Origin of the sequence: Mycobacterium sp., assembly GCF_044342925.1 — a bacterium.
Classification (GTDB): Bacteria; Actinomycetota; Actinomycetes; order Mycobacteriales; family Mycobacteriaceae; genus Mycobacterium.
The window spans coordinates 1-54960 of record NZ_JBIIOV010000001.1; the positions used below are offsets into that span (position 1 = coordinate 1).

The window sequence follows — 54960 nt, forward strand, 5'->3', positions numbered from 1 at the left end:
ATGTCCACGATGCGCCCGTCGATCGCGTTGCGCTGACCGGTCAACTCCGCCAGCTCGTCGAAGAGCATCATCAGCCGCTCACCAGGAAGCACGTCGGCGGCGGGAGCGGTCATGAGAGCAGCCTCGCACCGAGGTACGACAAATTTTGAACCGAAGGCGGTTACCCTTCGAAAACTGTGGTCACGGGGGATCAGGGCAGCGGACTTCCCGCCGAGGCGCGTGCCCGCGCCTTGATCGACCAGCAGCTGATCCAGGCCGGCTGGAAGGTCCAGGACCGCAAAGACCTCAACCTGTTCGCGGGTCAGGGCGTCGCGCTGCGCGAGGTGGTGATGAAGCCCGGTCACGGTCGGGTGGACTACCTGCTCTACGTCGACCGGGCGGTGGTGGGCGTCATCGAGGCCAAGCCCGTGGGCACCCCGCTGTCGGGGGTCGAGTGGCAATCGGCGATGTACGCCGCAGGTCTGCCCAACGATGTGCGGCTGGCGGCTACACGGCGCCGTCAACCTCGCCGATGGGGTCGGCCGGTTGACCCGTAACGTCGTCTTCTCCTCGCCGTCGACCGCGGTTCCCGTACCTCATCTGCTACTTGGAAGTCGGTCGACTCTTCGCCGAAGAAAGAATCCTCGTCGGCGCGAAAGGTGGCTAGATCGATCGGCGGTACCAGTTGCGAACCGCGCGCGAACTTCGGCGCGAGACAGGAATGGCCGGCGGTGTGGTTCGCCTTGAACGTCCACGGATTAAAAGGTAGCTCTGTTTCGCCGGAAGGAGACGACCTCGATTCCGCTCACAGCGCGAACGGTGCCCGCAGGCTCTTGAACATCGGGAAATGGCGGACGTTCAGCGTCGCCAGCTGATAGCCCTTTGCCTCCGCGGTCGCCGCGATCAGGTAGTCGCCCAGCCCGATGCCGGAGTGGCTGCGCCGGTGATGGCGCCAGAAGTCGCCCGCCCGGCGCGCGATGGGCTCGGTGACGGGTTCGGGGCGAAATGCGGCCAGCAGCCTCCAGACTTCGCGCCGTTCCGCGCTGCGCATGCCAGCCACCAATTCGACGGTCGACACCACGCTGATCGCCAGTGGGCCTTCCCGGCGAGCAGCAACGAGCCAGTTCCGCGCGGACTGCACACCGCGTAGGTGTGCGATGAGCACGTCCGAGTCGACGAGGATCACGAGGTGTGGCGCCACATCCGTGAAAGGTGTTCCTCCCGGTCTCCCGGACCACGTTCTGCAGATGGGACCTCACGCAGCGTGCCGAACGATTCGTCGATCGCCGTGAGGTCGGAAGCGAGATCGTCGTCGGTGTTGTTCAGTGCCCGGTCCAACAGTCCACGGATGAGTTCAGCACGCGAGACGCCCTGCTGGGCAGCCAACTTGTCGAGGCTGGCCGTCTGCTCCTCATCGAGGTAGATGTTAGTCCGCTTCATACACCACAACATACATCTATCAATCGAAGTCGGCACGCGGTCACAGGCCGAGCGCCCGACGCAGCCCGCGGTCGACTTCCTCAGCCAAACTCTGCGGCAACCGACCGACGCGGTCGGACAAGTCGCCCTTGTTGAGCGTCACCACGGCGGTGATGTTGACCACCGAATCGCGGGGCAGGCCGGTGGCATCGGCCGGAAGAAAGACGTTTCCGGGCATCGCCGCCAGCGCGGTATTGGAGGTGATCACCACGCTCAGGACGGTGGCCAGCCGACTGCGGTTATAGGAATCGGCCTGCACCACCAGAACCGGACGGCGCTTGGCCGGGCGACTGCCTGCCGGTGCGCCGAGGTCGGCCCAGTAGATGTCGCCGCGCTCGATCACCACTCATCATCCAAAGCATCCAACACTCGCCGGCCGAACGCCGCCGCCACGGCGTGGCTCTCGTCGGGCTTGTCCATTCGGTCGACGACACTGTCGATCTGTGCTGTCAGCGACTCGGAGTCGAGCTCATCGAGATAGCGCTGGGCGGCCCGCGCGAAGAACTCCGAACGGCTCATCCCCATGGCGCTGGCGCGGCGGCTCACCCGATCGAAGGTCTCGTCGGGCAGCGATATCGCGGTCTTCATGCAACGAGTATAACTGGGTATAACTCGATGGGATTCGCGTGAGCTGCAACAATGTGCATGAACAGGCCGGAGGTAAGGAGCAAGCAGTGATCGATCCCACTGACGGCCTCGTGGGCGACTACGTTGTGCCCCTTGAGGAAATCTTGGCAAGTGCCCCCGGTCCAGAACCGGGAGCAGGCATCCAACTCACCGACGATGAGTTCGCGGACTTCCTCCGGGCGGCTCGTTCGTGAGCGTTCCGGTGACCGACTCCCGTCGCCTCGTCGACAAGCTCTGGTCGTACTGCAACGTGCTGCGTGACGACGGCGTCGGCGTCATCGAGTACACCGAGCAACTGACCTATCTGCTGTTCCTCAAGATGGCTCATGAACGGGCCACCCGCGCGCTCAACCCGCAGCGGATCGTCCCGCCGGAGTTCTCCTGGCAGCAGTTGCTGGATACCGACGGCACCGATTTGGAGATCACCAACACCAAGGTTCTGGTCGGGTTGACACAGCAGCCCGGCACCCTGGGCACGATCTTTCGCAAGGCGCAGAACCGTATTCAAGACCCGGCGAAACTCAAACGCCTGGTCGTCGACTTGATCGACAAGGAGAACTGGTCCGCCTCGGGCACCGATCTCAAAGGCGACGCCTGCGATGAACTGCTGTCTAAGGGCGCCTCGGACAAAGGTTCGGGCGCGGGCCAACACTTCACCCCGCGCGACCTCATCCGGGCGATCGTCGACGTGATCAACCCTACCGTCGCCGATACCGTCGTCGACCCGGCCTGTGGCGGTGGTGCGGCCCGAGACGCTGCGCCGAAAGCTGTTGGCGGACTTCGACTTACACACCATCCTGCGGTTGCCGACAGGCCTGTTCTACGCTCAGGGCGTCAAGGCCAACGTGCTGTTCTTCAACAAGAAGCCGGCCTCCGAACCCGCTGCGTCGCCACCACCTCGACGAGTTCGTCAACTCCTACCTGTCCGGGCGTCCGCGGACAAGCGAACCGAGTCTGAGCGGTGGAAGTCCTTCTCCTACGACGAGCTGATCGCGCGCGACAAGGCCAACCTCGACATCACTTGGCTGCGCGACGAGTCCCTGGAAGATACCGACAACCTGCCTCCGCCTGAGATCATCGCCCGGGAGATCGTCGAGGACCTCACCGCCGCGCTGGCAGAGTTCGAGGCGGTGGCCGCAGCGTTGGAAGCCGCAAGCCCGGGCCGCCCGGCCGCCAGCCCATGACAGAATCGGCGCCATGAAAGCCGTGCTGTTCGACATGGACGGCACGCTGGTGGACTCCGAGAAGCTCTGGGACGTCGCCATGCACCGGCTCTACGACCGCCACGGGGCGGTGATGACGCCCGAGGTGCGCGAATCGACGGTGGGCGGCTCATCGGAGGACGTCATCCGGATCGTCTACACCGACCTCGGTATGCACCCTGACCCGAACGACATGGCCGCAACCGCCGACTGGCTGCACGAGCTCGCCGGCGAGTTGTTCGCGCAGGGGCTGCCCTGGTGCGAGGGCGCCGCCGAACTGCTTGACGAGTTGCACCGGACAGGCGTGCCGATGGCGCTGGTCACGAATACCCGCCGCGGACTGACCGAACGTGCACTGGACAGCATCGGACGGCACTACTTCCGCACGAGTGTCTGCGGCGACGAGGTGCCCCGCGGCAAGCCCGCGCCGGACCCGTATCGGCGGGCCGCCGCGTTGCTGGGGCTGCAGCCGCGAGACTGCCTGGCCATCGAGGATTCGGTGACCGGCGCGGCCTCGGCCGAAGAAGCCGGATGCCCGGTGCTGGTGGTGCCCAACGACGTCGAGGTGCCGGTAAGCCCCCGCCGCCGGCACGTGGCGTCGTTAGCCGGAATGGGCGCCGCCCGGCTCCGCCGGATCTACCACGAACTGCAGCTCGATCCCGAACTTCTGGTCTGAACCCTGGTCGATTTGCCGCCCGAGCGGCTCGGCAACCCGGTTGCCGATACGGCTGCCGGGTACTACGTGGTTATGCCATCGTTGAGCGGATAAGCGTTTGCCCGCTGCGGAAAGGAAGCGCGATGTCCGGCCAGGGGCCCACGAGTGATACCCCGTCGATATTCGACGATGATGACGTCGGCTCGGGCCGCGGTGCCGTCCGGATCGCCTCGGTCGCGGCATTGGGCGGCCTGCTGTTCGGCTACGACAGCGCGGTGATCAACGGCGCCGTCGATCCGATCCAGAAGCACTTCGGGATCGGTGATGCCTCGCTCGGCTTCGCAGTGGCCTCAGCGCTGCTCGGTGCGGCCGCCGGTGCCATGACCGCCGGCCGGCTGGCCGACAAGATCGGCCGGATCGCGGTCATGAAGATCGCCGCGGTGCTGTTCTTCATCAGCGCCATCGGGGCAGGGCTGGCCGGCAGCGTCTGGATGATCGTGCTGTTCCGCATCATCGGCGGCATCGGCGTCGGCGTCGCGTCGGTGATCGCGCCGGCCTACATCGCCGAAACCTCACCGGCGCGGATCCGCGGCCGGCTGGGGTCGCTTCAGCAGTTGGCGATCGTCTCCGGCATTTTCATTTCGCTGGCCATCGACTATCTGCTGGCGCAGATGGCCGGCGGCGCCAGCAACACCCTCTGGCTGGGCCTGGAGGCATGGCGGTGGATGTTCCTGATGATGGCCATCCCCGCGATCGTCTACGGGGCGCTGGCATTCACCATCCCGGAGTCGCCGCGCTATCTCGTTGCCAACCATCGCATTCCGGAAGCCCGCAAGGTTCTCACCATGCTGCTGGGGGAGAAGAACCTCGACATCACCATCGACCGGATCCAGAGCACCCTGGTCGGTGAGAAGAAGCCCTCCTGGAGTGACCTGCGCAAGCCGGGCGGCGGCGTCTACGGAATCGTCTGGGTGGGCCTGGGGCTGTCGATCTTCCAGCAGTTTGTCGGCATCAACGTGATCTTCTACTACTCCAACGTGCTGTGGCAGGCCGCCGGCTACGACGAGAGCCAGGCGTTCCGGATCACCGTGATCACCTCGGTGATCAACATCGCCACCACGCTGATCGCCATTGCGCTGATCGACAAGGTCGGCCGCAAGCCGCTGCTTCTGGTCGGCTCAGCCGGCATGGCCGTCACGCTGGCCACCATGGCGGTCATTTTCGGTACCGCCGAGCAGGTCGACGGGGCCCCGGATTTCAGCGACACCGCCGGGTGGATCGCCCTGATCGCCGCCAACCTGTTCGTCGTGGCCTTCGGGATGTCGTGGGGCCCGGTGGTGTGGGTGCTACTCGGCGAGATGTTCCCCAACCGGATCCGCGCCGCTGCTCTCGGTCTGGCCGCGGCCGGCCAGTGGGCCGCCAACTGGCTGATCACCGTCAGCTTCCCGGGCCTGCGCAATGTGCTGGGACTGGCCTACGGGTTCTACGCCCTGTGTGCGGTGTTGTCGTTCGTGTTCGTCTGGAAGTTGGTCCACGAGACCAAGGGCATCGCCTTGGAGGACATGACCGCCGATCAGATGGCGTAGCGAGTCGACGGCGACCCGGACGCCGGACGCTGGTTCTGATCAGCCCGCTCGCGTTTCGGAAGGAGCCCCACCGGGCAAACCTAGGCGAAATTACATTGATGATTCGCCAGGAGATTTCTGATGACCAATACTTCGTGGGCCCCGGCACGGCGCCGGGGGCGCCCGCCGGCAAGCGATTCCGCGGTGACCAGGGAGCGCATTCTGCAGGCGGCCCAGAAGGTCTTCGCGGAGTCAGGCTACGAGGCTGCGACGTTCCAGGCCATCGCAATGGAAATCGGCCTGACCCGGCCGGCGATCAACAACTACTTCCACAGCAAGTCCGCGCTGTACGGCGCGGTGGCCCGCCGGGTCAGTGACATGGTGCTCGACGCCATTCACACCGCGTCCGACGCGCCCACCCTGGCCGAACAGCTGCTGACCTTCATCCGGGTGGCGATCCGCGGCGAGTGCGCCGACCCGTCGCTGGCGGGGTTCCTGGTGCAGTCCGCGATCGACATCGAACACCTGCCACCGGGCAAGTCCGAAGCGGCCGCGCTCGTCGAGCGATTCGTCCGCGCGGCAGTGGCCGCCGCCGCGCAGCGGGGCGAAATCCGCCAAGCGACAGAAGGATTGACCGAATTGCTGATGGGGCTGATCTGGGGGATGGCGTTCCAGCTCTGCCGCGGTGACGACACGCACTCCGACGATGTGCTCGACCGGTTGGGCGTCCTGCTGGATCGGGGTCTGGCCGCCTGAGGTTGGGCGCCTAGGGTTCGCCGCGATCCCGCGCGCGTGACTGCGGCACGGGCCGCATGGAACAATCCCAGCCCGTGAAGACCTTCGAGGAACTCTTCGCCCAACTGGGCGAACGGGCGCGCACCCGGCCGGCCGGTAGCGCCACGGTGGCCGCGCTGGACGCCGGCGTTCACACGCTCGGCAAGAAGATCCTCGAAGAGGCCGGCGAGGTGTGGCTGGCCGCCGAGCACGAGCCCGACGAGTCTCTCGCCGAGGAGATCAGCCAGCTGCTGTACTGGACCCAGGTCCTCATGATCGCCCGTGGACTGGATCTCGACGACGTCTACCGGAAGCTGTAGGACCCATGCTGCGTGTCGCTGTCCCCAATAAGGGGGCGCTGTCGGAGTCGGCTGCCGAGATCCTCTCCGAGGCCGGCTACCGGCGCCGGAGCGATCCCAAGGATCTCACCGTCATCGATCCCACCAACGGTGTCGAGTTCTTCTTCCTGCGGCCCAAGGACATCGCGATCTACGTCGGGTCCGGCGACCTCGACCTGGGAATCACCGGCCGGGACCTGGCCGCGGAGAGCGGCGCCCCGGTCCGCGAGCGCCTGGCACTGGGCTTCGGGTCATCGAGCTTCCGCTACGCCGCCTCGGCGGGTCGCGACTGGACGGTGGCCGACCTGGCCGGCCTGCGCATTGCCACCGCCTACCCGAACCTGGTGCGCAACGATCTTGCGGCCCGGGGGATCGAGGCGACCGTGATCCGGCTGGACGGCGCCGTGGAGATCTCCGTGCAACTCGGGGTGGCCGACGCCATCGCCGACGTGGTGGGATCCGGTCGCACCCTGGCCATGCACAACCTGGTGGCCTTCGGCGACCCGCTGTGCGATTCGGAGGCCGTCCTCATCGAACGCGACGGCGGCACCCACGACCGCAACCGCGCCGCCCGCGAGCAGCTCGCGGCGCGGGTGCAGGGGGTGGTGTTCGGTCAGCAGTATCTGATGCTGGATTACGACTGCCCCCGCGACCTGGTGGACCGTGCCACCGCGATCACCCCCGGTCTGGAGTCGCCGACGATCGCGCCGCTGGCCGACCCGGAATGGGTCGCGGTACGGGCCCTGGTGCCGCGCCGCGACGTCAACGCCATCATGGACGAGTTGGCCGGGATCGGCGCCAAGGCGATTCTGGCCTCCGACGTGAGGTTCTGCCGCTTCTGATAGCGGGGCCGGGCGCGGCCGCCGTGCTAGCGTCCCGATGACCGCCTACCCCCGGAGGACGCCATGACGCATGCCCTGGTCTTGTTGCTGGCCCTGTTGATCGGCGTGGTCGCCGGTCTGCGTGCCTTCACCGCGCCCGCGGTGATGGCCTGGGCGGCTGCCCTGCACTGGATCAACCTCGACGGCACCTGGGCGTCGTGGATGGGTCACTGGATCACCGTGGCGATCCTCACCGTGATCGCGGTCGCCGAACTGGTCAGCGACAAGATGCCCACCCTGCCCAGCCGCAAGAGCGCTCCGCAGTTCCTGGTGCGGCTGGCCACCGGTGCGTTCTCCGGAGCGGTCCTGGGCACCGCGTGGGGATACCGCTGGGGCAGCCTCGGAGCCGGCTTGATCGGTGCGGTCATCGGCACCATCGGCGGCTACGCCGCCCGCACCCGGTTGGTCGCCGCCAACGGCGGCAAGGACCGGCCCGTCGCTCTCGGTGAGGACGTGTTCGCCGCCGCTGCCGGTGTCGCCGTCGCCTTCCTGACGAGCGTGTTGTGAGACGCCGAAATTACCGAATCCGACGCCAGCGTCTCGGTCGCCTCGGATAATCGCAGAATGACCCCCGTTCTCCCGACGGCCCTCCGTGGGGCCGCCACCGCGCTGGGCTGTGTGGCCGTCGGCCTCGCCGCAGCGTTGTCGGCGCCGGCCCACGCCGACGACGCCGCTTCGCTGCCGGTCTTCGTCCCGTACCCGTCGGGATGGTCGCCCAACTACAGCGTCCACCCGTACAACATGTGGCAGAGCCGCGTGACGCCGCAGATGGTCACCGCCGAGCGTGACGCCTGCCAGTGGTTCAACGCCCAGTACGACATCCTCAGCGGCCAGTCGTTCGGTTTCCAGAAGGCCCTGCACGACAACTTCGACGCGTGGGACGGCGTCGCGGGCGCGGCCAACGTGCTCAAGGCCAACCTCGACCAGTCGGCGGCCTTCCTCGATCCGCGGGTGCACACGCTGTACATCACGAACTACCCGGATCGCAGCCAGTACTCGCCGCTCTACAACGGCGACTCCTTCTACCACCTCTGGTACCAGCTGACCCAGATCAGTGACAAGATCGCCAACCAGATGCCCTCCGGGGTGATCAACGCCAACAACGCCACGATGCGGGTGTACGGCGACGTGATCCGTTCGTCGGGAGTCTGCAACGGCGCCTGAGCACGCCCCGCGCCGTACCGGGCCTTTCGCCGTCGGCGACCGGGTCCAGCTGACCGACGCCAAGGGCCGGCATTACACGATGATCCTCAAGCCCGGCGGCGAGTTTCACACGCACCGGGGGATCGTCGCCCACGACTCGGTGATCGATTCACCCGAGGGCTGTGTGGTCAAGGCGACCAACGGCGACGCCTTCCTGGTGCTGCGCCCGCTTCTCGTCGACTACGTCATGTCGATGCCGCGCGGCGCGCAGGTGATCTACCCCAAGGATGCCGCGCAGATCATCCATGAGGGGGACATCTTTCCCGGCGCCCGAGTGCTGGAGGCGGGCGCGGGATCGGGCGCGCTGACCTGCTCGCTGTTGCGTGCCGTCGGGCCGTCCGGCGAGGTGATCTCCTACGAACTGCGCGACGACCACGCCGAGCACGCCCGGCGCAACGTGTCGACGTTCTTCGGGGAGGATCCGGCCAATTGGCGCCTGGTGATCGGCGACGTGACCGACGCGCCGGCGCAGCCCGCGCTCGCCGACGGCGGTGTTGACCGGGTGGTCCTGGACATGCTGGCGCCGTGGGACGTGCTCGACGCGGTGGCTAACGTGCTGGTGCCCGGTGGCGTGCTGATCGTCTACGTCGCCACCGTCACCCAGCTCTCCAAGACGGTCGAGGCGTTGCGCGAGCAGCAGTGCTGGACCGAGCCGCGGTCCTGGGAAACCATGCAGCGCGGCTGGAACGTCGTCGGCCTGGCGGTGCGCCCGCAACACAACATGCGCGGGCACACCGCGTTCCTGATCTCCGCACGCCGGCTGGCCCCGGGCACCGTCACGCCGACACCGCTGCGCAAGAAGGGCCGCGGCACGGCGGTCTGAGTCGGCCAGCCGGGGGAGTCTTGTCCTACCTGCTCGATACGGTGTATCAATTCGGTAGCCCGCGGCAGACGGGGGAATCGTCTCCGCCGCGGTCGGGGCGATTTTGTGGTCCTACGTGACGGGTGTTCGGGATGTCATGGGGGTGACAGTGGGCAGGCGGGTGAACTCTTCGCAGTACTCGCGTCAGCGCAGCAACCGGCCCTCGGTCTTTGTCGTCTCACTGGTCGTCGCCGTCGTCTACGCAACCCTTGCCCTCGTGAGCCTCGCCCTGGGCCAGATGACCGGTCTGGCCGCACCGGTGTGGCCTGCCGCCGGCGTCGCCTTCGCAGCCGCGTTGCAGTGGCGATGGCGCGCGCTCCCCGGGGTTTTCGTCGGGTCTGTCAGCGCGAACGCATTTTGGCTGACTCGGCTGGGTGAGCCGGAGCCGCGACTGTTGTTCACGGCCGGGGCGGTCGGCATCGGGGCGGTCCTCGGGGCAGCTGCCGGCGCAAGCCTGGTACGACGCTTCGTCGGGCCGGTTCCTCGACTGGACACGCCCCGAGAGGTCATCCTGACCCTGGCCCTCGGCGGGCTGCTCGCCACCACGATCGCGCCCACCGTCGGTGTCGCGGCCCAGCTCACGACCGGGATTCTCGGCACCGGCAAGGCGGGGTTCGGCTGGCTGACGTGGTGGGTGGGCGATGCTATCGGGACCATCGTCTTCGCCCCGCTGGCACTCATGCTCATGCCCGGCCAGGGCGGGTACTGGTCGGGGCGTCGCTGGAAGATCGCGGTGCCGTCACTGCTGATCTCCGGAATCCTGGTTGCCGCGGTCGTTCAGAACGTCACCAACGAACGAGCCCGGATCGACAGTGCCGTGGCGCAGTTGGCCAAGGAGGCCGGCGAGGCCCTGACCCAAAATGTCGCACTCCATCAGGAAGTGCTCGAAGGTCTGCGGGGCCTGGTGGAAGCCTCGGACGATGTCACCGCCGCGGAGTTCAAGACCTACACCGGCGAGATGCTCCGGCGTTTCCCCAACCTGGAGGCATTGTCCTGGAATCCGCTGGTCACCGACGCAGATCTGCAAGCATTCGAGGCACGTCAACGTGCGCAGCCAGGCCTGCAGAACTTCACCGTCACCGAGCGCGACGCCGAAGGCAAACTACGGCCGGTTTCACCTCGTCGCGAGTACGTCGTCGTGGCCTACATCGAGCCGATCGCGAACAATCGCAACGCTCTGGGCTTCGACATTTACTCCAATCCGGCGCGCGCGACCGCCATCGAAACAGCCCGCGACACCGGCCGGCCAACGGCGACCGGCCCTATCGATCTTGTCCAGGAGTCCGGCACGCGGAAGGGCATGCTCGCCCTGTTGCCGGTCTATGACGGTGGTCGGGCACAGGGGTCTTCGCCGCGCGCTCTGCGCGGGTTCGCCGTCGGCGTTTACCGCCTCGGCAACCTGCTTACCGAGACGTTCGGCGGCCCGCGGTGGGACAGCGTCGGGGTGACGCTCATCGACGTCAGCGAAGGTGAGCAGCCCGTCGTCATCGCCGACCTGCCCGCGCGGAACTCCGCCGCGCCTGATCAGGTCAGTGCCGCACCGACGGCGACCACGTTGCCGCTGGACGTTTACGGGCGCAGTTGGGAACTCACGGTGCGTCCCACCAGCGCGGCGTTCACCGATACTCGCAGCGGAGTCATGGCGATCTTGTTCCTGGCCGTGCTGGCGATGACATTCCTGCTGGAGACGTTCCTGCTCGTCTTTTCCGGCATGGAGTCACTCGCGCGGCGGCTGATGTCCGAACTCGGCGGCGCCGCTCGCTACGTGGAGTCGATCCTTCCCAGCGACGTCGACGCCCCGGTGCCGGTGAGCTCCCGCTACATCCCCTCCGAGCAACTCGGCGGCGACAGTTTCGACCACCGCTGGATCGACGACGACCACCTGATCGCCTACGTGGTCGACGTGTCAGGCCATGGCGTCGGCCCGGCCGTGTTCTCGGTGTCGGTGCACAACCTGCTGCGCTCGGGAGCCCTCGGCCAGGACATGCTGCGCGATCCCGGCCGGGTCCTCACCGAACTCAACCGGCTCTTCCAGCGGGACAAGCAAGCCGGCAATTCCTTCACCATCTGGTACGGCGTGTACCAGCCCTCCACCCGCACGCTGCGTTACGCCCGCGCCGGGCACCCTCCGGCGCTCGTGCTGAACGGCTCCGGCCCGGTTCAGCTGGATTCCGGATCCGTACCGATCGGAGTCATTCGCGACATCACCTACGAAACCAACGAATACCGACTGGACGACGATGATGCCGACGCCGCCGTCCTTCTCTACAGCGACGGCGCCTTCGAACTGATGCTGCCCGGCGGGGCGCGCTTGACCCTCGATGAATTCATCGATCTGTGTGCCCGCACCGCGCGCTCACCGCAGTGGACCCTCGACGACCTCGTCGGTGAGCTGCGGCACCGATCCAAAAACGGAGACTTCTCAGACGACTGCACCTTGGTCCGCATCACCGTTCCCTGAACGCGGTCTGATTGCCGGGGGCTAGTCGTCGCTGCGGCGCAGATCCCTGCGAGCCGAGAGCAACTCGATCTCCGGCCGGGCGGCTACCAGTCTCTCGGCGGCGTCGAGCACCTCGACCACGTGCGAGCGGTCGGCGGCCACCACGGCGACGCCGATCCCGGCCCTGCGGTGCAGATCCAGCCAGCCGGTCTCGGCGGCCGACACACTGAACCGGCGCTGCAACTCCGCCACGATCGGGCGCACCGCCGATCGCTTCTGCTTCAGCGACCGCACGTCACCGAGCAGGATGTCGAATTCCAGCCAGCCGATCCACATGCGATCAGCGTCGCAAGCCGGTTAGCCGCCGAAGATCGTGAGGATGGTGCTGGCCGAGGCGCGGGACAGCTTCCAGCCGCCCTGGTTGACGAACGTGACAGCCTGGGTGGTCGACGGCATGGCCGGGCCGGCGGCGGTCACCGTGGCGGTGGCCGCGCCCGGGCCCACCGGGGCGATGGGGCCGATGCTGAAGTTCAGCGGTACCTGGCCCTTGGCGATCGCGCTGCGCATCAGCGCATCGGCGGTCTTGGCCTCCAGACGGCCGATGCCGCCCTCGATCAGGTAGCCCTTGGCCGTGAACGGCACACTCGGATTGGCCAGGCTGTTCAGCACGCCGGTGAGCTGATCGGGGCTGGGCAGATCGGCGGCCGGGTCCAGCGGCATCGGGTTCATCGGCAAGGGCGTGCCGAAGACCACCGGAGCGACGGCCGGCGAAGTAGCCGGTGGGAACGACGCCACCGCGGTCACGCCTGCTGCGGCTCCACCGGCAATCGCGGCGGCGGCCATGCATGTGGCGAACAATTTTGCGGTCACGACGGTCCTTTCGATCTCACCCGACTGACGAGAGGTTAACAGTGCTCTCAGAGTGTCGAAATTCTCCGAGCGCACAAGATGGTTCAATCGCCGGTAGCGTTGGGGTATCCACCGCACCGACAGGTGCGCGGAAGGAGCCGTTATATGACCGAGTCACACCGTTCCGGGTCTTTGGGTGGTTTCGAGGACGACGATGTTGCCGAGTTGGAGCAGCTGCGCCGTGAAGCCGCCATCCTGCGTGAGCAACTCAAGAGCGTGAGCGGTGGCCAACGGCCCCGCGAGGTGCAGCAGCTGGAAGCCCGGATCGACTCGCTGGCGGCCCGCAACGCCAAGCTGATGGACACCCTCAAGGATGCGCGCCAGCAGCTGTTGGCGCTGCGCGAGGAGGTCGATCGGCTCGGCCAGCCGCCCAGCGGCTACGGCGTGATGCTCGGGGCGCACGACGACGACACCGTCGACGTCTTCACCTCCGGGCGCAGGATGCGGCTGACCTGCTCGCCCAACATCGACGTCAAGGAACTCAAGAAGGGGCAGACGCTTCGGCTCAACGAGGCGCTGACGGTCGTGGAGGCCGGCACCTTCGAAGCGGTCGGCGAGATCAGCACCCTGCGTGAGGTCCTCGCCGACGGCCACCGTGCGCTGGTGATCGGGCACGCCGACGAGGAGCGCATCGTCTGGCTGGCCGAGCCGCTGGTGGCGGTCGAGGTGATGGATCCCGAGGTGGCGGCCAGCCTGGACGAGGACGACCGGCCGCGCAAGCTGCGTCCCGGCGACTCGCTGCTGGTCGACTCCAAGGCCGGCTACGCCTACGAGCGCATTCCCAAGGCCGAGGTCGAGGACCTGGTGCTCGAAGAGGTGCCCGACGTCTCCTACGGCGACATCGGCGGCCTGACCCGCCAGATCGAGCAGATCCGCGATGCCGTCGAGTTGCCGTTCCTGCACAAGGAGCTCTACCGCGAGTACTCGCTGCGGCCGCCCAAAGGCGTGCTGCTCTACGGTCCGCCCGGCTGCGGCAAGACGCTGATCGCCAAGGCGGTGGCCAATTCGCTGGCCAAGAAGATGGCAGAGGTCCGAGGCGAGGATGCCCGCGAGGCGAAGTCCTACTTCCTCAACATCAAGGGCCCGGAGTTGCTGAACAAGTTCGTCGGCGAGACCGAGCGGCATATCCGGCTGATCTTCCAGCGCGCCCGGGAGAAGGCGTCCGAAGGCACCCCGGTGATCGTGTTCTTCGACGAGATGGACTCGATCTTCCGCACCCGCGGCACCGGTGTGAGCTCCGATGTGGAGACCACCGTCGTGCCGCAGTTGCTCTCCGAGATCGACGGTGTCGAGGGCCTGGAGAACGTCATCGTCATCGGCGCCTCCAACCGTGAGGACATGATCGACCCGGCGATCCTGCGGCCCGGCCGCCTGGACGTCAAGATCAAGATCGAGCGCCCGGATGCCGAATCGGCCCAGGACATCTTCAGCAAGTACCTCACCGAGACTCTCCCGTTGCACGCTGAGGATCTCGGCGAGTTCGGCGGAGACCGGGGCGCGTGCATCAAGGGGATGATCGAGAAGGTCGTCGACCGGATGTACGCCGAGATCGATGACAATCGATTCCTGGAGGTCACCTACGCCAACGGTGACAAGGAAGTCATGTACTTCAAGGACTTCAACTCCGGCGCCATGATTCAGAACGTCGTCGACCGGTCCAAGAAGTACGCGATCAAGTCGGTGCTGGAGTCCGGTCAGCGCGGCCTGCGCATCCAGCATCTGCTGGACTCGATCGTCGACGAGTTCGCCGAGAACGAGGACCTGCCCAACACCACCAATCCCGACGACTGGGCACGGATCTCGGGCAAGAAGGGCGAGCGGATCGTCTACATCCGCACCCTGGTCACCGGCAAGTCCTCCAGCGCGAGCCGGGCGATCGACACCGAGTCGAACCTGGGGCAGTACCTCTAACTGCCTCTAACTCCGGCTTTGGTTCTAGCTCTGCAGCGAGTAGCTGTTGGTCAGGTCGTCCTGCAGAACGTTCGCCGGGCGCTCGGTGGTGTCCACCACCAAAGGCTCTGTCAGAGTGCGGGTTTCGTATCGCCAGCCGTCGGGCAGGTTCAGCCGCGGCGCCAGCGCGGGCAGGTCGTCGAGGTTCAGGTTCTTGTCGACGACCTGGCTGTAGGTCTGCATCACCCAGCGCCGGCCGTCCGGATCGATCAGCTCGAACACCGGCCGGCCCGCGTCGAAGGTGAACACCGCCCGCCGGTCGACGGTGTTCACCGAGTACGGCTGGGGATCGTTCGACGACAGCTGAACCGTCGCCTGCTCGATCATCTCAAGCCCGCCGAAGCTCTTCGTCGGTTGCGGCTCTCCGGCGCGTTTGGTGATCCGGCTCATCAGCCAGTACCGCGGACCATTGAGCAGCGCGCCCAGCGCGTCGTTGTCCTTGGCGATACCGGCGGCGTCGAGGGCGTCCCAGAGTTCGGCGGGGCAGTCGTTGAGCGGGAAGGTGTTGTAGACCGTGGCTTGCGGCCCCGAGTCGCCCATCCGAAGCAGCAGAACCTCGCCGTAGCGCTTGCCGAACACATCGTTACCCGCTTGATCCGCCACGGTTATCACCGTACGCGGCAAGTGATCCCGGCTGTCCGGGCCGGATCGTCAGGACCGGGTCATGCTCTGCATCGCCTGGTACCGCCGCATCGCGACCAGGTTCAGGCGCACATCGTCGATGATCGGATCGAGGAATTGCGACCGGTACTCCGCGTCGGTGACCGCCTTGGCGGCCAGATACATGAACGTGATCGCGGTCAGCAGCATGCTGGTCTGGATCAGCGAATCCGGGATCGGCAGCGTCATCCCGAGCAGTACCCCGTCGGGGCGGCCGTTGCCGCGTGTCCAGGCGTCGAGCACCTCCGGGCTGACCAGGATCATGCCGAGGACGAAGAACACCGCCCCGGTCATCAACGCCACCGTCAGCACGTGCACCATCTGCGAGGCGGTCACCACGAACACCGCGTTGAGCCGCTCCAGCGTCGTGATCGGGATGTCACCGGGTGGGTCAGGTACGTCCTCGAACGGGGTGCCGGCCAGCCGCGCCGAGTCGCCGGCCACCGCGTCGGGTGCTTCGGCCAGCCGCCGGACCTCCGCCAGCGTGCTCGACACCAGGAACGAGCCGGCGATCAGCAACAGAAAACACATCCCGACCCACAGCCGGGTCCGGCTGATCAGCGACGTCATCAACCACACGTAGGTGTTGAAGAACACCAGGAACGTCAGCAACACCACCGGCAGGGCGCGCACGAACATCCCGCCGGCTAGGGCCAGATTGGTCATCGTCATCCGTGCCGCCCAGCCCATGATCGAACCGACTCCCGTCGCGGTGAGAAGCAGAATCACCGCGATGGCGATCGCGAAGATCATCACGTTGACGCCCGTGAGCCGGGCCGGGCCGCCGAACACCGCGCCCAGCGCGATCACACCGGCGGCGATGTCGGCGGCGAGCAGCCGCTTCCGGTTCGATTCGATCTTCGACACCAGCCAGCCCGCCAGCGCCGCGACCGGCAGCATGACGGCCAGCAGGGTCAGCACCACACCTTCGGGCAGATCCGGCCGCCCGCTGATGTCGACGGTGTGCTGGCCGGACACCGCGACGACGATCATCGAGTTCAGCGCCACCACGGCCAGCGCCGCCAGCGCAGGCGCCGAGCGGCTCCACGCCCGGTGCACGAGCGCTGAGGGACGCAGGACGGCCGGCAGGCCCCGGCTGAGAAACCAGCGCGCGGCCGCCTCCTGTTGATCCGCCATACGACCTCACCCTAGTTTCGATCGCCAGTAATCCGGCACAGGTTTCGATCGCCAGTGATCCGGCACAGGCTCACGCGGGCGTCCGGTGCCCGGACCCGCCCGATACGCTGTGACCATCCAGCGGATTACGCTGTGGCCATGCAGCGGATCATCGGCACCGAGGTGGAATACGGCATCTCCTCGCCGACAGACCCCACTGCCAACCCGATTCTTACCTCCACCCAGGCGGTGCTCGCCTACGCGGCCGCGGCCGGAATCCAGCGGGCCAAGCGCACCCGGTGGGACTACGAGGTGGAGTCGCCGCTGCGCGACGCCCGCGGTTTCGACCTGAGCCGGGCCTCGGGCCCGCCGCCGGTCGTCGACGCCGACGAGGTCGGCGCGGCCAACATGATCCTCACCAACGGCGCCCGGCTTTACGTCGATCACGCCCATCCGGAGTACTCCGCGCCCGAGGTCACTGACCCGATGGACGCGGTGATCTGGGACAAGGCCGGGGAGCGGGTGATGGAAGCCGCCGCCCGCCACGTCGCCAGCGTTCCGGGGGCGGCCAAGCTGCAGCTGTACAAGAACAACGTGGACGGCAAGGGCGCCTCGTACGGCACCCACGAGAACTACCTGATGAGCCGGCAGACGCCGTTCTCCGCCGTCATCGCCGGGCTCACTCCGTTCATGGTGTCCCGTCAAGTCGTCACCGGCTCCGGCCGGGTCGGGATCGGGCCCTCCGGCGACGAACCGGGTTTCCAGCTCTCGCAGCGCGCCGACTACATCGAGGTCGAGGTCGGTCTGGAAACCACTCTCAAACGCGGCATCATCAACACCCGCGACGAGCCGCACGCCGACGCCGACAAGTACCGCCGCCTGCATGTCATCATCGGCGACGCCAATCTGGCCGAGACCTCCACCTATCTGAAGGTGGGCACCACCTCGCTGGTCCTGGACCTGATCGAGGAGGGCCCCCAGCACGGCATCGACCTGACCGACCTGATGCTGGCCCGCCCGGTGCACGCCGTCCACGTCATCAGCCGGGACCCGTCGCTGCGGGCCACCGTCGCGCTAGCCGACGGTCGGGAACTGACCGCGCTGGCGATGCAGCGCATCTATCTCGACCGGGTGGCGAAGCTGCTGGACACCCGCGATCCCGACCCGCGGGCTACCCACGTCGTCGAGACGTGGGCACACGTGCTGGATTTGCTGGAGCGCGACCCGATGGAGTGCGCGGAGTTGCTGGACTGGCCGGCGAAACTGCGCCTGCTGGAGGGCTTCCGGCAGCGGGAGAACCTCGGTTGGTCGGCGCCCCGGCTGGCGCTGGTGGACCTGCAGTACTCCGACGTCCGGCTGGACAAGGGACTGTACAACCGGCTGGTCGCACGCGGGTCGATGAAGCGGCTGGTCACCGAGCAGCAGGTGCTCGATGCCGTCGACAACCCGCCCACCGACACCCGGGCCTACTTCCGCGGCGAGTGCCTGCGGCGGTTCGGCGCCGATATCGCCGCCGCCAGCTGGGACTCGGTGATCTTCGACCTCGGCGGGGATTCGCTGGTGCGCATTCCTACCCTGGAGCCGCTGCGCGGCAGCAAGGCACATGTGGGGGCGCTGCTGGACTCGGTGAACAGCGCAGTGGAACTGGTGGAACAACTCACAAACTGATCAGGACTGCCGGGGCCGAACAGGACCCGGACGGTACTGTGGAGGCGGCGGCCCTGCTGACTCTCTACGGGGCCGCTGACACTAGCGGGAGGCAGCGATGGCTCAGGAACAGACCAAGCGTGGCGGCGGCGGCGAGGACGACGACCTCACCGGCGACGCGGGCGCCGGCCAGGAACGTCGCGAGAAGCTTGCCGCCGAGACCGACGACCTGCTGGACGAGATCGACGATGTGCTCGAAGAGAATGCCGAGGACTTCGTGCGGGCGTATGTCCAAAAGGGCGGCCAGTGACCTGGCAGCCTGATCGTCTGGCCGCAAGCCCCTTCATCAACCACCCTCTGAGCGCGACGTCGAACTCCGTCGACCTGTCGTCGTTCTCCGACTTCCTGCGCCGTCAGGCTCCGGACCTGCTGCCCACCGGCGCCGTTCCGGGCGGTGCGGCCGCGGGAACGGCAACCGGGGCCCCCGGGGCGTTCTCCTCACTGCCGCACGGCACCACCATCGTCGCCCTGAAGTACCCGGGCGGGGTGCTGATCGCCGGTGACCGTCGCTCCACCCAGGGCAACATGATCGCCGGCCGCGACGTGCAGAAGGTCTATATCACCGACGACTACACCGCCACCGGCATCGCCGGGACCGCGGCGCTGGCCGTCGAGTTCGCGCGTCTCTACGCCGTCGAGCTGGAGCACTACGAGAAGCTCGAGGGCGTCCCGATGACGTTCGCGGGCAAGGTGAATCGGCTGGCCATCATGGTGCGTGGCAATCTCGGCGCCGCGCTGCAGGGCTTCGTCGCGCTGCCGCTGCTGGTCGGATATGACGTCGACGACCGCGATCAGCAGGCTGCCGGCCGGATCGTGTCGTTCGACGCCGCTGGCGGCTGGCACTTCGACGAGGAGGGCTATCAGGCCGTCGGCTCCGGTTCGCTATTCGCCAAGGCGTCGATGAAGAAGCTGTATTCCGCTGTGACGGATGCCGATTCGGCGCTCAAGGTGGCCGTCGAGGCGCTCTACGACGCCGCCGACGACGACTCCGCCACCGGCGGACCGGACCTGGTCCGCGGGATCTTCCCGACCGCGGTGACGATCGGCGCCGCGGGTGCCGAGGAGGTCACCGAGGAGCGGATCGCCGGGCTGGCCCGCGAGGTCATTGAGAAGCGTTCTCGCACTGACGAATTCGGTCCGGGCGGACGTCCCAGCAACGAAGCGCCCCGGGCGGGCTCATGATCGGGTCCGGCGGATGAGCTTCCCGTATTTCATTTCGCCCGAGCAGGCGATGCGCGAGCGTTCCGAGCTCGCCCGCAAGGGCATCGCCCGCGGCCGCAGCGTGGTGGCGCTGGCCTACTCCGGCGGGGTGCTCTTCGTGGCGGAGAACCCGTCGCGGTCGCTGCAGAAGGTCAGCGAGATCTACGACCGGGTGGGCTTCGCCGCAGTCGGCCGGTTCAACGAGTTCGACAGCCTGCGCCGCGGCGGCATCCAGTACGCCGACACCCGCGGCTACGCCTACGACCGGCGCGACGTCAGCGGCCGGCAGCTGGCCAACGTCTACGCCCAGACCCTCGGCACCATCTTCACCGAACAGGCGAAGCCCTACGAGGTCGAGTTGTGCGTCGCCGAGGTGGCCCACTTTGGGGAGTCCAAGCCCCCGGAGCTCTACCGCATCACCTATGACGGCTCCATCGCCGACGAGCCGCATTTCGTCGTGATGGGCGGCACCACCGAGCCGATCATCACCGCGCTCAAGGAAAGCTATTCGGAGAACGCCGAACTAGCCGACGCCGTGCGGATGGCGGTGGACGCGCTGCGGGCCGGCATCAGCAGCTCGACCGGCAGCGCCACGCCGGCGGCCGAACCTCGGGTGCTAGGTCCGGCGACGCTGGAGGTGGCCGTGCTCGACGCGAGCCGGCCGCGTCGCGCCTTCCGGCGCATCACCGGCCCGGCGCTGACCGCCGTGCTGCCCGCCGCCGACGCCTGAGGGGTGGTCAGCGAGAGCCGTAGTTGGGCGGCGGCGCCAGCGGCTGGGGCGAGATCTGGATGTAGGAAATGTTTTGCACCAGCGGCGACCGCGTGTTGCCGTGGGTTTCCGGCTCGGGCACCCGCCAGCTCAGGACGACCACCGCGACGGCACCAGCGACGGCCAGCGCAATCCAAATCTTGCGGCCGCGGGTCTTGGCGTCGGTGGTCACACGCACCAGCCTAATGAAAAGATTTTGATGGGTTGAAGCCACCATGCCGAGCGAACCCTTTGCTCGGCGTCAACGTCCGTCGGGTAGCGATGTTGCTGCGCGGCCTGCCCGCCGACCGTCGACATCAACCAGTAGGCTCGACCCCGTGCAGCGCAGAATCATGGGCATCGAGACCGAGTTCGGTGTCACCTGCACTTTCCACGGTCACCGCCGGCTGAGTCCGGACGAGGTGGCCCGCTATCTGTTCCGCCGGGTGGTGTCCTGGGGCCGGAGTTCCAACGTCTTCCTGCGCAACGGGGCGCGGCTCTACCTGGATGTGGGCAGTCACCCCGAGTACGCCACCGCCGAGTGCGACAACCTGGCCCAGCTGGTCACCCACGACCGGGCCGGCGAGCGGGTGCTGGAAGATCTGCTCATCGACGCCGAACAGCGGCTCGCCGACGAGGGCATCGGCGGGGACATCTACCTGTTCAAGAACAACACCGACTCGGCCGGCAACTCCTACGGCTGCCATGAGAACTACCTGATCGTCCGGGCCGGTGAGTTCTCCCGCATCTCCGACGTGCTGCTGCCGTTCCTGGTCACCCGCCAGCTGATCTGCGGCGCCGGCAAGGTGCTGCAGACCCCGAAGGCGGCCACCTTCTGTCTGTCCCAGCGCGCCGAACACATCTGGGAGGGCGTCTCCAGCGCCACCACCCGGTCGCGGCCCATCATCAACACCCGCGACGAGCCGCACGCCGACGCCGAGAAGTACCGCCGGCTGCATGTGATCGTCGGCGACTCCAACATGAGCGAGACCACCACCATGCTCAAGGTGGGCACCGCCGCACTGGTACTGGAGATGATCGAGGCGGGCGTCCCCTTCCGGGACTTCTCGCTGGACAACCCGATCCGGGCCATCCGCGAGGTCAGCCACGACCTGACCGGCCGGCGTCCGGTGCGGCTGGCCGGCGGACGGCAGGCCAGTGCGCTGGACATCCAGCGCGAGTACTACTCCCGCGCCGTGGACTACCTGCAGTCCCGGGAGTCCAGCACCCAGATCGACCAGGTCGTCGACCTGTGGGGCCGACAGCTCGACGCGGTGGAGAGCCAGGACTTCGCCAAGGTCGACACCGAGATCGACTGGGTGATCAAGCGCAAGCTGTTCCAGCGCTACCAGGACCGCTACAGCATGGAGCTGTCCGACCCGAAGATCAGCCAGCTCGACCTGGCCTACCACGACATCAAACGCGGTCGCGGCGTGTTCGACCTGCTGCAGCGCAAGGGTCTGGCCGCGAGGGTGACCACCGACGAGGAGATCGAAGCCGCCATCGACACCCCGCCCCAGACCACCCGCGCCAAACTGCGGGGCGAGTTCATCGCCGCCGCGCAGGAGGCCGGCCGCGACTTCACCGTCGACTGGGTGCACCTCAAGCTCAACGACCAGGCGCAGCGCACGGTGTTGTGTAAGGACCCGTTCCGCTCCAGCGACGAGCGTGTGAAGCGCCTCATCGCCAGTATGTGAGCTGTGCTGTTTTGCCGCGCTCCTCAGCGCGGCTGGCGCCGCTTGATCGTCGCGCGGCGAGACCCGATTGCCGCGCTCCTCAGCGCGGCTGGCGCCGCTTGATCGTCGCGCGGCTAGACCCGATTGCCGCGCTCCTCAGCGCGGCTGGCGCCGCTTGATCGTCGCGCCGCTAGAGTTTCCCACCGTGGCGCCCACCAAGATCTCCAAGGTCGAGCGGCTGATGAACCTGGTCATCGCCATGCTCTCGACCCGCGGCTACCTCACCGCCGACTGGGTGCGGGCCAACGTGATCGGCTACGGAGACTGCCCCACCGACGAGGCTTTCTCGCGCATGTTCGAGCGCGACAAGAGCGACCTGCGCGACCTCGGCATCCCGCTGGAGACCGGCCGGATTTCGGGCTCCGACCCCACCGAGGGCTACCGCATCAAACCGGAGTCCTACGCCCTGCCCGATATCGACCTGAGCCCCGACGAGGCGGCTGCCGTCGCAGTGGCGACCCAGCTGTGGGAATCACCGGAGCGGATCACCGCCACCCAGAGCGCGCTGCTCAAGCTACGAGCGGCCGGCGTCGACGTGGACCCGTCGGCCGGCGTCGCCATCACCACCGGTGCCGGCCCGGCCGCGTTGCGCGGCTCCGAGGAAGTGCTCGGTGTGCTCCTCGCGGCCATCGATGCCGACCGGGCGGTCCGGTTTCGGCATCGGCCCACCCCTGTCGACCCCTACACCGTCCGCACCGTCGAACCCTGGGGAGTGGTGACCGCCCGCGGCCGCTGGTACCTGGTCGGCCACGACCGTGACCGCGACGACACCCGCACCTTCCGGCTCTCCCGGATCGCCGACGTCCACCCCGCCGGGGAGGCGGGCCAGGTGCACCGGCCCGACGGCGTGGACCTGCGGGGGATCGTCGACCGGGCTATCGGCGACACCGGCGGACACTCCGGAGTCCGGGCGCGGGTGTGGCTGGCCGACGGGCAGGCCACCGCGCTGCGACGCCTCGGGCAACCGGTGGAGCGCCGCACCGTCGCCGGGCGTGCCGGCGACGTGATCGACCTGGAGATGGGTGTGCTGGACTGGCTGGCCCGTGAGATCACCGGGTACGGGGCGGCGGCGCTGGTGCTGGAGCCCGAGTCGCTGCGCCGGGACGTGCTGGGGCGGCTCACCGCGCAGGCGGGGGCCGACGCATGACACCGGTCTCCACCCGCCTGGTTCGGCTGCTCAACATGGTTCCCTACTTCCAGGCCAACCCACGGGTGACCTACGCCAAGGCCGCCGCTGACCTGGGCGTCAGCGTCAAGCAACTGCGCCAGGACCTCGACCAGTTGTGGCTGTGCGGGTTGCCCGGGTATCTGCCCGGTGACCTGATCGATTTCGAGTTCTCCGGCGACACAATCGCCGTGACGTTCTCCGCGGGCATGGACCGGCCGCTGCGGCTGACCTCCACCGAGGCCAGCGGGCTGCTGGTGGCGTTGCGCACGCTGGCCGACATCCCCGGCGTGGTGGATCCGGCGGCGGCGCTCAGCGCCATCGCCAAGATCGAGGCGGCCGCCGGCACGCTGTCCGACGACCTGACACCGGCCGCCGTCGACGAGCCCGCACCGATCGAACAGGAGGCCGCCGCGACGGTCCGTGCGGCACTGCGTGAGTCGCGGGCGCTTCGCATCGACTACTACTCGGCATCGCGCGATACCCTGTCGCCCCGGGTCGTCGACCCGATCCGCATCGTGCTGGTCGACGACCACAGCTACCTGGAGGCGTGGTGCCGGGAGGCCGAGGGGGTGCGGTTGTTCCGGTTCGACCGGATCGTCGAGGCGTCCATGCTCGACGAGCCCGCGGCGCCGCCCCGGCCGGCTGTCGACGCTCCACCACCCACGGCGTTGTTCCAGGCTGACCCGTCGCTGCCGGCTGCCACCTTGCGGGTGGCGCCGCAGGCCGCGTGGATGCTGGAGTACTTCCCGATGCGGATCGTGCGGGAATTGCCCGGCGGGTACTGCGAAGCGGCGATGACCTATGCCTCCGAGGACTGGATGGCGAGGCTCATTCTCGGCTTCGGCGCCGACGTCGAGGTGCTGGCGCCGGCGTCGCTGGCAGGGCTGGTCCGGCGGTCCGCGACCGAGGCGATCGCCGCCTATGCCGCGTCGGATGGCTAGTTAGCGGGCCGTCTTGGCCGCACGCCCATGTTCGCCGGGTAGCATCGTCTACGACTGAATTGCCGGACTTCTCTGCGGGACTTCGTCCCGCCCCCGCCGTCCGGCTGTATCTGGAGGTGACCGAATGGGTGCTCTACAACCGTGGCACTGGATAATCCTGCTTCTGGTGATCGTCCTGCTCTTCGGGTCCAAGCGGTTGCCTGACGCCGCCCGGTCGCTGGGCAAGTCGATGCGGATCTTCAAGTCCGAGGTCAAGGAACTGCAGGCTGACCACAAGGCCGACGCTCCGGTCACCCCGCAGCAGCCGCCGGTGCAGGCGCCGCCCGTTCAGGTGCACTCCGAGCGTGTCGAGGCCCCGGCCCCGAACCCCACCGACACCCGCCCGGCCTGACCGGCTGTAAAAAACGGCGCCCGCGCGCCATCAGCCAGTAGACGCCGTGCGCACACCAAAGTTCCTCGCCCAGCTCGACCCGCGACAGGGTTTCATGTCGCGTCTCGACCCGCGACAGCGCCGCAGCCGAGTGAACCCGGACGGCACCATGTCGTTGGTCGAGCACGTCCGGGAGTTACGAACCCGGCTGCTCATCTCGATGGCCGCGGTGGTCGTTACGACCATCATCGGCTTCTTCTGGTATTCCCACGGCGTCTTCGGGTTCGAAAGCCTCGGCGAGATCCTGCGCCAGCCCTACTGCTCGCTGCCGCCCGCGGCGCGCGCCGACATCAGCGCCGACGGTGGGTGCCGGTTGCTGGCGACCGCCCCGTTCGACCAGTTCATGCTGCGTCTCAAGGTCGGCCTGACCGCCGGAATCGTGCTGGCCTGCCCGGTCTGGTTCCACCAGATCTGGGCGTTCATCACCCCGGGTCTGTACCGCAACGAACGCCGCTTCGCCTCGGGGTTCGTCATCTCGGCGGCGGTGCTGTTCATCGGCGGTGCGGTGCTGGCCTACGTGGTGCTGTCCAAGGCACTGTACTTCCTGCTGACGGTGGGCAGCGACGTTCAGGTGACCGCGCTGTCCGGCGATCAGTATTTCGGGTTCCTGATCAACCTGCTGCTGGTGTTCGGTGTGGGGTTCGAGTTCCCGCTGCTGATCGTCATGCTCAACCTGGCCGGGGTGCTCAGCTACGAGAAGCTGAAGGCCTGGCGGCGCGGGCTGATCGTCGGGGTGTTCACCTTCGCTGCGGTGGCCACCCCGGGATCCGACCCGTTCTCGATGGTGGCGCTGGGCCTGGCGCTGACACTGCTGATGGAGTTCGCCATCCAGATCTCCCGGCTGCACGACCGGCGCAAAGCCAAGCGCGCAGTCCTGCAGGGCGACGCCGCGGTTCCCGACGACCAGGCCGCGCCGATCGAGCCGCCCGCCCCGGTGGCCGCCCCGACGCGCACCCCGTCCCCGCATGACGACATCACCTGAGGCCACCCAGCTCGCTGACTTCGCCGGGCAGCTGACGTTCCGGCTCGATCCCTTTCAGGTCCAGGCCTGCGAAGCTCTGGAACGCGGTCACGGGGTGCTGGTGTGCGCACCGACCGGCGCCGGGAAGACGGTGGTGGGGGAGTTCGCCGTCCACCTCGCGCTGCAGGCCGGGCAGAAGTGCTTCTACACCACGCCGATCAAAGCGCTGAGTAATCAGAAGCACAGCGATCTGGTGCGCCGGTACGGGCCCGAGCGCATCGGTCTGCTGACCGGCGACCAGTCCATCAACAGCGACGCCCCGGTTGTGGTGATGACCACCGAGGTGCTGCGCAACATGCTTTACGCCGGGTCTGAAACATTGCGCGCGTTGGCCTACGTCGTCATGGACGAGGTGCATTTTCTGGCCGACCGGATGCGTGGCGCGGTGTGGGAGGAGGTGATCCTGCACCTGCCCGAGGAGGTCCGTCTGGTAAGCCTGTCGGCGACGGTCAGCAACGCCGAGGAGTTCGGCGGCTGGATCAAGACGGTGCGCGGCGACACCACCGTGGTGGTCGACGAGCACCGGCCGGTCCCGTTGTGGCAGCACGTTCTAGTGGGCAAGCGCCTGTTCGACTTGTTCGACCTGGACGCATCCGGTCCGAAGAACCGGGTGGACCCGGAACTGATGCGCCACATCGCGAACCGCCGGGAAGCCGACCGGCTGGCCGACTGGCAGCCGCGCCGGCGCGGGCCGGGTCGCCCGGGCGGCCCGGGTTTCTACCGTCCGCCGTCGCGGCCCGACGTCATCGCCACGCTGGATCACGAAGGCCTGCTGCCGGCGATCACGTTCATTTTTTCCCGGGCCGGCTGCGACGCCGCCGTCAAACAGTGCCTGCGCAGCCCGATGCGGCTGACGACAGAGGCCGACCGCGCCCGCATCGCCGAGGTGATCGACCGTCGCTGCGGCGATCTGGCCGATGCCGACCTGGTGGTGCTGGACTACTACGAGTGGCGCGAAGGCCTGCTGCGCGGCCTGGCGGCCCACCACGCCGGGATGCTGCCGACGTTCCGTCACACCGTCGAGGAGCTGTTTACCGCCGGGTTGATCAAGGCGGTATTCGCTACCGAGACACTGGCTTTGGGCATCAACATGCCGGCCCGCACGGTGGTGCTGGAGAAGCTGGTGAAGTTCAACGGCGAGCAGCACCTGCCGCTGACGCCGGGGGAGTACACCCAGCTGACCGGCCGGGCCGGCCGGCGCGGCATCGACGTCGAGGGCCACGCGGTGGTGGTGTGGAACCCGCAGGACTCGACCGCCGAGCCGACCGAGATCGCGGGCCTGGCCTCCACCCGTACGTTCCCGCTGCGCAGTTCGTTCGCCCCGTCGTACAACATGACCATCAATCTGGTCAGCCAGATGACCCCTGCCGCCGCCCGCCAGCTGCTGGAGCGCTCCTTCGCGCAGTATCAGGCCGACCGGTCGGTGGTCGGATTGGTGCGCGGCGCCGAACGTGGCGAGAAGATGCTCGACGAGATCGCCCGCGAGCTGGACTGGAACCGCCGGGCCGACGGCACCGAACCACCGATCCTGGATTACGCCCGGCTGCGGGCCAAGATCGCAGAGCGGGAGCGCGCCCAGTCTCGGGTTTCGCGGCTGCATCGCCGGCAGGCCGCCAACGACGCGCTGGTGTCGTTGCGCCGCGGCGACATCATCAATATCACCCACGGGCGGCGCGGCGGGCTGGCTGTGGTGCTCGAACCCGCACGCGACTCCGACGACCCGCGTCCCCTCGTCCTCACCGAAAACCGTTGGGCTGGAAGGATTTCCTCCGCTGACTATCCGGGCGCGGCCGGGGCGATCGGTTCCATGACGCTGCCCAAGCGGATCGAGCACCGACAGCCCCGGGTGCGCCGCGATCTGGCCTCGGCGCTGTTGTCGGCGGCCGAGAAGCTGTTGGTGCCCTCCGAACGGCGGCGCCGGGGCGGTGACGACGCGCCCGACGTCGACCCCGAACTGCTGGCGTTGCGCGACGCGATGCGACATCACCCGGCCCACCGGATGGCCGACCGCGAAGAGGCGGTACGCGTCGCCGAGCGGTACCTGCGGGTGGAACGGGACAACGCCCAGATCCGAGGCAAGGTCAGCGCCGCCACCAATTCGTTGGCCCGAACCTTCGATCGGATCGTGGGCCTGCTGACCGAGCGCGGCTACATGGCATCGGCGAACGGCGACTCGGACACCCCGCGGGTCAACGACGCCGGACGGTTGTTGGCCCGCATCTACAGCGAAAGCGACCTGTTGGTGGCTGAGTGTCTGCGCAGCGGGGTATGGAAGCACCTGCAGGCCGCCGAGTTGGCGGCAGTGCTGTCGGCGATGGTCTTCGAGTCGCGGGGCAGCGACGGCCCTACGCCGGTCCATGCGATCGAGATGCCGACCCCCGCGGTGCGTCGCGCGCTGGCCGAGACGCGGCGGCTGTCCGATCAGTTGCGGGCCGACGAGCAGCGGCACAAGCTCAGTCCGTCGCGGCAGCCCGACGAGGGCTTCGTGCCGGCGGTCCACCGGTGGGCGACCACCGGGAATCTGGCCGCCGCCCTGGCGGCCTCCGACGTCGCGGGCAACGGGACGGCGCTGTCGGCGGGCGACTTCGTGCGGTGGTGCCGCCAAGTGCTCGATCTGCTCGACCAGGTGCGCAACGCCGCCCCGGAGGCCGCGATGCGCAAGGCCGCGAAACGCGCCATCGACGACATCCGGCGCGGTGTCGTGGCTGTTGACAACGGGTAGGGTGATGCAAACGCTACTGTTGGGGACGTTTTGGGGGGCAAGTGCCCCCGAACCAGCGAGGAGAGACGATGAGCGGACCGCAGGGATCTGAGCCCAACCCGTGGCAGGTGGGCGGCGGCCAGGAGACTCCCGCGACCCCGGCGAACCCGGCCAGCGGCGCGGGGCAGTCCGGCGCGGCCCCCACGTGGCAGCAGCCGGGCGCTGACGCCGGCGCTGGCTGGCAGCCCGCGGGCAGCGAGGCCCCGCCCTGGCAACCCCCCGCCTACACCCCGCAGCAGTACCCGCAATATGGCCAGCCGCCGATGCCGGGTTACCCGACCGGGCAGCCCTACGGCCAGCCGGAGTACAACCCGGCCGCCTACGGCCAGCCGGAGTACAACCCGGCCGCCTACGGCCAGCCGGAGTACAACCCGGCCGCCTACGGCCAGCCCGGCCAGTATCCCCCGCCCGGCCCCTACGGTGCGCCCCCGCAGTACGGCCAGTACCCGCCGCCGCCCGGGCAGTACCCGCCTCCCGGCCAGCCCGGTCAGTACCCGTACGTCCCGCCGGGCGCCGAAGGCGCGCCGAAGGCCTCCAGCCGCGCGCTCGGCACCATCCTGGGCGGGCTCGGTGCGCTGGCGCTGCTGACGGTACTGCTGCTCGGCTTCTGGAAGCCCGGCTTCTTCGTCACCACCAAGCTGGACGTCAACAAGGCTCAGGACGGGGTCCAGCAGATCCTGACCGACGAGGCCAACGGCTACGGCGCCAAGAACGTCCAGGACGTTAAGTGCAACAACGGCCAGAACCCGACGGTCAAGAAGGGCGACACCTTCACCTGTGAGGTCAGCATCGACGGCACCAAACGCCAGGTGACAGTGACCTTCCAGGACGACGAGGGCACCTACGAGGTCGGCCGGCCGAAGTAATCGGCTCACGTAGCCGCTCGGCGGCATCACTCCCTGGGCACCAGTCGCTCGGGGTGATGGAAACCGTTGGTTCCACCACGTAGCGGGATTTGCGGCGGTGGTCTCCATTCGGTGCTGCCGTCACGTCGTTTTCGGGTGCTCCAGCCGCCGGGTTTGATCAATCGGTGGTGCGTGCCGCACGCAAAGGTGAGGCGGTCGACGTCGGTGCGGCCGCCGTCGGCCCACTCGTCGACATGGTGGACCTCACAGAGGTAGCCCGGCATGTCACAGCCAGGCGCGGTGCACCCACGATCCTTGCTGTGCAACACAATTCGTTGGTCGGCCGTCGCGATGCGCTTGGCGCGACCCAGGTGAATCGCTCGTTCGGAGTGGTTGTCGAATACGCAGAGGTAGTGCCAGGCGTGCGAAGCCATCCGGATCAGATCCGGCAGGGGAAGCAGGCTACCGCCGGCGGTCACCGCGTGCCCGGCGGCGGCCTGGAGTTGATCGAGGGTGGTCGACACGATGACCGTTACTGGTAGGCCGTTGTGCCTGCCCAGCCTCGGGTCGCCGAGTTGACCGCGGACCAGGCCGGCGATCGCGTCGTGCTGGCGCTGCGCGTGGGTGCGCCGGTCGCTGTCGGACCGTTCCTGGGTCGGCTCGCCGGTGACGGTGGGGGTTTGGTCGTCGGGGTTGCACATGCCGGGTGCGGCGAACTTGGCCAGCCAGGCCTCCAGCATGGCGCGCAACTCCGGTGTGGCGACCAGCGTGGCGACGCTCATGCCGTCGGGGCGCTGACGGCCACACCAGAGGAATCCACGCTGAGCGGCCCGGTAGTCGTCGGAGAAGGTACCGTCCGGGTTCAGTGTGACGGCCAGCTGGTCGGCCACCTTCTCGAGCTGGTCGGGCCGCAATTCGACGGCTTTTTCGGCGAGGAACGCCTCAGCTTTCGCCGCCTCGGCGGTAGGGATGTCCGCCGGCAGATCGCGAACGAACTTCTGGATGGCCCGCAGGTGTTCGATATCGAGCAGGCCGGCATCCCACGCCGTGGCGGTGGCGGACAACGACGGCGCAAGCGACTCGCCGCTCAGGGTGGTGCGCCGCTGCAGTTGAGCGGCGTCTCTGAGCCGGCGTCGCGCTTCGGCCGGAGTGATCCGGATGACGTCGGCGATGACCTTGGCTGTCGCCCCGCCGAGGTCGGGATCGCCGCTGCGCTGCACGGAGCCCACCAGTTCCAGGGAACGGGCGGCAACCCGTCGCCGCACGGTTTCCAGCCGGTCGAGCGCTGTCAAACGCTCCCGCACCGGCATGCCGTCCCAGTCCAGGGCGCCGAGGGCCTCCAGCGCGGCATCCACCGCGCTGAATGCCTCAAGCCCCGGAATCGAAAACATGTTCGAATGTTAAAGGCGGTCACCGTCGAACCGCCAGCCGCTGGCGGCAACCTGTGGATGAACCTGCGACTGTGGACAAGCGCCGGACTACAGCCGGTCCAACGCCTTCTGCAGCCGCGCCACCGGCGAGCTGATCCCGTAGCGTTCGGCCAGTTCGGCTACCAGCGGTGGGTCGGCGGCGACCAACGGAAGCCGGTCGTCCCCGGACAACCGCACCGGTGCGCCGACGGCCACCCGCACCACCGGTTGCGCGGCTTCGATGTAGTCGCCGGCGGCCAGGATCTTGGACCGGAAAGCCTTGGGCAGCGTGGATTTCGGGTCTTCGGCCGCGGCCAGGATGGCGTCCAGCGACCCGTACTGGGCGAGCATGGTCGCGGCTGTCTTCTCGCCGATGCCCGCCACCCCGGGCAGCCCGTCGGACGGATCACCGCGCAGTAGCGCCAGCTCCGCATACGCCGCTCCCGCGCGGTCAGAAGGAACCCCATACCGCGCAGCCACTTCCGACGGCCCGAACAGCGTCGCCTTCGTCAGGCCCTGGCCGATGTAGAGCACCCGCACCTGGACCGGGTCGTCGGCGACCAGTTGCAGCAGATCGCGGTCGCCGCTGACCACCACCACCGGATCGCGCCGCTCGGTGGCGGCCAGGGTGCCCAGTACGTCGTCGGCTTCGAACCCGACCGCCCCGGCGGTACAGATCCCGAACGCGTCGAGCACCTCCAGGATCATCTCCACCTGCGGGCTCAGATCGTCGGGCACCTCCTCGACGTCAGCGACGGCACCTTCGCCCAAAGGGCTGCCCTCCTCCAGCACCCGGTGGGCTTTGTACGACGGAATCAGCTCCACCCGCCACGCCGGGCGCCAGTCCAGATCCAGACACACCACCAGCCGGCCCGGCCGGTGCTGGGTGATCAGGGTGGCCACGCTGTCCAGGAACCCGCGCACGGCGTTGACCGGCCGCCCGTCCGGGGCGGTGATCGACGACGGCACCCCGAAGTAGGAGCGGAACCACATGCTGGCGCCGTCGAGCAGCAGAACCGGTGCGGTCATAGCGGCCCACGCTAGCCTGACCGCTATGAGCGACGCCGTACGGTTCTCCCACGAGGTCTACGCCCGCCGGCTGGCCGCCGCCGCGGCCGGCGCGGACCAGGCCGGGCTGGTGGGTCTGGTCATCACCCCGGGTTATGACCTGCGCTACCTGATCGGTTCGCGGGCACAGACATTCGAGCGGCTGACCGCGTTGGTCGTTCCCAGTACCGGCGCGCCGACCGTGGTGCTGCCACGACTGGAACTCGCCGCTCTCAGAGACTCCGCCGCCGGGGACTTGAACCTGAACCTGCAGGACTGGGTCGACGGGGAGAACCCTTACGACCTGGTGGCCGACGCCCTGGGCGGACACGCCCGAGTCGCCGTCACCGATTCGATGCCCGCGCTGCACCTGCTGCCGCTGGCCGAGCGGCTGGGGGCGGTCCCCGTGCTGGCCACCGGAGTTCTGGCCGCACTGCGGATGGTCAAGGACGCCGATGAGGTCGACGCGCTGCGCCGGGCCGGGGCGGCTATCGACCGGGTGCACGCCCGGGTGCCGGAATTCCTCAAGGCAGGCCGCACCGAAGCTGACGTTGCGAAGGACATCACCGAAGCCATTGTCGCCGAAGGGCATTCAGAAGCCGCGTTCGTCATCGTCGGCTCCGGCCCGAATGGCGCCGACCCGCACCACGAATGCTCCGACCGGGAATTGCAGCTCGGCGACATCGTCGTCGTCGACATCGGCGGACCCGTCGAACCCGGCTACAACTCCGACTGCACCCGCACCTACAGCATCGGGCAACCGGACCCGGAGATCGCCGAGCAATACGCGGTGCTGCAGCGGGCACAGGCCGCCGCGGTCGCCGCGGTGCGCCCCGGCGTCACCGCCGAACAGGTCGACGCCGCCGCCCGCGACGTGCTGGCCGAGGCCGGTCTGGCCGAGTATTTCGTGCACCGCACCGGCCACGGCATCGGCCTCTCGGTGCACGAAGAGCCCTACATCGTGGCCGGCAACGACCAGCCGCTGGCCGAAGGCATGGCCTTCAGCGTCGAACCGGGTGTCTACCTGCCGGGCCGGTGGGGGGCGCGGATCGAGGACATCGTGATCGTTACCGCCGATGGCGCGCTGCCGGTCAATGACCGGCCGCACGACCTGACGGTGGTGTAAGCCGCGACGGTATCGTCACAGCATGAGACCGGTTCAGCTTGTTGAAGTCGACGGAGTGCTGGTCGCGGCGGCTGACGTGGAACTGCCCACGCTGACAGCAGAACAGGTGCGGGACGGCGTCGAAGACACGCGTCTCTGACAACGCCCGACACCAGCGTCGGCGTAGAACTCTAGGACCGGTCGAGCAGGGTCGACGACCCGAGTACCCGCTTGACCAGTACCTCGATCACCACCCGCTGGGGGTTGGGGCGCGGGGTCCGGTAGCGCTGGGCGTACCGCAGTTCGGCGTCGCGGATGGCGTCGGGGTCGCGGTTCACCGTCGCGATGCCTTCCAGTGACAGCCACCGGGCGCCGTCGACTTGGGACAACACCCCGATTTGGCTGCGGTCGGCGTTGACGGCCTTCTGTGAACCGTCGCTGGTGATCACCCGGGCGATGTGAGTGTCCGGGTCGAAGGTGAACCCGACGGCGACCACGTGGGGCGAGCCGTCGGCGCGCAACGTGGTCAGCATCGCCAGGTGGCGCTCGGTGAGGAACTCCAGCGCATCGGTGGTCAGCCGGGTGGTGGGCACGGGGAAACGCTAGCGCAGGGAATAATCCGATCCGTGCAGGACACCGTGCGGGATGGAAAGGACTTCGGTCAGGTCGTGGTTGTCTTCGGCGGCCGCCGCGAAATCGGCCTGCAGGGGGCTACTCGGCTGGCATCCGGATCGACGGTGGTGCTGGCGGCTCGCGGCGCCGACCGGCTCGCCGACGAGGTGGCCGCGGTGCGGGCGGCCGGGGCCAGCGCCGTGCACACCTGCGAGTTCGACGCCGATGACATCGCCTCGCACGGACCGCTGGTAGACCGGCTGGCAGAGGAATTCGGGGATATCGACACCGCGGTGCTGGCGTTCGGAATCCTCGGCGACCAATCCCAGGCCGAGACCGACGCCGCGCACGCCGCGGCGATCCTGCACACCGACTACGTGGCGCAGGTGACCCTGCTGACCCCTCTGGCGGCCCGGATGCGCGCCGCCGGCCACGGCGCCCTGGTGGTGTTCTCGTCGGTGGCCGGAGTCCGGGTCCGGCGGGCCAACTACGTCTACGGGTCGGCCAAAGCCGGCCTGGACGGTTTTGCCAGCGGCCTGTCCGACGCGCTGCACGGCAGCGGGGTGCGGTTGCTGATCGTGCGGCCGGGCTTCGTCATCGGCCGGATGACGGCCGGGATGGACCCCGCACCGCTGTCGAGCACCCCCGAGCAGGTAGCTGAGGCGACGGTGCGGGCGCTGGTCGCGGGCCGTCGCACGGTGTGGGTGCCGTGGGCGCTGCGGCCGCTGTTCTTCGGGATGCGACTACTCCCGCAACCGATCTGGAGGAGGATGCCCCGGTGATGGACAGATGACGATCGTGGTGGTCGGTATCGGCGCCGACGGAATGGCCGGGCTGGCGGAGCTCTCCCGCCTCGAATTGCACAGCGCCACCGTCATCTACGGCTCGCAGCGCCAACTCGACCTGCTCGACGACACCGTCACCGCCGCACGGCACACCTGGCCCAGCCCGATGATGCCCGCCCTGGAGACCCTCTACGACGACCATCCCGGTGCGGACATCCACGTGGTGGCCAGCGGCGACCCACTGGAACACGGCATCGGAACCACACTGATCCGGCTGTACGGCCCCGATCTGGTGCAGGTGTTCCCGCACGTGTCCTCGGTGTCGCTGGCCCGCGCGCGGATGGGATGGGCCGCCCACGACACCGAGGTGATCAGCCTGGTCACCGCCCCGGTGCACACCGCCGTACGGCGCGGCGGACGGGCGGTGGTGCTCTGCCGTGACGCGCAGACCCCGCATCAGCTGGCCACTGCGCTGACCGAAACCGGCAGGGGTGAATCGGAATTCACCGTCCTGGAGCAACTCGGCGGCCCCGGCGAACGCATCCGCAGCGGCCCGGCCGACGCGTGGGCCGCCGCACCGCCAGCGGATATCGACGACCTCACCGTCGTCGCCGTCCGCTACCTGCCCGACGAGCACGACGGACTGGCGCTGCCCGACAAGGCGTTTCGCCACGACGGGCAGATCACCAAGCAGACCGTCCGCGCCGTCACCCTGGCCGCGCTGGCGCCGCGGCCGGGTCAACTGCTGTGGGACGTCGGCTCCGGTTCGGGCAGCATCGCCGTCGAATGGTGCCGGGCCGCACCGGGTTGCCGCGCTGTGGCGTTCGAGACCAACCCCGAGCGGCAGGCGCGCATCACCGCTAACGCGCACGCCTTCGGCGTCGACGTCGACGTGCGCGGCGAGGCGCCAGAGGCGTTTATCGGCGCGCCCCGCCCGGACGTCATCTTCATCGGCGGCGGGCTGACCGTCACCGGCCTGCTCGACGAATGCCTGGGCGCGATCGCCGGTGGCGGCCGGCTGGTGGCCAACGCGGTGACCGCTGAGTCCGAAGCCCTTCTGGTGCAGTGGTTCTCGCGCCTGGGCGGTGAGCTGCGCCGCTTCCAGCACTACCAGGGCGAACCGCTGGGCGGGTTCACCGGCTGGCGTCCGCAGATGCCGATCACCCAGTGGTCGGTGAAGCTGCTGTGAACGGAAGACCTCAGTGACGGTGTACTTCATCGGGGCCGGGCCGGGCGCCGCCGACCTGATCACCGTCCGCGGCCAGCGGCTGCTGCAGCGGTGCCGGGTATGCCTGTACGCCGGTTCGATCATGCCGCAGGACCTGCTGGAGTTCTGCCCGCCCGGCGCCCGCATCGTCGACACCGGACCGCTGAGCCTCGACCAGATCGTCGCCGAGATCCAGCAGGCCGACGCCGAGGGTCACGACGTGGCCCGGTTGCATTCCGGTGACCCGTCGATCTACAGCGCCGTCGCCGAACAGTGCCGGCGCCTCGACGCGCTGGGCATCGGCTACGAGATCGTGCCGGGGGTGCCGGCTTTCGCGGCCGCCGCCGCCGCGCTGGGCCGCGAGCTGACCGTGCCCGGCGTCGCGCAGACGGTCACGCTGACCCGCGTCGCCACCCTGTCCACCGCCATGCCCGACGGTGAGGACCTGTCCACCCTGGCGAACACGAGCGGCACCCTGGTGATCCATCTGGCCGCGCACCGCATCGACGCCATCGTGGCGCAATTGCTGGCCGCCGGCCGCGCACCGGAAACCCCGGTGGCGGTGGTGGCCTTCGCCAGTTGGCCGCAGGAGGTGGTGCTGCGCGGCACCCTGACCGACATCGCCGGGCAGATGCACGCGGCCCAGATCACCCGCACCGCGGTGATCATCGTCGGCGATGTCCTTGCCGCCGAAGGGTTCACCGACAGCTACCTGTACTCGGCCGGGCGCACCCGGGGATACCGGCACTGATGCGGGTGCTGCTGCTCGGCGGCACCGGCGAGGCCCGCGCGCTGGCCGCCCGTCTGCACCCGCGGGTCGACGTGATCAGCTCACTGGCCGGCCGGGTGCCCGACCCGGCGCTGCCGGTCGGACCGGTGCGCGTCGGCGGGTTCGGGGGAGCGGCGGGCCTGCGAAACTGGCTGGCCGACAATGCCATTACCGCGGTCGTCGATGCCACCCACCCGTTTGCCGCCACCATCACCGCCAACGCCGCCGTCGCGTGCGCCGAACTCGGAATGCCGCACCTGGTGCTCCGCCGACCGGCCTGGGACCCCGCCGGCGCGCTGCAGGTCGACTCCGACGCCGAGGCCGCCGACCTGGTTGCCGCCCAGGGATATTCGCGGGTTTTCCTGACCACCGGCCGCACCGGGACGGCCGCCTTCACCGGTAGCGACGCCTGGTTCCTGATCCGGGTGGTCACCGCGCCGGAGCCGGACAGCCTGCCGCCGCATCACGAACTGCTGTTGTCCCGGGGTCCCTACAGCTACGACGGCGAGCGGGCGCTGCTGAGCGGTCGCCGTATCGCGGCGGTGGTGACCAAGAACAGCGGGGGAGCGATGACCCGGGCCAAGCTTGACGCCGCCGCCGATCTGGGCGTCGACGTGGTGATGATCCGGCGCCCGCCGCTGCCAACGGGATTGACCGTCGTCGAGTCGGTGGACGAGGCTTTTGAATGGGTGATCAGCCGGGGTAGCGACGCGGGGTGAACACCGTGTCGCCGGATTCGGCGGCATACCACTGGGTTTGGGACGATCCGATGATCAGCAGGCAGCGCATGTCCACGTCGTCCGGGTTCAGGTCGGCCAGCCGGACCACCCGCACCGACTCCCGCGGACCGGATACGTCGCGCCCGATTACCACCGGGGTCCCGGCGTCGCGGTGTTCCAGCAGCAGATCGCGCATCGCGGCCACCTGCCAGGTGCGCGACTTCGAGGCCGGGTTGTAGATGGCCAGCACCAGGTCCGCGGCGGCGGCCGCCGACAGCCGGGCGGCGATGACGTCCCACGGCTTGAGCCGGTCGGACAGCGAGAGCACCGCGTAGTCGTGTCCCAGCGGGGCGCCCACCCGGCTGGCCACCGCCTGCGCCGCCGTCATCGCCGGGATCACCCGCACCGCCACCCCGGGCCATTCCTTGGCTTCCTCCAGCACCGCGGTGGCCATCGCGAATATCCCCGGGTCACCGGAGGACACCACCGCCACCGCCCGGCCCTGCTCGGCCAGTTCGCAGGCCAGCCGGGCGCGCTGCGGCTCGTCGGTGTTGTCGGACGGGTGCCGGCGCTGCCCGGGCCGGGGCGGCACCCGGTCCAGGTACGGCCCGTAGCCGATCAGGTCGGTGGCTTCGGCCAGTTCGAGGCGGCTCTGCGGGGTCATCCAGTCGGTGGCCCCGGGCCCCAGCCCGACCACCGCGACGGTGCCGGGGCGACCGTCGTGGCGCGGGGTGCTGGGCAGCAGGGCGATGGAGAAGTACGGAACCTCGGCGTCGTCGACGTCGGCGGCGGGCATCACCCGCTGTCCCTGGGTGCTGGCCCGTTCTACGTAGACCGCGTCGTCGAGCCGTCCGGCAATCGAAAGGGCTTCGCGCACTTGGGGATAGGTGCGCCCGAGTTTCATCACCACCGCGGCGTCGGTGTCGGCCAGCCGGCGCGCCAGCTCGGCCACCGGCAGGGTGCCGGGCAGCACTGAGAGCACCTCGTCGCCGGTCACCAGCGGTATGCCGGTAGCCGCCGAGGCGGCGCTCACCGACGTCACCCCGGGGATGATCACCGCGTCGAAGCGCTCGGTCAGCCGCGTGTGCATGTGCATGTAGGAGCTGTAGAACAGCGGGTCGCCCTCGGCCAGCAGCGCGACGCTGCGGCCGGCCTCCAGGTGCGCGGCGATGCGGGCGGCGGCTTGCGCGTAGAACTCCTCCATCGCGCCGGTGTAGCCACCCGGATGATCGGTGTCCTCGGTGGTCACCGGGTAGACCAGATGCTCCTCGATCTGCCCGGGCCGCAGATAGGGCTCGGCGATCCGACGGGCGATGCTGCGGCCATGGCGCGCACTGTGATACGCCACCACATCGGCCTCGCCGATCACCCGGGCGGCCTTGACCGTCACCAGTTCCGGATCGCCCGGTCCCAGACCGACGCCGTAGAGCGTGCCACTCATTCGGCAAGCCTCATTCGCTGCCCACGGCTCATTCGGCAAGCCTCATTCGCTGCCCACGGCTCATTCGGCAAGCCTCATTCGCTGCCCACGGCTCATTCGGCAAGCCTCATTCGCGCGCACTCGCGATCGCGTTGACCGCCGCCGCGGCCATCGCGCTGCCCCCGCGCCGGCCACGCACCACCAGGTATTCCATCCCGCGTGGACGGGCGATCAATTCGTCCTTGGACTGCGCCGAGCCGACGAACCCCACCGGGCCGCCCAGCACCGATACCGGCGCCGGCACCCCCTCGTCGATGAGCTCCAGCAGACGGAACAGTGCGGTGGGGGCGTTGCCGATGGCCAGCACGGCGCCAGCCATCCGGTCGGCCCATAGTTGCACCCCGGCCGCCGACCGGGTGGTGCCCATCCGGGCGGCCAGGTCGGCCGCGCGCGGGTCGGCCACCAGGGAGACCACCTCGTTGCGGGCCGGCAGGCGGGCGGCGGTGATGCCGGCGGCCACCATCGACGAATCGCACAGGATCGGCGCCCCGGCCGCCAGCGCCTCGTGGGTGGCGCTCACCACGGCGGGGGTGTACGACACGTGACCGGTGAGGTCGGTCTGCCCGCAGGTGTGGATCAGCCGCACCACAACCCGCGCCACGTCCTCGGGCAGACCGTCCAGGTCGGCCTCGTCGCGGATCGTCGCGAAGGACTGCCGGTAGATCTCGGCGGCGTCGCGGATGTAGTCGAGCACGGCCATCACCCTACGGTCGCAGCGGCCGGTAGCCGTCGTCGGTGGCCACCAGAACCTCACCGGCGACCGGGCGGCCGCAGGCGCGTTCGCAGCCGACGTAGTGCACGCTGCCCCCCGCGCCGCCGTCCCCCGTCCCCGCCTCGACCGCCTGAGCCGCGTCGGCCCGCACGTCGGCGCGGGACCGCGCGCAGCCGGGGCTGCCGACACAGGCGGTGACGGACAACCAGCGGGAGGTCTCGTCGAACACCAGCCCCAGCGGCGCCAGCACCCGCAGTGCGGTCTCGGCCACCCCCTCCTCGAGGTCGCACACCAGCAGCGACCGCCACGGCGTGATGACCATCGGCGCCTCGATGGCGGCCAGGAATTGCGCCTGGCGCACCGTCAGGACGCCCAGCGGCACCGCCGCACCGAGGGCCACTCGGGCGTCGGACTGGTCGATCCAGCCGACCGGCGGGCGACCCGGCAGGAACGACGCACCGGCCGGCGCGGACTGAGCGAAATCGGCGAGGGCGAAATCGGTGAGCAGCACCGCGGGATCAACTAATTCGCTGACCCGCCAGGCATTCCCGCGGACCCGCACGAAGCGGCGGGCCACCGTTGCCAATGCGCTCACGCAGTCGTGCGGGGTCAGCCGCACCCCGGTGTCCCGGCCGGCCAGCAGCAGCGCCACCCCGTCCGGCGCGACATGCAGCCCGGCGTCTGCGGCCAGGCTCGAGGCGTCGCCGCGGCCGTCGTCGAGGCTGAACCAGAACCGGCCCGGCAGCCCGGCCAATTCCGGATCGGCCTGAACGGCGTTGTCGAGCCCGCTCACCCACGGCCGGACGTCGGTGAGTCCGCCGAACCGCCCAGACAGCGGGGAGGCGACGATATTGCGGACCCGCTCATGGGTGGCCGAGGGCAGCAGGCCCGCGGCGGCGACGGCCGCGGCCACCGCCGCAGCATCGGAGATGCCGCGCACCTGCACGTTGCCGCGGCCGGTCAGTTCCAGCGTGCCCGAGCCGAATCGCTCGGCGACCTCGGCGAGTGCTTCCAACTGGGCGGCGGTGAGCATCCCGCCGGGCAGCCGCACCCGAGCCAGCGCGCCGTCGGCGGCCTGGTGCACCTGCAGGGCCCCCGGGCAGGCGTCCTGGTCGCTGGTCCGGCTCACCCGAACCACGGTACGACCCGCTCCGGGGAGCCGGTGTTCCGTGCCACCATGGAAACCATCGGTACGAGAACTCCCAGCAAGACCGCGTCGACGGACGCCATCCGGTCCGCGGGTCGGGTGGCGGTGCTGCTCGTGCTGCTACTCGCCGCCGCGGTATCGCTGCGCGGACGGATGCCCGACCCGCGGGCGGCGACGCCCCGCGACCCCAATGCCGGCGACAGCCCGGCCTCGCTGGTCGGCGTGATCGCCCTGCTGGGCGTGGCGGTGGTGGTGATGGCCTTCGCGGTGTTCCAGCGCCGGCCGCCGAAACCAAAGCCGGTGCCCTGGGAGATGGCGGACTACGCCGGCGCCGAACGTGGCCGGATGACCATGCGGACGGTGCTGATCTGCCTGGCGTTCGCCGTGTTCTGGCTGGTGCTGTTCGTGGTGTTCAACCAGTTCAGCGCCGATGTCGACCTCGGCGAGCAGCCCGGGCCGCCCACGGCCGTCCCCGAGGTCGCCGGTGCCCAACCGCCGGTCTCGGCGCCGAGCCGGCCCGATACCCCCAGCCCCGCCTACCAGGCGCTGATCGTCACCACCGTGATCCTGCTGGCGATGATGGCCGTGTCCACCGTCCTGGCGGCCGTCCGCAACCGGTCCACGCTGCCGCCGGTGGTGCTGACCGGAGCACCCGAGGCCGACGCCGACAGCGGCGACGCATCCCTGGCGCTCGCCGCCGAACGTGGACTGGCCGAAGTCGCCAACCCGGCGCTGGCCCCCCGCGAGGCGATCATCGCCTGCTACGCGGCGATGGAGAAGGCGCTGGCCGAGGCCCCCGGTGCGGCGCCGCAGGCCTCTGACACCCCGACCGAGGTGCTGGCCCGGGCGGTGGATCATCACATTCTGCGCGCCGGCAGTGCCTCGACCCTGGTGGACCTGTTCGCCGAGGCCCGGTTCAGCAGCCACCTGATGACCGAGGATCACCGGCACGTCGCCGAGCAGGCGTTGCGTTCGGTCCTCGGTGAGGTGCGCGGTCTCCGATGAGCAGAATGCTGGTCAGCGGATTTATCGCGGTGCTACTGGCCGAAGTCGTCGGCGTGCTGCTCGGCTGGCGTTGGGCGCTACCGCTCGGCGGAATCGCGCTGGCGCTGTTCGGGATTCAGCTGACCCTGCGGCTGGCCGAGTCCAGGACCGAGGGCGTCCGCGCCGCGTCGGGCGACGACGCCATGGAACCCCTGCTGCGCTGGAAGGCCCAGACCGAGGAACTGATCCGCTGGGCGGACGGCACCAGGGGCGACTGGGACCGCCACCTGCGACCCAAGCTGGCCCGCGACTTCCTGGTGGCCACTAAGCAGAAGGAGTCCGCCGCGGTGGCGTCCACCGGCCGGCTGCTGTTCGGTGAACAGCTGTGGCAGTGGGTCGACCCGCAGAACGTGTCGGCGGCCCGCCGCGATGAACCCGGCCCCGGCCGCGACGCCCTCGACGAAATCCTCAAGAGACTGGAACAGGCATGACGACTTCGGGTTCCTCCGCGGCGACCGACGCCACCGTGCTGTGCGAGGCGGTCCTCGACGAGGTGGAGCGGGCGGTCGTCGGCAAGCGGGCGGCGCTGACGCTGATCCTGACCACCGTGCTTGCCGGCGGTCATGTGCTCATCGAGGACCTGCCCGGCATGGGCAAGACGCTGATCGCGCGGTCCTTCGCCGCCGCGCTCGGGCTGAAGTTCACCCGCGTGCAGTTCACCCCCGATCTGCTGCCCGCCGACCTGCTCGGCTCGACGATCTACGACATGCGCTCGGGCCAGTTCGACTTCCGCCGCGGCCCGATCTTCACCAACCTGCTGATGGCCGACGAGATCAACCGCACCCCGCCCAAGACGCAGGCCGCGCTGCTGGAGGCGATGGCCGAAGGTCAGGTCAGCATCGACGGTGAAACCCACCGGCTGCCAGTGCCTTTCATCGTCATCGCCACCGACAACCCGATCGAGTTCGAGGGCACCTACCCGCTGCCCGAGGCGCAACTGGACCGGTTCGCGGTGAAGATCGCCCTGAAGTACCTCTCCGAGCAGGAGGAGACGGCGATGCTGCGCCGGCGACTGGACCGCCAGACCGCCGAGATCGAGGTGGACCAGGTCATCGACGCCGAACGCCTGCTCGCCATGCAGCAGGCCGTGGAACAGGTCAGCGTGCACGACGACGTTCTGCGCTACGTGGTGTCGGTGGCCGCCGCCACCCGCAGCCACCCCCAGGTGGTGGTGGGCGCCAGCCCGCGCGCCGAACTCGACCTGGTGCAGCTGGCCCGGGCCCGGGCGCTGCTCAACGGACGTGACTATGTGCAGCCCGAGGACGTCAAGGCGCTCGCCGTTGCCGCCTTCGGGCACCGGATCACGCTGCGCCCCGAGATGTGGGTGCGCAGCATGAACGGCTCCGATGTGGTGGAGCAGCTGCTCAAGCGGCTGCCGGTGCCGCGGGCTCCCGGGCGTTAGACGCATGGACGGCACAGATCAGGTCGACACAGATCAGGACGACGAACGGATCGATCTGCGGTTCCGCTGGCGCACAACCGAATTGACCAGAGTCCTCTTCGTGTCCGCAGCCGTCGCGCTGGCCGCGGCGCTGATCTCCGGACAGTGGGCGCTGATCGCCTTCGCCGCGCCGCTGCTCGGGGTGCTGTCCAGCGTGCACTGGCAGCGGCCGGTGTCGCCGATGTCGGTGCGGTGCACACCGGACACGCTGCGCTGCTTCGAGGGCGATCGGGAGCAGATCATGGTCGAACTCTCCGGCAGTGCCGAATACGCCGACGGGGAGGCCGTGACGCTGGCCGTCACCGCCCCCGACGGCATGGCGGTCGAGCTGCTCGACTCCGATGAACCGCAGCGCAGCGGAGTCGCCCTCACCGCCGAGCGCTGGGGGCGCTACCCGCTCACCGCGCGCGTCGACGTCGTCGCCTCCGGTGGGCTGCTGGCGGGGTCGGCCGCCGCGCCGGTGGGGCAGGCGTTCGTCTTCCCGCTGGTTCCGCCGCCGTCGACGGCGATGCCGCGCACCGAGATGCTCGACCGCATCGGCACCCACCTGACCCGCCACGTCGGCCCCGGCGTGGAGTACGCCGACATCCGCGCCTATGTGCCCGGTGACCAGCTGCGCACCGTCAACTGGTCGGTCAGCGCCCGCCGCGGGGTGCTGCACGTCACCCAGCGGCTCACCGACCGGTCCCTCGATGTCGTCGTGCTGGTGGACCTGAGCGCCCAGCCGCCCGGCCCGGCCACCGCCGCCACCCAGCGTGCCGCCGAAGGTGCGCTGCAGGTGGTGCAGTCGGCGTTGCGCAGCGGCGACCGCGCCGGCGTGGTCGGGCTCGGCGGTCAGCAGCCCCGCTGGCTGGGCGCCGACATCGGCCAGCGGCAGTTCTACCGGATCCTCGACGCCGTGCTCGGCGCCGGCGCCGACTTCCGGAGCGTGGACGGCACGCTGGCCCCGCGGGTCGCCGTCCCCCCGGGTGCGGTGATCATCGCCTTCTCGACGCTGCTCGACGCGGCGTTCGGCTTGGCGCTGATGGACCTCTCCCAGCGCGGCCACGTCGTGGTGGTCGTCGATGTGCTCGAAGGCTGCCCGCTCGGCGACGACGAAGACCCGATCCTGCAACGGATGTGGGGGCTGCAGCGCGCGGCGATGTACCGCGATATGCGGATGGTCGGGGTGGAAGTGGTGAACTGGCCGGCTGACCTCACCCTCGACGTGGCGATGCGGCTGCTGCCGCAGATGCGGGTCCGATCCACCCGGCGGCGCCGATGAAGAACCCCGCGGTGCTGTTCTCCCCGGCGTTCGGCGCGCTGATGGTCGCTGCGGCCGCCCGCCCGGGGAGCATCTGGGCCCTGGCCGCTCTGGGACTCGCCGCCGCCGCGGTGCTGGCCGGGGTGTTCGACCGCCGTGCCGCGGTCACCGCGGTGGTGCTCACCGTCGCCGGCGTCACCCTGAGCGACGTCGGGCCGTTGTTCGCCGCGGTGTCCGGGCTGTCCGCCGCGGCGTATCTGCTCGCCCGGTACTCGGCGGAGGCGGTCACGCTGACCACCCCGACGATGCTGGGCATGTGCGGCTTCGCGGTGGCCGGGGCGGCGGCGACCGCGCTGCCGATGCGGCTCACCTGGGTACCACTGGTGGCCCCGGCGATCATGGCCGCCCTCCTCATCGTGGCGGTGGCTCCGCTCGTCGCCCGCCCCGGCGTGACACCGGACCCACCCGGTTAGGTACGAATAACGCGTGCCCCCACCCACCGTCCTGCTGCTGTCCACCTCGGACACCGACCTGATCACCGCCCGCGCCTGCGGTGCGGCCTACCGCTGGGCCAACCCGTCCCGGCTGGTCGACGGCGAATTGACCGAGCTGCTCGACGGCGTCGGTGCGGTGGTGGTGCGGGTTCTCGGCGGCTACCGCGCCTGGCCCGACGGCATCGACACCCTCGCCGGCACCGGGCTGCCCGTCGTGGTGGTCAGCGGCGAACAGGCGCCCGACGCCGACCTGATGCAACGCTCCACAGTGCCGGCGGGCATCGCCGTGCAGACGCACACCTACCTGGCGCAGGGCGGCATGGAGAACCTGCGGCAGCTGCACGCCTTCCTCTGCGACACCCTGCTGATGACCGGGTTCGGCTTCGCCCCGCCGGCCGAGACCCCGCCCTGGGGAGTGCTGGAACGCACCTGCCCGACCGCCGCCGGTTGCCCGTCAGCGGAGTTGACCGGCACCCCCTGCTTCCCGGCGCTGGTCCGCGGCGCTGTGGGGCACCGGGAGGAGGCCGACGGTCCCACCGTCGCGGTCCTGTTCTACCGCGCCCAGCAGCTGGCCGGCAACACCGCCTACATCGAGGCGCTGTGCTGTGCCATCGAACGGGCCGGCGGCCGGCCGCTGCCGGTGTACTGCACCTCGCTGCGCAACCCGCCAGCCGATCTGCTGGAGCTGCTGACGCACGCCGACGCGATGGTGGTCACCGTGCTGGCCGCCGGCGGCGCCACCCCGGCGGCGGTGGGCGCCGGCGGCGACGACGGCGGGTGGGACGTCACCCACCTTGCCGCCCTGGACATTCCGATCCTGCAAGGGCTGTGTCTGACCAGTTCGCGGGCCCGCTGGTCGGCCAACGATGACGGCCTGAGCCCCCTGGACGTCGCCACCCAGGTGGCGGTGCCCGAGTTCGACGGTCGCATCATCACCGTCCCGTTCTCCTTCAAGGAGATCGACGCCGACGGCCTCATCTCGTATGTCCCGGACCCGGAGCGCTGCAGCCGGGTCGCCGGCCTGGCCGTGAACCATGCGCGCCTTCGCCGCGTTCCGCCGGCCGACAAGCGGCTGGCCCTGATCTTCTCCGCCTACCCGACCAAGCACGCCCGCATCGGCAACGCCGTCGGCCTGGACACCCCGGCCAGCGCCATCGCGCTGCTGAAAGCATTGCGGGACAACGGCTACGACATCGGCGAGGTGCCCGGGCTGGATGCCTCCGATGGCGATGCCCTGATGCACGCCCTGATCGAGCGCGGCGGCCAGGACCCGGACTGGCTGACCGACGGCCAACTTGCCGGCAACCCCATCCGCATCCCCGCCGCCCGCTACCGCGAATGGTTCGACGCGCTGCCCACCGACCTGGCCGACGCCATGGTGGAGCAGTGGGGGCCTGCCCCTGGCGAGTTGTACGTCGATCGCAGCTCGGTCGATAGAAACGGGGACCCAGACGGCGAAATCGTCGTCGCGGCAATGCAATCCGGCAACGTGGTGATCGTGGTGCAGCCCCCGCGCGGCTTCGGGGAGCGGCCAGTGGCCATCTACCACGACCCCGACCTGCCGCCGAGTCACCACTACCTGGCCACCTATCTGTGGCTGCGCCACGAGTTCGGTGCGCACGCCGCGGTCCATCTGGGCAAGCACGGCAACCTGGAGTGGCTGCCCGGAAAGACCCTGGGCATGTCCGCGGACTGCGCGCCGGACGCGGCTCTGGGCGACCTGCCGCTGATCTACCCGTTCCTGGTCAACGACCCCGGTGAGGGCACCCAGGCCAAGCGCCGCGCGCACGCCACCCTGGTCGACCACCTCATCCCGCCGATGGCGCGCGCGGAGGCCTACGGCGACATCTCCCGGCTGGAGCAACTGCTCGACGAGCACGCCAACGTCGCGACCCTGGACCCGGTCAAGCTGCCCGCCATCCGCCAGCAGATCTGGACGCTGATGCGGGCGGCCAAGATGGACCACGATCTCGGCCTGGCCGAACGCCCCGAGGACGACCACTTCGACGACATGCTGCTGCACGTCGACGGCTGGCTGTGCGAGATCAAGGATGTGCAGATCCGCGACGGCCTGCACATCCTGGGCGCGGCGCCGGTCGGATCCTCCGAGCTGGACCTGGTGCTGGCGATCCTGCGGGCCAGCCAGCTGTTCGGCGGCGACCAGCACCTGCCGGGCCTGCGGCAGGCGCTGGGCCTGGCCGAGGACGGCACCGACGACCGGGCCAGCGTCGACGAGGCCGAGGAGCGGGCCCGTGCCCTGGTGGGCGCGCTGCAAGCCTCCGGCTGGGATGCCGCCCGGGTGGACGAGATCACCGACGACCCGGCGGTCGCACCGATCCTGCGCTTCGCGGCGCAGGAGGTAGTGCCCCGACTGGCCGGCACCGCCCGCGAGATCGACCAGGTGCTGCGCGCGCTGGAGGGCCGCTACATCGCCGCCGGGCCGTCCGGGTCGCCGCTGCGCGGTCTGGTCAACGTGCTGCCCACCGGCCGCAACTTCTACTCGGTGGACCCCAAGGCCATGCCGTCGCGACTGGCCTGGGAAACCGGTGTGGCCATGGCGGATTCGCTGCTGGAACGCTACCGCGCCGACTACGGCGACTGGCCGCGCTCGGTGGGCCTGTCGGCGTGGGGCACCTCGGCGATGCGGACCTCCGGCGACGACATCGCCGAGATTTTGGCGCTGCTGGGGGTGCGGCCGTTGTGGGACGAGGCGTCGCGGCGGGTGGTCGACCTCACCGTGATCCCGCTGGACGAGCTGGGCCGGCCCCGCATCGACGTCACCGTCCGGATCTCCGGGTTCTTCCGGGACGCCTTCCCGCACGTGGTCACCATGCTCGACGACGCCGTTCGGCTGGTCGCCGGCCTCGACGAGTCCGCGGAGGACAACTACGTCCGCGCCCACGTCCAGGCCGACCTCGCCGACAATCACGACGAACGACGCGCCACCACAAGGATTTTCGGCTCCAAGCCGGGCACCTATGGCGCCGGGCTGCTGCAGCTCATCGACAGCCGCAACTGGCGTGACGACGCCGACCTGGCTGAGGTCTACACCGCCTGGGGTGGTTTCGCGTACGGCCGGGGCCTGGACGGCCGGCCGGCAGCTGAGGACATGCAGCACCAGTACCGACGGATCATGGTGGCCGCCAAGAACACCGACTGCCGTGAGCACGACATCGCCGACTCCGACGACTACTTCCAGTACCACGGCGGGATGGTCGCCACCGTGCGGGCGCTCACCGGGCAGTCACCGGCGGCCTACATCGGCGACAACACCCGCCCCGACGCGGTGCGCACCCGCACCCTCAACGAGGAGACCAACCGGGTGTTCCGGTCGCGGGTGGTCAACCCGCGCTGGATGGCCGCCATGCGCCGGCACGGCTACAAGGGCGCCTTCGAGATGGCCGCCACGGTGGACTACCTGTTCGGCTACGACGCGACCGCTGGTGTGATGGCGGACTGGATGTACGAGGAACTCACCGCTCAGTACGTGCTGGACCCGCAGAACCGGAAGTTCCTGGGGGAGTCCAACCCGTGGGCGCTGCACGGCATGGCCGAACGGTTGCTGGAGGCCGCCGGCCGCGGGATGTGGGAGAAACCCGAACAGGCGACGCTGGATTCACTGCGTCAGGTGCTCCTGGAGACCGAAGGCGACCTCGAAGCACGCTAGATTGGCGGGATGCCCGCCACTTTCGACGACGTGTCCAAGGCCCAGTACGTGCTGCTGACCACCTTCACCAAGGACGGCCGGCCCAAACCGACCCCGATCTGGATCGCCCGCGACGGTGACCGGGCGGTGGTGATCACCGAGAAGAACGCCTGGAAGGTCAAGCGCATTCGCAACACCCCGCGCGTCACCCTGGCTGTCTGCGATATGAAAGGCCGGGTCAAGGGTGAGCCGGTGGAGGCGCTCGCGCGGGTGCTCGACGACTCCGAGACCGACAACGTCTACCGGGCCATCACCAAGCGCTACGGGATCGTCGGCCGGGTGTTCACCATCTTCTCCAAACTGCGGGGCGGGGCCGGCCGCACCGTCGGCCTGGAGATCCGTCCCGCCTGACCGGCTCAGCGGTGGATCGACGTCTGTGTCGGCTCTATCGGCTGCCCGCTGTACCTGGCCGGGTCCTCGGCGCTGCAGTGGCAAAAGTGAGGATCATGCCGCTGAGCAAACCCAGCAGGTAGAAGGTCACCGCGGTGTCTCGCTTCCCCATGTCCTGCAAATACCCGAAAGTCCTGCAAATACCCGAAAGTCCTGCAAATACCCGAAAGTCCTGCAAATACCCGAAAGTCCTGCAAATACCCGGACGGCGGTGACCCAATCGTGACGGCCGGACCGGAACAGCCCCCCGCCCCGAGTCGTTGGATAGAGCATGTTGTCCGATAGGAACATGGTGATGCGACCCTTTCTGCGCTACGCCGCGCTGTACGTCCTCGTCGAACTCGCAGCGGTGGCGCTGCTGATCTGGGCTGTCGGGGTGGGCTGGACGCTGGTCGTGCTGGCCGCGGTGTTCCTGGCCGGTGTCCTGCTGGCGGCCTCCCAGCTCAAAGATCAGGTGGCCGGCAGCCGGTTGCTCCTGCGCCAGGTCCGCCGCAACCCGCACGGTGCCGCCGCCGACGGTGTGCTGATCGGCCTCGGGTCCTTCCTGGTGCTGGTGCCCGGTGTCGTCAGCACCGCCGTCGGCGCCCTCATGCTGGCGCCGGCAACCCGCTCGACGATGCGCCCGCTGGCGGCCTCGATGGTCAGCCGCGGTGTCGTGCGCGGCGCGCGGGCGGTCAACCTCGATCAGTTCCTGAGCTCGGCGCCCCGCGTCCGGCGTGGCGACTACATCGACGGCGAAGTCCTCCCCGACGCAGCGGCCCCCCGCCCGGTACGCACCCCCATCTCGCGGCGCGGCGCCGCGTAACCGTCCAACTCCCACCCGGCACGGCACACTGATCCGCATGCCCACACTGCTGCTCAACGGCCGTGTGCACAGCCCGTCGCACCCGGACGCCACCGCCATGGCGGTGCGTGACGGCGTCGTCGCCTGGCTCGGCAGCGACGACGTCGGCCGCGCACAGTTTCCCGAGGCCGAAATCGTCGATCTCGCAGGTGCATTCGTGGCTCCCGCTTTCGTCGACTGCCACGTCCACCTCACCGGCACCGGCCTGCGTATGACGGGCCTGGACCTCGTCCGCGCCGAGAGTCCCGACCACCTGCTGCGGCTGGTGGCCGAGCACCTGAGCCGCCACCCGGGAATGCCGGTGTGGGGGTACGGCTGGGACGACACGCACTGGCCGCGCACACCCACCACCGCGGAGGTCGACGCCGTCGTCGGTGCGGTGCCCGCCTACCTGGCCCGCGTCGACGTCCACTCCGCGCTGGCTTCCACCGCGCTGCGCCAGCTGGTGTCCGGCCTGCCGGCCGTCGCCGGATACGACGCCGAGCTGCCGCTGACCGCCGACGCTCACCACCTGGTGCGGGCCGAGGCCCGCGGCCTGCTGACCTGGCAGCAGCGTGACGAGGCGCGCCGGGCAGCCCTCGCCGCGGCCGCCGCGGCCGGCATCGTGGCGGTGCACGAGTGCGCCGGGCCCCAGATCGGCGGGGCCGAGGACTGGCAGGAGATCCGCGACCTCGATCACGGCGTGGAGGTGGTGGGTTACTGGGGCGAGGCGGTGTCCACCGTCGGCCAGGCCCGCGCGTTGATCGAGGCCACCGGGGCGCGGGGGCTGGCCGGGGACCTCTTCGTCGACGGATCGCTGGGCTCGCGCACCGCCTGGCTGTGCGAGCCGTATGCCGACGCGCCGGGCTGCACCGGCAGCTGCCACCTGGACGCCGAGGCCGTCACCGAGCACCTCACGGTCTGCACCGAGGCCGGCGTCACCGCCGGCTTCCACGTCATCGGCGACGCGGCCGTCACCGCCGTCGTCGACGCCCTCGGTGCGGTCGTCCGCCGCTTCGGCGCCCCGGCGGTGGCCCGGTGCGGGCACCGCCTCGAACACCTGGAAATGGTGTCCGCCGAGCAGGCCGCCCGGTTGGGTGAGTGGGGAGTGATCGCCAGCATGCAACCCGGCTTCGACGCGCTGTGGGGCGGGGATGACGGCATGTACGCGCGCCGGCTGGGTCCTTCTCGGGCCGCCGGGCTGAACCCGTTCGCGGTGTTGGCATCGTCGGGGGTGCCGCTGGCTTTCGGCTCGGACAGCCCGGTGACCGTCATGAATCCGTGGTCGTGGGTGCGTGCGGCCAGCCACCACCAGACCGCCGGCAGCGCCATCTCGGCCCGCGCCGCATTCGCCGCCGCCACCCGGGGAGCGTGGCGGGCGGGCGGCGTGCGCGACGGTGTCACCGGCACCCTGGTCCCCGGCGCCCCGGCCTCCTACGCGGTGTGGGAGACCGGCGAGCTGGACGTCAGCGCACCCGCCGACAGCGTGCAGCGCTGGTCCACCGATCCGCGGTCCCGGGTGCCGGAGCTGCCCCGGCTCGATGACGCCGACGCGCTGCCGCGCGCCCGGCAGACCGTGCACCGCGGTGTGGTGCTGCATGGCTGAGCACCGCGACGTCTTTTCCACGGCGGTGCGGCTGGGCTTGAGCCTGCTCGCCGGCCTGCTGTTGTGCGTGAGCTTCCCGCCGGTCGGCTGGTGGTGGGCGGCGGTACCCGCGCTGGCCCTGCTGACCTGGGTGCTGGTGCACCCGCGCACCACGCTGGCCGGCGGGTTCGGCTACGGGCTGGCATTCGGCGTCGCGTTCTACCTTCCCCTGCTGCCCTGGATCAGCGGGCTGGTCGGTGCCGGGCCGTGGCTGGCGTTGGCATTTATGGAGGCGTTGTTTCCGGCCGCGTTCGGGGTGTTCGCGGTGCTGGTCAGCCGGCTGCCGGGCTGGCCGCTGTGGCTGGCCTGCCTGTGGTCGATGCAGGAATGGCTCAAGTCCAGCGTTCCCTTCGGCGGATTCCCTTGGGGCGTAACAGCGTTCGGGCAGACGAACGGACCTTTCCTGCCGTTGGCGCAGTGGGGCGGCGCCCCGCTGGTGTCGTTCGCCGTCGCCCTGCTGGCGACCTCGCTCTGCGCGCTGGCAGTGGCCGCCGTCCGGCGGCCGGCCGGCGAACGCCGCCCGGGCGTGCTGGTGCCGGCGCTCGTCAGCATCGGCGCGGTGCTGCTGAGCACTGCGCTGGCCGCGCCGGCGGTGCGCCGCACTGCCGCCGCCGACGGCCCGGCGATCACGGTCGCGGCCGTGCAGGGCAACGTGCCGCGCCTCGGGCTGGAGTTCAACGCCCAGCGCCGGGCGGTGCTGGACAACCACGTGCGCCAGACGCTGCAACTGGCCGACGACGTCGAAGCCGGGAAGGCGCCCAAGCCGAAGTTCGTGATCTGGCCGGAGAACTCCTCCGATATCGACCCGCTGGCCAATACCGATGCCGCCGAACAGATTCGCGTCGCTTCTCGGGCGATCGGAGCGCCGATTCTGGTCGGCGCGGTGGTCTCAATGCCCGAGACCACGCCCGACAACCCGGCGGCCTCCAACACCGTCATCGTCTGGGATCCCGCCACTGGACCGGGGGAGCGGCACGACAAGCAGATCGTGCAGCCGTTCGGTGAGTACCTGCCGTGGCGGTCCTTCTTCGCCAAGCTGTCCTCCTACGCCGACCGCGCCGGGTACTTCGTGCCGGGCAGCGGCACCGGCGTGGTCAGTCCGGCCGGCGTCCCGGTCGGGGTGGCCACCTGCTGGGAGGTCATCTTCGACCGCGCGCTGCGCCAGTCGGTGCGCAACGGCGCCCAGATCCTCGCGGTGCCGAGTAACAACGCCACCTTCGATCAGGCGATGAGCGAGCAGCAACTCGCCTTCGCCCGGTTGCGGGCGGTCGAGCACGGCCGATTCGCGATCGTGGCGGGAACCGTCGGCATCAGCGCGGCGTTCGCTCCCGACGGCCGGGAATTGGCCCGGACGGCCTTTTTCACCCCGGCCTACCTCGACGTCGGCGTCCGGCTGCTGACGGCACGGACCCCGGCCACCCAATGGACGGTTGTGCTGCAGTGGCTGCTGGTTGCGGCCGCGGTCGCCGCGATCGGCGCGGCGATATTGCAGAATGGTGGTTTCGTGCGGCCGCCGCACAGCCGGCGTAGCAATCCAGTCAAAGGAGTCGCATGAGTAACCAGCCGCCCAGTCGGCGCACCCTGGTGATCATCCCCACGTACAACGAGCTGGAGAACCTGCCTCTGATCCTGGGCAGGGTGCGCAAGTCGCGTCCGGACGCGCACGTTCTCATCGTCGACGACGGCAGTCCGGACGGCACCGGTGAGCTGGCCGACGAACTGTGCACGGCCGATCCCAAGCACGTCCATGTCATGCATCGGACGGCCAAGGACGGCCTCGGCGCGGCGTATCTGGCCGCGTTCGCCTGGGGCCTGGAGCGCGGCTACAGCGTGCTCGTGGAAATGGACGCCGACGGCAGTCACGCACCCGAACAGCTCTACCGGCTGCTGGACGCGATCGACGCCGGCGCCGACGTGGCGATCGGCTCCCGCTATGTCGACGGCGGAACCGTCCGCAACTGGCCCTATCGGCGGCTGGTGCTGTCGAAGACGGCCAACACCTACGCACGGGTGCTGCTGGGTGTGGAGATTCACGACATCACCGCCGGTTACCGCGCCTACCGCCGGGAGGTGCTGGAGAAGCTGGACCTGGCGACCGTGGAGTCCAAGGGCTACTGCTTCCAGGTGGATCTCACCTGGCGGGCGATCAACAACGGATTCACCGTCGCCGAGGTGCCGATCACGTTCACCGAGCGCGAGTTGGGTGTGTCGAAGATGAGCGGATCGAACATCCGCGAAGCGATGGGAAAGGTCGCCCAGTGGGGGATCGGCGGTCGGATCGAACGCCTCCGGGCGCAGCGCTGACGAGCGCTATCAGCCGCAGCGCTGACGAGCGCTATCAGCCGCAGCGCTGACGAGCGCTATCAGCCGCAGCGCTGACGCGCTAGTCAGCCGCGGCGCTTGGTCTTGATCAGATCCAGCCGTTCCTTGAGTAGCTCCTCGAGCTCCTCGACGGACCGCCGCTCCAACAGCATGTCCCAGTGGGTGCGGGGCGGCTTGACCTTCTTCGGCTCGGGCAGGTCACCTTCGAGGAGGGTGCCCTCCAGCCCGTTGCGGCACAGCCAGGTGCCGGGAATCTCGGCGTCGTCGGCGAACGGAACCTCGAACTCCTCACCGTTCTCGGTGCGGTAACGCGCCAACTGCCGGGGCGCCAGGTCGTGGTTGCGGTCGGTCTCGTAGCTCACGGCCCCGAGCCGACTGCCCCTCAGCACACGATCAGCCATGGTGATTCTCCTTGCGTAGTCGTCGGAAGAACGCGAAACCGGGGCCTGCGAGTTCCCGACGTGGCTTCCGATGATACCGGGGATCCCAAGGCCGCCGGTCTACGCTCACTGCCGTGACGCGCCGGACCCGACCGCAACCCTGCCGATGGTGCGGGCGCGAGGTCGCCGACGTCGGCATGGGCCGGCGGCGGCAGTACTGCCGGCAGTCCTGCCGCCAGCGCGCCTACGAGCAGCGTGCTCTGGTCAAGGGCAGTGCCGTTCCCGAGGACGCGGTGGTGCTCACCGCCGACGAGGCGGCCGAGTTGTCCGATCGGGTCTACCAGGTCCGGTGCGCCGCCGAAGACGTAGCGACCGCGGTCGAGGAGGGCGCGCCCGCGGCTGAATTGCGCCCGTTGTGTGACGAATTGCTGCGGGTCGCCAAGGCCGCCGACGGCTGGCGCTGACGGCTGTGGTGCTTGCCACACCCGCCGGACAACGGCCACGACGCCTCCGCGACGTAATATTCAGCAAACAAATCTCCATGCCGGAAATCCGGCGGTGAAGGAGCAGTGCACATGAAGCGTTCGACGCGACGACTTCTCGCCCCCGCGGCGGCGGTGGCCCTGGGTGGCCTCGGATTCGCGGTGCAGACGGTCGAGCCGGCCGGCGGCGCGAGCGCAGACACCTGCGTCCAGGTCGGTAACCAGGCCAACTTCAGCACCTGCGCCGACCTGACCGACGTCGTCGGCGAGATCATGACCCCCGGCCGCCCCGACCGCGGGCCGGGCAATCTGACTCCCAACATGTACTCCTGCCTTGGCTGGGACGGGCAGTGGGTGAACGCCGACAGCTGCACGTAGCGGCGAGGCGATTCCGTCCGGACAGCGACGGAATTTGCAATCCTGCGGTGGAGTTCCAGCACTCCCCGATAAGTTGTGATCAGGTGCAAGCAGCGCGACCGTCAGACGGTTTGTTCTCGGTCGAAAGGCGCCCCTTGTCTGGTACCTCAAACGTGCACGGTCCCCTGTGGCGCTGGCTCGGGCCGGTCCTCATCGGAATTCTCTTGGTCGTCTTGGCAATCCTCGAGTCGCTGCAGGTGCGCCATCACAGCGACGCGGAGCCGCAATCGCTCGGCGTGCCCACTCCGTCGTCGGCCGCCGAACAGGCCGGGTCGCCGTAGCGCTACTTGGAGACGAAGCGCGTCCGCGGTGACGTCATTGCCGATCCCGCTTTGCCATCCTGGAGATCACCAAGGCCAACTCCGCCTCGCCCACCACCGCGAC

General features: G+C 69.3%; 58 protein-coding genes and 2 pseudogenes (1 of these 60 only partly in view). 42 read left to right on the forward strand and 18 right to left on the reverse strand.

Annotated elements, in window-relative coordinates; genetic code table 11:
* Positions 1–113: hypothetical protein (locus tag ADBZ6I_RS00005; RefSeq protein ID WP_526379757.1), on the reverse strand; the 113-nt coding region annotated here is incomplete at its 3' end.
* A 63-nt stretch (positions 114–176) separates the two neighbouring features.
* Between ADBZ6I_RS00005 and ADBZ6I_RS00010 the strand changes: the two genes are divergently transcribed.
* Positions 177–536 (forward strand): hypothetical protein, encoded by a 360-nt coding sequence (locus ADBZ6I_RS00010; RefSeq protein WP_526379586.1) that lies wholly within the window; start codon positions 177–179, stop codon positions 534–536.
* 248 nt (positions 537–784) lie between these two features.
* On the opposite strand, the gene ADBZ6I_RS00015 is transcribed toward ADBZ6I_RS00010, so the two are convergent.
* The 4 genes from ADBZ6I_RS00015 to ADBZ6I_RS00030 are packed head-to-tail and all read right to left on the reverse strand — an operon-like array spanning position 785 to position 2046.
* Complete coding sequence (locus ADBZ6I_RS00015; RefSeq protein ID WP_526379759.1) at positions 785–1165, reverse strand: type II toxin-antitoxin system VapC family toxin; 381 nt, start codon at positions 1163–1165, stop codon at positions 785–787.
* Positions 1162–1419 carry a ribbon-helix-helix domain-containing protein gene (locus ADBZ6I_RS00020; protein WP_526379588.1) on the reverse strand — a complete coding sequence of 86 codons (258 nt, stop codon included), beginning with the start codon at positions 1417–1419 and terminating at the stop codon, positions 1162–1164. Before ADBZ6I_RS00020 ends, ADBZ6I_RS00015 begins: the two co-directional genes overlap by 4 nt.
* A gap of 40 nt (positions 1420–1459) precedes the next feature.
* On the reverse strand, positions 1460–1804 hold the full coding sequence (locus ADBZ6I_RS00025) for a type II toxin-antitoxin system PemK/MazF family toxin (protein WP_526379590.1): 345 nt from the start codon (positions 1802–1804) through the stop codon (positions 1460–1462).
* Positions 1798–2046 (reverse strand): ribbon-helix-helix domain-containing protein, encoded by a 249-nt coding sequence (locus tag ADBZ6I_RS00030; RefSeq protein WP_526379592.1) that lies wholly within the window; start codon positions 2044–2046, stop codon positions 1798–1800. Before ADBZ6I_RS00030 ends, ADBZ6I_RS00025 begins: the two co-directional genes overlap by 7 nt.
* 289 nt (positions 2047–2335) lie before the next feature.
* Here ADBZ6I_RS00030 and ADBZ6I_RS00035 point away from each other — a divergent pair.
* From ADBZ6I_RS00035 to ADBZ6I_RS00085, 11 genes and pseudogenes are all read left to right on the forward strand, one after another.
* Positions 2336–2767, forward strand: a pseudogene (locus tag ADBZ6I_RS00035) (type I restriction-modification system subunit M N-terminal domain-containing protein); the annotation flags it as partial.
* 58 nt (positions 2768–2825) lie between these two features.
* A complete protein-coding gene (locus tag ADBZ6I_RS00040; RefSeq protein ID WP_526379761.1) occupies positions 2826–3269 on the forward strand; it encodes an N-6 DNA methylase in 444 nt (147 codons plus the stop codon).
* Between the two features lie 13 nt (positions 3270–3282).
* Complete coding sequence (locus ADBZ6I_RS00045) at positions 3283–3963, forward strand: HAD family hydrolase (protein ID WP_526379594.1); 681 nt, start codon at positions 3283–3285, stop codon at positions 3961–3963.
* Between the two features lie 122 nt (positions 3964–4085).
* The gene (locus ADBZ6I_RS00050; RefSeq protein WP_526379596.1) at positions 4086–5528 is read left to right on the forward strand and encodes a sugar porter family MFS transporter; all 1443 of its coding nucleotides are present in this window, start codon (positions 4086–4088) and stop codon (positions 5526–5528) included.
* Between the two features lie 120 nt (positions 5529–5648).
* Positions 5649–6263 carry a TetR/AcrR family transcriptional regulator gene (locus tag ADBZ6I_RS00055; protein ID WP_526379598.1) on the forward strand — a complete coding sequence of 205 codons (615 nt, stop codon included), beginning with the start codon at positions 5649–5651 and terminating at the stop codon, positions 6261–6263.
* A gap of 56 nt (positions 6264–6319) precedes the next feature.
* Entirely contained in the window at positions 6320–6601 is a 282-nt protein-coding gene (locus ADBZ6I_RS00060) for a phosphoribosyl-ATP diphosphatase (protein ID WP_526379600.1), read from the forward strand.
* Between the two features lie 5 nt (positions 6602–6606).
* Positions 6607–7461 (forward strand): ATP phosphoribosyltransferase, encoded by an 855-nt coding sequence (hisG, locus tag ADBZ6I_RS00065; protein ID WP_526379603.1) that lies wholly within the window; start codon positions 6607–6609, stop codon positions 7459–7461.
* A 63-nt stretch (positions 7462–7524) separates the two neighbouring features.
* Complete coding sequence (locus tag ADBZ6I_RS00070; RefSeq protein WP_526379605.1) at positions 7525–8007, forward strand: DUF4126 family protein; 483 nt, start codon at positions 7525–7527, stop codon at positions 8005–8007.
* 57 nt (positions 8008–8064) lie between these two features.
* The gene (locus ADBZ6I_RS00075; RefSeq protein ID WP_526379607.1) at positions 8065–8664 is read left to right on the forward strand and encodes a hypothetical protein; all 600 of its coding nucleotides are present in this window, start codon (positions 8065–8067) and stop codon (positions 8662–8664) included.
* 16 nt (positions 8665–8680) lie between these two features.
* A pseudogene (locus ADBZ6I_RS00080) lies at positions 8681–9526 on the forward strand (class I SAM-dependent methyltransferase); the annotation flags it as partial.
* Positions 9527–9662: 136 nt separating this feature from the next.
* Positions 9663–12026, forward strand: a complete 2364-nt coding sequence (locus ADBZ6I_RS00085; RefSeq protein WP_526379763.1) for a CHASE domain-containing protein — start codon at positions 9663–9665, stop codon at positions 12024–12026.
* 21 nt (positions 12027–12047) lie between these two features.
* Here ADBZ6I_RS00085 and ADBZ6I_RS00090 read toward each other — a convergent pair whose 3' ends face one another.
* Complete coding sequence (locus tag ADBZ6I_RS00090) at positions 12048–12341, reverse strand: DUF503 domain-containing protein (RefSeq protein WP_526379609.1); 294 nt, start codon at positions 12339–12341, stop codon at positions 12048–12050.
* Positions 12342–12362: 21 nt separating this feature from the next.
* Positions 12363–12875, reverse strand: a complete 513-nt coding sequence (locus ADBZ6I_RS00095; protein WP_526379611.1) for an MTB12 family secreted protein — start codon at positions 12873–12875, stop codon at positions 12363–12365.
* Between the two features lie 144 nt (positions 12876–13019).
* On the opposite strand from ADBZ6I_RS00095, the gene arc reads away from it, so the two are divergent.
* Positions 13020–14825, forward strand: coding sequence for a proteasome ATPase (arc, locus tag ADBZ6I_RS00100; RefSeq protein ID WP_526379613.1), 1806 nt, complete (start codon positions 13020–13022; stop codon positions 14823–14825).
* A gap of 24 nt (positions 14826–14849) precedes the next feature.
* Here the strand turns inward: arc and ADBZ6I_RS00105 are convergent, their stop codons facing one another.
* Both ADBZ6I_RS00105 and ADBZ6I_RS00110 read right to left on the reverse strand, forming a co-directional pair.
* Positions 14850–15473 (reverse strand): hypothetical protein, encoded by a 624-nt coding sequence (locus tag ADBZ6I_RS00105; protein ID WP_526379765.1) that lies wholly within the window; start codon positions 15471–15473, stop codon positions 14850–14852.
* 42 nt (positions 15474–15515) lie between these two features.
* Positions 15516–16661, reverse strand: a complete 1146-nt coding sequence (locus ADBZ6I_RS00110; protein ID WP_526379615.1) for a hypothetical protein — start codon at positions 16659–16661, stop codon at positions 15516–15518.
* A 138-nt stretch (positions 16662–16799) separates the two neighbouring features.
* Between ADBZ6I_RS00110 and dop the strand changes: the two genes are divergently transcribed.
* The 4 genes from dop (at position 16800) to prcA (ending at position 20277) form a co-directional block, all read left to right on the forward strand.
* Complete coding sequence (gene dop / locus ADBZ6I_RS00115) at positions 16800–18308, forward strand: depupylase/deamidase Dop (RefSeq protein ID WP_526379617.1); 1509 nt, start codon at positions 16800–16802, stop codon at positions 18306–18308.
* A 97-nt stretch (positions 18309–18405) separates the two neighbouring features.
* Positions 18406–18597, forward strand: coding sequence for a ubiquitin-like protein Pup (locus ADBZ6I_RS00120; protein WP_313676688.1), 192 nt, complete (start codon positions 18406–18408; stop codon positions 18595–18597).
* The gene (prcB, locus tag ADBZ6I_RS00125; RefSeq protein ID WP_526379620.1) at positions 18594–19529 is read left to right on the forward strand and encodes a proteasome subunit beta; all 936 of its coding nucleotides are present in this window, start codon (positions 18594–18596) and stop codon (positions 19527–19529) included. The genes ADBZ6I_RS00120 and prcB overlap by 4 nt, the downstream gene beginning before the upstream one ends.
* A gap of 13 nt (positions 19530–19542) precedes the next feature.
* Positions 19543–20277: a proteasome subunit alpha gene (gene prcA / locus ADBZ6I_RS00130; RefSeq protein WP_526379622.1), complete on the forward strand. Its 735-nt coding sequence runs from the start codon at positions 19543–19545 to the stop codon at positions 20275–20277.
* 7 nt (positions 20278–20284) lie between these two features.
* Here the strand turns inward: prcA and ADBZ6I_RS00135 are convergent, their stop codons facing one another.
* Positions 20285–20488, reverse strand: coding sequence for a hypothetical protein (locus tag ADBZ6I_RS00135; RefSeq protein ID WP_526379624.1), 204 nt, complete (start codon positions 20486–20488; stop codon positions 20285–20287).
* 145 nt (positions 20489–20633) lie between these two features.
* Here ADBZ6I_RS00135 and pafA point away from each other — a divergent pair, with 145 nt between their 5' ends.
* The 7 genes from pafA (at position 20634) to ADBZ6I_RS00170 (ending at position 29218) form a co-directional block, all read left to right on the forward strand.
* A complete protein-coding gene (gene pafA, locus ADBZ6I_RS00140; protein ID WP_526379626.1) occupies positions 20634–21992 on the forward strand; it encodes a Pup--protein ligase in 1359 nt (452 codons plus the stop codon).
* A 220-nt stretch (positions 21993–22212) separates the two neighbouring features.
* Positions 22213–23178, forward strand: a complete 966-nt coding sequence (locus ADBZ6I_RS00145; RefSeq protein ID WP_526379767.1) for a helix-turn-helix transcriptional regulator — start codon at positions 22213–22215, stop codon at positions 23176–23178.
* Positions 23175–24140, forward strand: a complete 966-nt coding sequence (locus tag ADBZ6I_RS00150; RefSeq protein ID WP_526379628.1) for a helix-turn-helix transcriptional regulator — start codon at positions 23175–23177, stop codon at positions 24138–24140. The genes ADBZ6I_RS00145 and ADBZ6I_RS00150 overlap by 4 nt, the downstream gene beginning before the upstream one ends.
* 124 nt (positions 24141–24264) lie before the next feature.
* On the forward strand, positions 24265–24531 hold the full coding sequence (gene tatA / locus ADBZ6I_RS00155) for a Sec-independent protein translocase subunit TatA (RefSeq protein WP_313676676.1): 267 nt from the start codon (positions 24265–24267) through the stop codon (positions 24529–24531).
* A 94-nt stretch (positions 24532–24625) separates the two neighbouring features.
* Positions 24626–25552 (forward strand): twin-arginine translocase subunit TatC, encoded by a 927-nt coding sequence (gene tatC, locus ADBZ6I_RS00160; RefSeq protein WP_526379769.1) that lies wholly within the window; start codon positions 24626–24628, stop codon positions 25550–25552.
* Positions 25536–28313, forward strand: coding sequence for a DEAD/DEAH box helicase (locus ADBZ6I_RS00165; protein ID WP_526379631.1), 2778 nt, complete (start codon positions 25536–25538; stop codon positions 28311–28313). Before tatC ends, ADBZ6I_RS00165 begins: the two co-directional genes overlap by 17 nt.
* A 68-nt stretch (positions 28314–28381) precedes the next feature.
* A complete protein-coding gene (locus ADBZ6I_RS00170) occupies positions 28382–29218 on the forward strand; it encodes a DUF4333 domain-containing protein (protein ID WP_526379633.1) in 837 nt (278 codons plus the stop codon).
* 26 nt (positions 29219–29244) lie between these two features.
* Here the strand turns inward: ADBZ6I_RS00170 and ADBZ6I_RS00175 are convergent, their stop codons facing one another.
* Together ADBZ6I_RS00175 and ADBZ6I_RS00180 are read right to left on the reverse strand one after the other, a co-directional pair.
* Positions 29245–30588, reverse strand: a complete 1344-nt coding sequence (locus ADBZ6I_RS00175) for an HNH endonuclease signature motif containing protein (protein ID WP_526379635.1) — start codon at positions 30586–30588, stop codon at positions 29245–29247.
* A gap of 87 nt (positions 30589–30675) precedes the next feature.
* The gene (locus ADBZ6I_RS00180; protein WP_526379637.1) at positions 30676–31635 is read right to left on the reverse strand and encodes a 5'-3' exonuclease; all 960 of its coding nucleotides are present in this window, start codon (positions 31633–31635) and stop codon (positions 30676–30678) included.
* Between the two features lie 25 nt (positions 31636–31660).
* Between ADBZ6I_RS00180 and ADBZ6I_RS00185 the strand changes: the two genes are divergently transcribed.
* On the forward strand, positions 31661–32779 hold the full coding sequence (locus ADBZ6I_RS00185; protein WP_526379639.1) for a M24 family metallopeptidase: 1119 nt from the start codon (positions 31661–31663) through the stop codon (positions 32777–32779).
* A 170-nt stretch (positions 32780–32949) separates the two neighbouring features.
* Here ADBZ6I_RS00185 and ADBZ6I_RS00190 read toward each other — a convergent pair whose 3' ends face one another.
* The gene (locus ADBZ6I_RS00190) at positions 32950–33351 is read right to left on the reverse strand and encodes a F420-dependent biliverdin reductase (RefSeq protein ID WP_526379641.1); all 402 of its coding nucleotides are present in this window, start codon (positions 33349–33351) and stop codon (positions 32950–32952) included.
* Between the two features lie 75 nt (positions 33352–33426).
* Here ADBZ6I_RS00190 and dprE2 point away from each other — a divergent pair, with 75 nt between their 5' ends.
* Genes dprE2 through ADBZ6I_RS00210 form a run of 4 tightly spaced genes read left to right on the forward strand, consistent with a single transcriptional unit; the run spans position 33427 to position 36850 of the window.
* Complete coding sequence (gene dprE2, locus ADBZ6I_RS00195) at positions 33427–34152, forward strand: decaprenylphospho-beta-D-erythro-pentofuranosid-2-ulose 2-reductase (RefSeq protein WP_526379771.1); 726 nt, start codon at positions 33427–33429, stop codon at positions 34150–34152.
* Between the two features lie 7 nt (positions 34153–34159).
* Entirely contained in the window at positions 34160–35344 is a 1185-nt protein-coding gene (cbiE, locus tag ADBZ6I_RS00200; RefSeq protein WP_526379643.1) for a precorrin-6y C5,15-methyltransferase (decarboxylating) subunit CbiE, read from the forward strand.
* 13 nt (positions 35345–35357) lie between these two features.
* On the forward strand, positions 35358–36113 hold the full coding sequence (gene cobM / locus ADBZ6I_RS00205; RefSeq protein WP_526379645.1) for a precorrin-4 C(11)-methyltransferase: 756 nt from the start codon (positions 35358–35360) through the stop codon (positions 36111–36113).
* Positions 36113–36850, forward strand: a complete 738-nt coding sequence (locus tag ADBZ6I_RS00210) for a cobalt-precorrin-6A reductase (RefSeq protein WP_526379647.1) — start codon at positions 36113–36115, stop codon at positions 36848–36850. The genes cobM and ADBZ6I_RS00210 overlap by 1 nt, the downstream gene beginning before the upstream one ends.
* Here the strand turns inward: ADBZ6I_RS00210 and ADBZ6I_RS00215 are convergent.
* The 3 genes from ADBZ6I_RS00215 to cobG all read right to left on the reverse strand — a co-directional run bounded on the left by ADBZ6I_RS00215 (position 36825) and on the right by cobG (position 40171).
* Positions 36825–38291, reverse strand: coding sequence for a precorrin-2 C(20)-methyltransferase (locus ADBZ6I_RS00215; protein ID WP_526379649.1), 1467 nt, complete (start codon positions 38289–38291; stop codon positions 36825–36827). The two genes, ADBZ6I_RS00210 and ADBZ6I_RS00215, sit on opposite strands and share 26 nt — an antisense overlap.
* A 106-nt stretch (positions 38292–38397) precedes the next feature.
* Positions 38398–39024 carry a precorrin-8X methylmutase gene (locus ADBZ6I_RS00220; protein WP_526379651.1) on the reverse strand — a complete coding sequence of 209 codons (627 nt, stop codon included), beginning with the start codon at positions 39022–39024 and terminating at the stop codon, positions 38398–38400.
* Positions 39025–39034: 10 nt separating this feature from the next.
* Complete coding sequence (gene cobG, locus ADBZ6I_RS00225) at positions 39035–40171, reverse strand: precorrin-3B synthase (RefSeq protein WP_526379653.1); 1137 nt, start codon at positions 40169–40171, stop codon at positions 39035–39037.
* Positions 40172–40219: 48 nt separating this feature from the next.
* Here cobG and ADBZ6I_RS00230 point away from each other — a divergent pair, with 48 nt between their 5' ends.
* The 11 genes from ADBZ6I_RS00230 (at position 40220) to ADBZ6I_RS00280 (ending at position 53279) form a co-directional block, all read left to right on the forward strand.
* Complete coding sequence (locus ADBZ6I_RS00230) at positions 40220–41194, forward strand: DUF4129 domain-containing protein (RefSeq protein ID WP_526379655.1); 975 nt, start codon at positions 40220–40222, stop codon at positions 41192–41194.
* A complete protein-coding gene (locus tag ADBZ6I_RS00235; protein ID WP_526379657.1) occupies positions 41191–41664 on the forward strand; it encodes a hypothetical protein in 474 nt (157 codons plus the stop codon). The genes ADBZ6I_RS00230 and ADBZ6I_RS00235 overlap by 4 nt, the downstream gene beginning before the upstream one ends.
* Positions 41661–42635, forward strand: a complete 975-nt coding sequence (locus ADBZ6I_RS00240; protein WP_526379659.1) for an AAA family ATPase — start codon at positions 41661–41663, stop codon at positions 42633–42635. The genes ADBZ6I_RS00235 and ADBZ6I_RS00240 overlap by 4 nt, the downstream gene beginning before the upstream one ends.
* Before the next feature lie 4 nt (positions 42636–42639).
* Entirely contained in the window at positions 42640–43938 is a 1299-nt protein-coding gene (locus tag ADBZ6I_RS00245; protein WP_526379661.1) for a DUF58 domain-containing protein, read from the forward strand.
* The gene (locus tag ADBZ6I_RS00250; RefSeq protein WP_526379663.1) at positions 43935–44390 is read left to right on the forward strand and encodes a hypothetical protein; all 456 of its coding nucleotides are present in this window, start codon (positions 43935–43937) and stop codon (positions 44388–44390) included. The genes ADBZ6I_RS00245 and ADBZ6I_RS00250 overlap by 4 nt, the downstream gene beginning before the upstream one ends.
* 13 nt (positions 44391–44403) lie before the next feature.
* Complete coding sequence (gene cobN / locus ADBZ6I_RS00255; protein WP_526379665.1) at positions 44404–48078, forward strand: cobaltochelatase subunit CobN; 3675 nt, start codon at positions 44404–44406, stop codon at positions 48076–48078.
* Between the two features lie 9 nt (positions 48079–48087).
* The gene (locus ADBZ6I_RS00260; RefSeq protein WP_526379668.1) at positions 48088–48468 is read left to right on the forward strand and encodes a PPOX class F420-dependent oxidoreductase; all 381 of its coding nucleotides are present in this window, start codon (positions 48088–48090) and stop codon (positions 48466–48468) included.
* A gap of 334 nt (positions 48469–48802) precedes the next feature.
* Entirely contained in the window at positions 48803–49312 is a 510-nt protein-coding gene (locus tag ADBZ6I_RS00265) for an FxsA family protein (protein ID WP_526379670.1), read from the forward strand.
* Positions 49313–49349: 37 nt separating this feature from the next.
* Positions 49350–50936, forward strand: coding sequence for an amidohydrolase (locus tag ADBZ6I_RS00270; protein ID WP_526379672.1), 1587 nt, complete (start codon positions 49350–49352; stop codon positions 50934–50936).
* Complete coding sequence (gene lnt / locus ADBZ6I_RS00275) at positions 50929–52530, forward strand: apolipoprotein N-acyltransferase (RefSeq protein WP_526379674.1); 1602 nt, start codon at positions 50929–50931, stop codon at positions 52528–52530. Before ADBZ6I_RS00270 ends, lnt begins: the two co-directional genes overlap by 8 nt.
* On the forward strand, positions 52527–53279 hold the full coding sequence (locus tag ADBZ6I_RS00280; RefSeq protein WP_526379676.1) for a polyprenol monophosphomannose synthase: 753 nt from the start codon (positions 52527–52529) through the stop codon (positions 53277–53279). The genes lnt and ADBZ6I_RS00280 overlap by 4 nt, the downstream gene beginning before the upstream one ends.
* Before the next feature lie 83 nt (positions 53280–53362).
* Here the strand turns inward: ADBZ6I_RS00280 and rbpA are convergent, their stop codons facing one another.
* The gene (rbpA, locus tag ADBZ6I_RS00285) at positions 53363–53698 is read right to left on the reverse strand and encodes an RNA polymerase-binding protein RbpA (protein ID WP_313674406.1); all 336 of its coding nucleotides are present in this window, start codon (positions 53696–53698) and stop codon (positions 53363–53365) included.
* Between the two features lie 113 nt (positions 53699–53811).
* Here rbpA and ADBZ6I_RS00290 point away from each other — a divergent pair, with 113 nt between their 5' ends.
* Together ADBZ6I_RS00290 and ADBZ6I_RS00295 are read left to right on the forward strand one after the other, a co-directional pair.
* Complete coding sequence (locus ADBZ6I_RS00290) at positions 53812–54141, forward strand: hypothetical protein (protein ID WP_526379679.1); 330 nt, start codon at positions 53812–53814, stop codon at positions 54139–54141.
* Between the two features lie 111 nt (positions 54142–54252).
* Positions 54253–54537, forward strand: a complete 285-nt coding sequence (locus tag ADBZ6I_RS00295) for a hypothetical protein (RefSeq protein WP_526379681.1) — start codon at positions 54253–54255, stop codon at positions 54535–54537.
* A gap of 354 nt (positions 54538–54891) precedes the next feature.
* On the opposite strand, the gene ADBZ6I_RS00300 is transcribed toward ADBZ6I_RS00295, so the two are convergent.
* A protein-coding gene (locus ADBZ6I_RS00300) for a fumarylacetoacetate hydrolase family protein (protein ID WP_526379683.1) crosses the window boundary here: on the reverse strand, positions 54892–54960 show its 3' portion. The gene runs 222 nt beyond the window's last position; the window shows 69 of its 291 coding nt (coding positions 223–291); the start codon falls outside the window, past its right edge — the gene reads right to left on this strand; its stop codon occupies positions 54892–54894.

Excerpts from the sequence above, each read along its gene's own strand:
- ADBZ6I_RS00250 (WP_526379663.1), top strand. The coding sequence starts at position 43,935 with ATGAAGAACCCCGCGGTGCTGTTCTCCCCGGCGTTCGGCGCGCTGATG.
- ADBZ6I_RS00210 (WP_526379647.1), top strand. The coding sequence starts at position 36,113 with ATGCGGGTGCTGCTGCTCGGCGGCACCGGCGAGGCCCGCGCGCTGGCC.
- ADBZ6I_RS00050 (WP_526379596.1), top strand. The coding sequence starts at position 4,086 with ATGTCCGGCCAGGGGCCCACGAGTGATACCCCGTCGATATTCGACGAT.
- ADBZ6I_RS00230 (WP_526379655.1), top strand. The coding sequence starts at position 40,220 with ATGGAAACCATCGGTACGAGAACTCCCAGCAAGACCGCGTCGACGGAC.
- lnt (WP_526379674.1), top strand. The coding sequence starts at position 50,929 with ATGGCTGAGCACCGCGACGTCTTTTCCACGGCGGTGCGGCTGGGCTTG.
- hisG (WP_526379603.1), top strand. The coding sequence starts at position 6,607 with ATGCTGCGTGTCGCTGTCCCCAATAAGGGGGCGCTGTCGGAGTCGGCT.
- tatA (WP_313676676.1), top strand. The coding sequence starts at position 24,265 with ATGGGTGCTCTACAACCGTGGCACTGGATAATCCTGCTTCTGGTGATC.
- ADBZ6I_RS00120 (WP_313676688.1), top strand. The coding sequence starts at position 18,406 with ATGGCTCAGGAACAGACCAAGCGTGGCGGCGGCGGCGAGGACGACGAC.
- prcA (WP_526379622.1), top strand. The coding sequence starts at position 19,543 with ATGAGCTTCCCGTATTTCATTTCGCCCGAGCAGGCGATGCGCGAGCGT.
- ADBZ6I_RS00260 (WP_526379668.1), top strand. The coding sequence starts at position 48,088 with ATGCCCGCCACTTTCGACGACGTGTCCAAGGCCCAGTACGTGCTGCTG.
- ADBZ6I_RS00265 (WP_526379670.1), top strand. The coding sequence starts at position 48,803 with ATGCGACCCTTTCTGCGCTACGCCGCGCTGTACGTCCTCGTCGAACTC.
- ADBZ6I_RS00175 (WP_526379635.1), bottom strand. The coding sequence starts at position 30,588 with ATGTTTTCGATTCCGGGGCTTGAGGCATTCAGCGCGGTGGATGCCGCG.
- ADBZ6I_RS00145 (WP_526379767.1), top strand. The coding sequence starts at position 22,213 with ATGAACCTGGTCATCGCCATGCTCTCGACCCGCGGCTACCTCACCGCC.
- ADBZ6I_RS00055 (WP_526379598.1), top strand. The coding sequence starts at position 5,649 with ATGACCAATACTTCGTGGGCCCCGGCACGGCGCCGGGGGCGCCCGCCG.
- ADBZ6I_RS00020 (WP_526379588.1), bottom strand. The coding sequence starts at position 1,419 with ATGAAGCGGACTAACATCTACCTCGATGAGGAGCAGACGGCCAGCCTC.
- tatC (WP_526379769.1), top strand. The coding sequence starts at position 24,626 with ATGTCGCGTCTCGACCCGCGACAGCGCCGCAGCCGAGTGAACCCGGAC.
- ADBZ6I_RS00070 (WP_526379605.1), top strand. The coding sequence starts at position 7,525 with ATGACGCATGCCCTGGTCTTGTTGCTGGCCCTGTTGATCGGCGTGGTC.
- ADBZ6I_RS00295 (WP_526379681.1), top strand. The coding sequence starts at position 54,253 with ATGAAGCGTTCGACGCGACGACTTCTCGCCCCCGCGGCGGCGGTGGCC.
- ADBZ6I_RS00165 (WP_526379631.1), top strand. The coding sequence starts at position 25,536 with ATGACGACATCACCTGAGGCCACCCAGCTCGCTGACTTCGCCGGGCAG.
- arc (WP_526379613.1), top strand. The coding sequence starts at position 13,020 with ATGACCGAGTCACACCGTTCCGGGTCTTTGGGTGGTTTCGAGGACGAC.
- ADBZ6I_RS00170 (WP_526379633.1), top strand. The coding sequence starts at position 28,382 with ATGAGCGGACCGCAGGGATCTGAGCCCAACCCGTGGCAGGTGGGCGGC.
- ADBZ6I_RS00090 (WP_526379609.1), bottom strand. The coding sequence starts at position 12,341 with ATGTGGATCGGCTGGCTGGAATTCGACATCCTGCTCGGTGACGTGCGG.
- ADBZ6I_RS00245 (WP_526379661.1), top strand. The coding sequence starts at position 42,640 with ATGGACGGCACAGATCAGGTCGACACAGATCAGGACGACGAACGGATC.
- ADBZ6I_RS00235 (WP_526379657.1), top strand. The coding sequence starts at position 41,191 with ATGAGCAGAATGCTGGTCAGCGGATTTATCGCGGTGCTACTGGCCGAA.
- ADBZ6I_RS00280 (WP_526379676.1), top strand. The coding sequence starts at position 52,527 with ATGAGTAACCAGCCGCCCAGTCGGCGCACCCTGGTGATCATCCCCACG.
- ADBZ6I_RS00030 (WP_526379592.1), bottom strand. The coding sequence starts at position 2,046 with ATGAAGACCGCGATATCGCTGCCCGACGAGACCTTCGATCGGGTGAGC.
- ADBZ6I_RS00185 (WP_526379639.1), top strand. The coding sequence starts at position 31,661 with ATGAGCGACGCCGTACGGTTCTCCCACGAGGTCTACGCCCGCCGGCTG.
- ADBZ6I_RS00270 (WP_526379672.1), top strand. The coding sequence starts at position 49,350 with ATGCCCACACTGCTGCTCAACGGCCGTGTGCACAGCCCGTCGCACCCG.
- ADBZ6I_RS00150 (WP_526379628.1), top strand. The coding sequence starts at position 23,175 with ATGACACCGGTCTCCACCCGCCTGGTTCGGCTGCTCAACATGGTTCCC.
- ADBZ6I_RS00180 (WP_526379637.1), bottom strand. The coding sequence starts at position 31,635 with ATGACCGCACCGGTTCTGCTGCTCGACGGCGCCAGCATGTGGTTCCGC.
- rbpA (WP_313674406.1), bottom strand. The coding sequence starts at position 53,698 with ATGGCTGATCGTGTGCTGAGGGGCAGTCGGCTCGGGGCCGTGAGCTAC.
- ADBZ6I_RS00075 (WP_526379607.1), top strand. The coding sequence starts at position 8,065 with ATGACCCCCGTTCTCCCGACGGCCCTCCGTGGGGCCGCCACCGCGCTG.
- ADBZ6I_RS00240 (WP_526379659.1), top strand. The coding sequence starts at position 41,661 with ATGACGACTTCGGGTTCCTCCGCGGCGACCGACGCCACCGTGCTGTGC.
- ADBZ6I_RS00110 (WP_526379615.1), bottom strand. The coding sequence starts at position 16,661 with ATGGCGGATCAACAGGAGGCGGCCGCGCGCTGGTTTCTCAGCCGGGGC.
- dop (WP_526379617.1), top strand. The coding sequence starts at position 16,800 with ATGCAGCGGATCATCGGCACCGAGGTGGAATACGGCATCTCCTCGCCG.
- cbiE (WP_526379643.1), top strand. The coding sequence starts at position 34,160 with ATGACGATCGTGGTGGTCGGTATCGGCGCCGACGGAATGGCCGGGCTG.
- ADBZ6I_RS00060 (WP_526379600.1), top strand. The coding sequence starts at position 6,320 with ATGGAACAATCCCAGCCCGTGAAGACCTTCGAGGAACTCTTCGCCCAA.
- ADBZ6I_RS00085 (WP_526379763.1), top strand. The coding sequence starts at position 9,663 with ATGGGGGTGACAGTGGGCAGGCGGGTGAACTCTTCGCAGTACTCGCGT.
- ADBZ6I_RS00045 (WP_526379594.1), top strand. The coding sequence starts at position 3,283 with ATGAAAGCCGTGCTGTTCGACATGGACGGCACGCTGGTGGACTCCGAG.
- ADBZ6I_RS00215 (WP_526379649.1), bottom strand. The coding sequence starts at position 38,291 with ATGAGTGGCACGCTCTACGGCGTCGGTCTGGGACCGGGCGATCCGGAA.